This is a genomic window from Niallia sp. M35, from assembly GCF_050971705.1.
In the GTDB taxonomy this organism is placed as follows: domain Bacteria; phylum Bacillota; class Bacilli; order Bacillales; family Cytobacillaceae; genus Niallia; species Niallia circulans_A.
This window is the reverse complement of the sequence record NZ_JBPCEP010000007.1, coordinates 57,672-115,342: the sequence shown is the minus strand read 5'-3', so window position 1 is coordinate 115,342 and position 57,671 is coordinate 57,672. Positions and strand designations below refer to the sequence as shown.

Sequence of the window (57,671 nt, the reverse complement as noted above, 5' to 3'; positions counted from 1 at the left end):
TATCTGCTAATGATTATCACAAAGCACTATCTAGTAACTATCAACGTTACTATCTCCTCCCTTTCTAGCATCAGTATGATTCCGTTTTCATTTTTATTTAATAATTCCTATACTCTATTCCGTTCATATAAATAAATTATCACGAAAGCGTATTCTTGATAGCGGTTTCATCTTCACTTTTTTGTTAATAGCTAGACTTTCTTGTAAAATGTTTCTTTGCGCTTAGTTAAAAATCATTATAAGCAGTCTAGACCAATTTTCCAAAACGGAAAAAAAACAGCGACCCATAATCGCTGTTTCACTGTTGATATTTTGTTCGATATTCACTTGGACTCATTCCCACTTCTTTTTTAAATACTCTACTAAAATAGTTTGGGTCCTTGTAACCAATAGTTAAAGCTATTTCTTTTAGTGATACATTGGGAACTAATAGAAGTTCCTTTGCCTTTTCCAATCGTGTATTTGTTATATAGTCAATAAAGGTAACTTGAAATCGCTCTTTGAATAATTTACTTAAATAATAAGAACTGATGCCAATTTGATCCGCAACTTCCTCGAGAGAAATAGCTCGATCATAATATTTATCGATGTACTCTTTTGCTTCTAATAGTAAGGAGCGTATCCCCTTTGACCGCCATTCTCCTAACCGCTTCATAATACTCAATAATTGTGATTTAGCTGCTTCTTTAATTTGCATTGAGTGATCAAATTGTCCTAAGCTCGTTTCAATTTCCTCTTCAAAGCCTAGTTCTTTCAGCGAACGAGTTAAGATGATAAAGAAACTCTCCATTGCTTTGTGTATCATTCTTAGCTGGAAGTCGGAAGCCTGTTGAATAGATTGAAAATAGGTTTCAAACATTTGTAACCCTTTTTGGCTCTCTCCCTTTTTCACTGCATCTAGTAGTTCTTTCTCCACATCAAAGGGAATTAATTGTTTCCGTTTTTGCTTAACGCGATCATTATAGGTCATATATGCTGCACTTGGATGGCTGTGAACAAGCTCCAACGCATAGATTGCTTCTTTATAAGAATCAGAAAACTGATGAATATTTGAAACAATTGTACCTACCCCTGCATATAAAAGACATTGTTCAAGCTGTTTTTGTACATCGTGGATAATCTTTCGAGCAAAATAGTCTCTTCCCTCTTTATCTGGTGGTATATTTTCATCCAAGAGTACAAGTATAGGTACTTGAAAGCCTGTTAATGGTCCAACAATACAAGGGAGATCATATGCCTGTAAAGCTTGTTTGAGGATGCGATACCAATGGCCTTTTACTGCTTTGCTTGGATGCTGGTCTTCTGATTCAAAGGAAAAAACGGTAACAAATCCTTTTTTCTGTTCAAGATCAAGCCATTCATCCCATTCCTCCTGATTAAATTCATGCACATAATCCATTATTAAGGAAACGATGAATTCATTTTCGATAACAGAACTAACCCTCTCTAGGCGATGATGAATTTCTTGCCTGTTCCTTGCCTCTCGTTTTTCTTTTTCAATTTCTGCTGCCATTCCATCAAAAGCAGCTAAAACCTCTGAGACCTTGCTTGGTTTAAGTAAATATTCCTTTATCCCAAATTTCATTGCTTCTCGGGCATAATCAAATGTATCAAAAGCAGAAACCATAATATATTTAATCATAGGAGCAGAGGCATATATTCGTTTAATCGCTTCGATCCCATCCAACTCTGGCATCTTTATATCCATAAAAACTAAATCTGGCTTATGAGCAATAGCCAACTCTACTGCATCTTTCCCATTTTCCGCTTCTGCAGTAATTTCAAAATTAGAACGATTACGGCTAAGCATAAGCTTCAATCCTTCTCTTTCAATCGGTTCATCATCTACTAACATTACTTTTAGCATAAAGTATCCTCCTTTCCTAATTTATTCAAGCTAATCAACACTGTTGTTCCTTCGCCAACGATGGAGTGTATCTTTACTTGGCTGTCCTTATCGAATAGTCGCAGTCTTTTTATGACATTCCGCATGCCAATACCAGTTGAATGCCCTGCTCCTTTATTGGCAACTTCCTGATCTGTCTCCTCGCTCACGTCCAGCAATCGATCAATGGTATCTTGATCCATGCCCACTCCATTATCTATCACTTCAATCAAGACTTTTTCCTCTTTTTCATAAATAGATAATGTAATTTTCGCCCCTTTGGCCATCCTTTCAATCCCATGAATAAATGCATTTTCAATAATTGGCTGTAAGGTTAGACAAGGAATGGGTGTCGATAAGCACTCTGGATCAATATCCTCTGTAAATTCCACTCTCCCACCAAAACGCGTTTTTTGAATAAAAAAGTATTCCTTCACAATTGCAACTTCATCTTTCAACAATGTTTGGCGGTCAAGACTGCCTATATTGTAGCGAAGCAATGCCGAAACCGATGAGATTAAATCACTCGTCTTGTCAGCTCCCTCAATATAAGCGGTTTTAGAGATAGTATTAAGTGTATTAAAAAGAAAATGGGGATTGATTTGATTTTGTAAACTCTTCAATTCCATCTCTTTAAGCAACTGAGCCAATTTTGCCTTTTCTTCTATTTGTTTAACAGACTCTAAAATATTTTTTTTCATCTCATTAAATGTTTTCGTTAAAAACCAAAGCTCATCCTTTTGTGAAACGACAATATCTTCCCTATTGTATCTGCCAGCAGAAATTTCTTCTGCTTCCTTTGTTAAGCGACCAATAGTTATTGTGATTCCATTCGAAAACCATAATGCAAATAAAATACTCAAGAGAATAATAGATAGAAGAATAGCGGTTCCCATATTTTTTGTTTGGGTAATTTTTTCATCTAAAAAATAAGAGGCTGCTTGGTATTTTGTCAGTTTTTCATCAATTAAATCAAGTGCTTTTTCATGAATGTAGGCTGATATTTTTTCTACTTCTTTTAGAGAAGTGGAATATTGCTGAATATCTTCGTTTTCAATCCCTTGCACTGTTTTTTCTGTTTGTTTTCGAAAATTATTTATCATATTTAATAGATTTTTCTTCGGTATTCCCTCTTTTTCCATTGCTCTAAATTGTTGTTCCACCCTGCTTATCTTTTCTATTTCCACCTTGTACAAGGCTAAATTCTCCGGTAATGGTTCATGAACATAGATTTGCAGCGATTGATAGGCCTGATTCGTTTCTTTCGTCATTTCATTCAGTAAGAAGAAAGAGACCATATTCTCATCGTATAATTTCTTTACTTGTTGATTGCTAGTTTCTCGAATCCAAAATAATAGTAATAATAACAATAGAATGACCCCAAAATATATAAGCAGCTTCGTACGAATTTTAATCATGGCCATTCCCCATTTTTTCTACCATACTATCTAAATCTTTCGAGTGAATAATAGCAGCATTCATATGATGCATCTGAGGAACAGACTTCTGTTTGACCAGATGCATCATTAATTCAATACTTTTTTGTCCCATTTCGTATGGCTGCTGTTCAACAATGGCATTTATCTCTTCTTTATGTAATAAATCAAGATTCTCTTCTAACGCATCAAAAGAAATGACATATAAATCATTTTGTCTATTTAATGATCTTGCTGCTGCTGCAATTCCAATACCATCTAACGAACTTGTTCCATAAAAAGCAGTGATATCTTTATGCTTTTTTAACATCTTATAGGCCTTTTCTTCTGCTTGAACTCTTGTGAGATTAGATTCATCTATCGCAATAATCTTGATTCCTTCTATCTTTTCGATTGCCTCTTTAAATCCCTGTACTCTTAATTGATGCTGTTTATAAGCATTATCCACTCCGCCTGTAATAATCCCTATCTTCGCTTTTCCCGCAGTATCCTTTACCAATGTTTGTCCTGCCAATCGACCAGCTTCATAATTATCTGTGCCAATATAAGCAAGACGCAAACTATCTGGTGCATCTGTATCAATCGTAATAACAGGAATACCTTCTTTTACTGCCTTGTTAATTAGAGGCGTAAACGAATCATTAAGCGCTTGCACAATTATTCCATCCACTTTAGCCTGTATGGCCATATCTAGAAGTTTTAATTGTTCCTCGGGATTGGATCGCTTTGGACCCTCGTATTCAACAAAAACATCATTTTCCGCTGCAGCTTTTTTTGCTCCAGCTCCTACTAAGCGCCAATAATCATGATCCATTTCCTCGCCAATTAAAGCAAAATGATAGGTTGGTAGAGATACCTCATCAGAAAGAACTTCTTTCATTTTCTTATCAAAAGTATGAGCTTGCTTATAAAAATACAAGGAATATGCAACCGCTATCAGAAAAGAGAGAAGGAAAAAGCTATATAGCAAGGTTCGTTTCATATGCCCCTCCATGTCTTATCTAGTCTATTATGTTGATGATAGCATAAATTTAAAACTGGTGAGTAAGGAAATGTCTAGAAAAACATAGAGAAAGAAAATTTTTATTTCGTTTATATATAATAGATAATGATTTTTCCTTTCTTAAGAACAGAAAAGCTAGTACTCTTTTAGCGAAAAGTACTAGCTTTTTTTAGAATTCAACTTGAAACGATTATTTTGACAAATTCATTTTCATGCTGCTCTAATAACTCTCTAATATCGATATCATCGATAAAAAAGTCATCTACATATTTCGTTCCTCTGTAGTAATGTTGCTTGCCTTCAAAGTAAAAAATATCAGCTGTTCCTTCAAATGTATAAGTTTTCCCCTTTGCACAAACAATAGTAAGCTTAATTTCTTCCCCATTGCAGCCCATATAATACTGTGATAAAGGGACATTATTAATAACTAATACATCTGAACCGATATCTCGTTGAATGACAACGATTCCTTCTAATTCCTTCATTTTTCTTCCTCAACTATAAATACTAATTAGACTAAAATATATAAAAAATATCCTACAAATATTTTCACTTATTAAAAATCGTATTGGGCTTCCTTTTTCGCTCGTATTTCCGTATATGTCTCTGTTAATACTATTGTATCTTCCACTAATCGTTCAATGCGGAATAACACATCATCATCTGTAATTTCTTTGCGCTGAAAATCCTTTTCCTCAATAAATACATATGTTTGGACGATCTGTGCTTTCATATAAGCCAAAATCGGTTTTAACTGCTGTTCAGCAATTAAATAATGTTTAGATGAACCTGCCGTTACAATTATACTAACTACTTTATCGCGAAACGCATTTTGCGGCAACAAATCAAAAATATTTTTCAATGTAGCAGGAATAGATGCTTGGAAAACTGGTGTGCCTATAATAATCGCATCTGCTTCCATCAATGTCTTGGTAACAACCCCAGTGTCCCCTTCATATTCTAAATAGTTTCTCCCATCACTAAATTGGATATCATAATCCGCCAAATCGAGTAACGTTATCTCAATATCGGGATAATTATCCGCAATAGCTTTCATTGTGTAATCCATCGCTGTTCTCGTTTTAGATCCGACCTTTGATCCGGATAATCCAACAATTTTCATAACCTTATGCCTCCGATTTTTTTGTGTATTTTCTAATAGCCGGCAAAATTTCCGTACCAATGATCTCCACATTTTTCATAACATTTTTAAACGGCATACCACCAAAATCAATTTGGGCAATATAGCGTTGATGATTAAACATTTCATGTTGATAAAGAATTTTTTCTATGATTTGCTGTGGACTTCCGATGTTCATAATATTATGCGGATCTACCCCTTGGGCAAAATGCTGTTTTGGAAATCCTGCCCCATTTGTTTTTTTCATGCCTTCATTAATATGTGGGTACATATCTTTTAAAGCTTGCTGGGATGATTCTGCTGCATAAAAGAAGCCTGCTGTAGCTACTGGTAATTCAGCTGGATCAAATCCGCTGTTACGAGCTGCTTCACGATAAGCATCTACTGTTCGTTTGAATACAGATGCTGGACCACCTAAATGTGCCATAAACATTGGAGCTCCTGCCATTCCAGCTCTGATTGCACTTGCTGGTGTCCCTCCAACTGCACGCCAAATCGGAATAAAACTATCTTTAGGTCGTGGTAACACTCTCGCATTTCTTAACGGTGCACGGAATTCTCCACTCCAGTTCACTACTTCCTCTTCATTAATTTTCATTAATAATTCAAATTTCTCTTCAAACAATTCTTCATAATTACGAAGATCGTAACCTAACAATTCAAATAAACCAACTCTTGAAGCACGACCAGCAATAATTTCAGCACGGCCTTTAGAAATTAAATCAATTGTTGCAAAATCCTCATATACCCGGACTGGATCTGATGTACTTATAATAGTAGACGAGCTAGCTATTTTAATATTTTTCGTAGCTTGTGCAATAGCTGATAACACCACTGAGTGCGCTTGTGTAACAAAATATTCCTGATGACTCTCTCCAACACTAAAGAAATCAAGTCCTGCTTGATCTGCTAATTTTGCGTATTCGATAATCTCGTGTACACGTTCTTCTGCAGAAATTCGTTCCCCTGTTAGTGGGTTTGGTAAATGATCCCCTAATGTATAGATACCAAACTCTAATCCTTTGCTTGGATCTAATCCGTATTTTTTCAATTTCTTCACCTTTCTTCTATTCATCATTATTTAAACTATTCTTTAATTCCTCAGGCGATCTCTCCCAATATTCATTGTTAAAATCAACAAGGAACTTTTTTAACGACTGCTTGGAATCGTAATCCATATTATTTAACGCAAATCTTCGTTTGATAGCTCTATCAAGGCTATTTACGTGCTCTGGCATCGCCTTGTAGCCAAAACGTTTTCTACTTCCTTCTTTCATTTTCTTTGCTACCAAGATTTCGCAAGCACCAGCACCAGAATAATAAGCACCCTCTTCATTTCTGTCCAACGCAATCCAAATAACCCAATATTTATGCGGATCCAAATCTAGTACTTCTTCTTTTGTCACATTCTTAAAAAATACTTTTTGTTCCACTTTACTTCTGCCATGCATAGCGCCTATATCAATAAATACTTCCTGGCTTTCTCGATCAATAATGATTGGCGTAACATTCTCTAAAGAGATAGATCCTACTCCATAGCCGCCATCACCTTTTGTTGGATCATTCCGCAAGATATTAAATTGTGCATTTTTTTTGGATGAACCTTCCTTTTTGTTGTCCATATTTGCGTTAACTCCTCCTTTTTGTACAAGTCCCTTATGCTTTTTTTCTTATTTTGACCAACTACATAAGGTATTTTCGGAAAACTAACTTACTGCTTCGAAATGACTTGTCTTGATTGCTATATTAAGGGTGATGGTGTTTTATGGCAATTATTCTGCTTGTTGGTGTTATTATAAATAAGGATTTTATATGCTCATTTAGTTTATAGCTTGCCATTTTTAGAGTGTGGCTATGTATGAAGTTTGGATGGAATACAGTGGTTGGTGAGTTTTTGAATTCAGGTGTTTATGAACACCATTTTTCCCTCTTCCTGACGAGCTTTTGGCTTTCATCCTCTCCATGAACACCACTTTTCCCTCTTCCTGACGAGCTTTTGGCTTTCATCCTCTTCATGAACACCACTTTTCCCTCTTCCTGACAAGCTTTTGGCTTTCATCCTCTTCATGAACACCACTTTTCCCTCTTGCTGACGGTTTTTCGGCTTTCATCCTCTTCATGAACACCACTTTTCCCTCTTGCTGACGGTTTTTCGGCTTTCATCCTCTTCATGAACACCATTTTTCCCTCTTGCTGACGGTTTTTCAGCTTTCATCCTCTTCATGTCAGCAGTCCCATTATTCTCTTTATATAGAAAAAATTAAGTTTCTTCCCAAACAGTTTTTTATCTAAATAGGACAGTTCTTCCGCATCCAATAGGATACATAAGAACCGTCCTCCCTCTGTTTCCTTATGCTGGGTTTACTTCTAATTCTACTTTGATTTTGATGTCTTTTCCTACTAGCACGCCGCCTGATTCTAATACTGCGTTCCAAGTAAGTCCGAAGTCTTCACGGTTGATTTTTGCTTCTCCTTCGAAACCGTAAACTTCTACGCCCCATGGGTTTGTACCTTTCCCACCATATTCTACGTCAAATGTTACTGGCTTTGTAACATCCTTAATAGTTAAATCACCAGTTACTTTATAGTCATCGCCATCTTTTGTAATCGATGTTGATTTAAAATCAATTGTTGGGTATTTTTCTGTATCGAAGAAATCTGCTGATTTCAAGTGATTATCACGATCTTCGCTATGTGTGTTAATGCTTGCTACATCAAATTTAAATGCAATGCTAGCAGTTGTTAAATCTGCTAAATCTGCCGCTTCTACGTCTGCTGTATAAGAATCGAATTGACCCTTCACCTTTGATACCATCATATGTTTTACTTCAAATCCTACGCTAGAATGTGATTGATCTACTGTCCATTTTGCCATTTTAAAATTCCTCCCATTTTCCTCTTATTATTTACTTTGAATTCAAGATATTTATTAAAAAAATTAGTTTCCCTCAATCTTATTGAATATTAAGGCAAACTTATTAGAGATATTCCTATCAAAAATACTTTGAAATAAATTATCTCTAATTAAAGATAATTTTACACGCATCTTTTTGTTTTGTCTACACTTTTGCGAAAATTTTTTCAGGAATTTTTGAAAGAAAAATTAAATTAAACTAATCTCAGAATATAGACATACTATTATTAAAAAGAGATATCATCTTATATACTAAAATATTTGTACCTTCCCGAAATAAGTGAGATTCCAACATAAGAATTGTGCAAATTCCAATAAATTATTAGCTTCTATTTAGACGCTTTTTTTAAAAAGTTAAGTATTTTCACACCCAAAAAAAACAGGCATCAGCTAAATGATACCTGCTTTTTCTCTTAACAAAATGTATCTTTTGACTTTGGTACAGAAAGTCCAAATAATGGACGAAGATACAAGGCAACAAATGTCCCAGCTAATGCTAATATTCCCCACACATAACCGTGAACACTGAATGATGCAATCCCGCCAAAGTAAGCACCTACGTTACATCCAAATGCTAAACGTGAGCCATAACCCATTAGTAAGCCGCCAATGATGGAAGCAAGCACATTTCCAAGCGTCACTTTTGAAAATTTAAAAAGACCGCCAGCTGCCGATGCCAAAAAGGCGCCAAGGATAACACCGAAGTTTAGAATCGTTGTAGAATCTGCAAAAATAGAAGCTTCTAAAGCTTGAGCATTTGCCCCTTGCCAGAATCCCCAGCTTGCTACATCCATACCAAAAAATTGGGCCACTTTTGAACCCATAAAGCAAAGGCAGAGGTAATTCCCCATGGAGTACCGCGTGTCATTAAGGTTAAAGCATTAAGAACAGCTAACACGATCGCTGCCGCAAATAATGGCCATGAACCGCGGAAAATACGTTTCCAGCCAGTTGTTGTTGGAAGAGGAGCCATTTTTGGCGCTTTTCTTTTTCTTTCCACAACCAATGTAATCCATGCAATTACACCAAATAGAATAATGGATACAATCCAAGCACCACCATAGCCAAGACCAGTTGATGTCGCTAATGAAATTGGGGCAAAAGATGGTAAGTCTTCTGTCCAAAACGACAGATGAGCTGCACCAATTGTAGAACCGATAATGAAGAATAGTAATGTTACAAATGCAACAGAACGTCCGCCGCCTACTGCATACAAGGTACCAGAAGCACATCCGCCCCCAAGCTGCATGCCAATCCCAAACATAAAGGCACCAACGACAAGACTAACACCAACCGGTGATACATAGCCAGTCGCTCCTGTTCCAAAAAAGGAAACGCCGTATGCTAAAATTGGGGCAAATAGCGTTACCGCCACTGCTAACATCAGCATATGCGCACGTAACGCCTGCCCATTTCCTACTGACGCAAGTCTGCGAAATGCGGATGTAAAACCAAAACGAGCATGAAATAATGTATATCCTAGTAAGAGGCCCAAAACTAATAATATCGGCTGCATACTTTTTTGTGTCATTAATAAATAGACTAGTAGAATCGCTGTTACAATGAGTCCACCAATGATTAAAGGCATCTGTGGAGCCTTTAATCCTTTTGGTTGTTCTTTTTGACTCTTTATCTTTTGAGTCGACTGAACATTTGCTGAAGTTGCCACTCCAAAACACCCTTTCCCTATTAATATAGTCGGAATTGCTTTTTTCATCTTAATGGTATTTTCAATTTGTGTCAATATAAATTTTTATTTTTGTAATTAAAAATAAAAAGATACCTTCACCATAGGAGTAAAGGTATCCTTGCTTTTTGAAATCAGGATAGATAGAGAATTTTCTTCGCAAATCAATCAGATTCTTTCCAAATGAGTCTTCTAATATATCACGATGTTTCTCCAATATTTCCATTAAGTATAAATCATGGATCATTAGCATTGGCTGCTCTGTGGCTGCCTTTCTTTTATATAATTATGGATTAAAAAAGCTGTCTGCAAGTGCTTCCGTTTCCTTAATGAATCTTGTTCCTGTACTTGGGATAGTCTTTTTCATTTTTCTTCTAGAGGAAACCGTTACATTGACCCAGATCATTGGCGGAGCAAGTGTCATTATCGGTGTTATTTTAAGCTCCATTCAAAAAAGGAATTACCTCATGCCCTGCCACCGGAAGCCTCTTTGGAATAGCAGCATACAAAAAAACCAGAAGCTATCTACTCCTGGTTTTCCTATGTTTACAAATTATTGATTTCCTTTTTTAACCCACTCTGCAACGGTAACAGTACGTTTCGCTTGATGTTTAACTGCACCTTGAACGTCTTCGATCATTTTTCCATCTTGTCCAACTGTTACACTTGTACCATAAGGGTTTCCACCTGCTCCGAATAGAACTGGATCTGTGTATCCTGGTGTAGCAATAATAGCGCCCCAATGCATCATAGAAGTGTATAAAGATAATAATGTTGCTTCTTGTCCACCATGTGGATTTTGTGCTGAAGTCATAGCACTTACTACTTTGTTAACTGTTTTTCCGTTTGCCCATAGACCGCCTTGTAAATCAATGAATTGCTTCATTTGAGAAGGCATTGTACCAAAACGTGTTGGAACACTGAAAATAATCGCATCTGCCCATTCAATATCTTCCGATGATGCAACTGGTACATCTTTTGTTGCATCCACTGTTGCTTTCCAAGCTTCATTGCTGTCAATAACAGATTGTGGCGCTAATTCTTGTACTTTTACTACTTTCACTTCTGCGCCAGCTTCTTTTGCTCCTTCTGCTGCCCATTGTGCTAATTGATAGTTTGTTCCACCCATACTATAAAAAATTACTGCTACTTTAACATTTGCCATGTTTTCCATCTCCTTTGATTTTCCAAATAATTTGTTTAAAAACCCCATAAGTACACCTGCTTTAATTTTTTATTGATCTTATAAGAATCACCTCCACTGAAATAGTCTTTTCAATGTTAGCTGTTCTTCTTATTCCCCAATTGTGGAAATTTATGATTACTTTTTCTCTTTTAAATAATTAACTATTTGTTAAAGCTGAATACCATTTAGCAGCTGCTTCTACTTCCTCAGCTGTTAGCTGATGGCCTCTGTTTTCCCAATGCATTTCGACATTCGCATTAGCATTAACAAGCATTGATTGTAGTTCATTTGATTCTTCTTTTGAACAAATCGGATCATTGGTTCCTGCAGTAATAAATACTCCTTTTCCGGTTAAATCAGGGAGCGTAATTCCTCTTCTCGGTACCATTGGATGATGTAGAATAGCTGCTTTTAATGCATCCTGATAGTGGAATAATAAGCTTGCAGCAATATTGGCACCATTAGAATAGCCAATTGCTACGATATTTTCTCTATCAAATTCATATTTTTGGGCTGCTTCATCCAGAAATTCATTTAATTCCTTTGTACGAAAAATTAAATCTTCTTCATCAAATACACCTTCTGCTAAACGCTTAAAGAAACGCGGCATGCCGTTTTCTAAAATATTCCCGCGGACACTTAACACAGAAGCTTCATCATCGATCATCCCTGCTAGTGGCAATAAATCTAACTCTGTTCCGCCTGTTCCGTGTAACATCAATAACGTGGGCTTCTTCGGATCTTTTCCCTTATTGAAAATATGTTTCATCCCTTCTCCTCCTCTAAGATTCTAATCTCTACTTTAGGCAAAGCAGCTGTTAACTCATCACGCTTTTCTTCTAACCAATCAGGGAGCATTAGCTTCTCTCCCAATTGTTCTACTGGCTCATCCACCGTAAATCCAGGTCCATCAGTAGCTAGCTCAAAAAGAATGCCGCCTTCTTCATGAAAATATAAGGCTTTAAAATAGTTTCGATCTTTCACTTCCGTTGGATAATACCCTTTTTCTTGTAGCAGCGTTCTCCATTGCTGAAGCTCTGTCTCATCTTTTGCCCGCCAAGCAATATGGTGGACAGTTCCTGCTCCCATGAGCCCACGAACAGACGGGGTCAATTTGATATCTATCACATTTCCTATCTGTGCATCGGCGATGAAACGCAAATACCCTGCATCTTCTCCTACACATTTAAGACCCAATATATGTTCTAATACCTCTGCTGTTTTGTTCGGTTGTGCCGAAAGTAATGTTGCTCCGCCAAAACCTTTAATAGCAACATCAGGATGGATTGAACCTAGCTGCCAATTACTTAATGGTCCTTCGTTTCGTTCCACTAATTCGATTTGCAGACCATCTGGATCGACAAATTGCAAATATCTTTCTTTAAATCTCGAAGCATTTTCCACTTCTACACCATAGGAAAGAAGACGATTTTTCCAAAATGCACTGCTACCATGTGGAATAACATAGCTCGTTACACCAACTTGCCCTTGGCCAATTCTACCTTTCAGCTGTTTTTCCCATGGAAAGAAAGTAATAATTGTTCCTGGTTCCCCTGTTTCATTCCCAAAATAGAGATGATACACTTCTGGGCGATCAAAATTAATTGTCTTTTTTACCAATCGTAGACCAAGGACACCTGCATAAAAATCAATATTTCTTTGTGCATCATTTACCATTGCTGAAATATGATGAATTCCTGCTGTTTTTTGCATCTTATCCTCTCCATTTCATGGAACTATTGTGGTCTTACTTTTGTAAACATGTCACCAATTTTTGCATAGTCATTTCCTGCTAATCTGCTGACAGCTGCTAACCCTCTTGGATCAATTCTGCCATTTTCATACAGGGTAGGATCAATGTGATAATGAACCACTCTTCCAATTAGAAAATCACATCCAGGAAGTGCCTCGGTACCTCCCAACTCTAATGAATGTTCCAATACACATTCCATACGAATCTTAGCTTCCTTTATACCCGGTACAGAGATGGCGCTGCTATCTATCGGTGTTAATCCTGCTAATTCAATCTCACTTTCACTTGATGCAAGACTTGCTGCCGTTTGATTAATTTTATCAACATTTTGTTCATCTACAATATGAATGACAAATTCCTTTTTGTTTAAAATGTTCCTTGCCGTATCTTTTGGTTTCCCATTGGAACGCTGAATGGATAACGATATCATTGGCGGATTAGATGATACAATATTAAAGTAGCTGAAAGGAGCCCCATTTAAGACACCCTCTTCCGACAAGCTAGTAACAAAGGCAATAGGTCTAGGAATTATGCTTCCAATTAGAAATTTATAATTCTCTCTTTCTGAAATGGTTTTCGGATCAATGGAATGCATCAAATCATCCTTTACAAATTAGTCGAGATTTCTAACATCAATTGGTATTAATCTGCTATTAAGCTGTTCTCTATATTGTTCATATTGACTTGGCAGCATTAATGTCTCTCCTAGTGTTTCTTTAGATTCATCAATTGCAAATCCTGGCGGATCTGTCGCAATTTCAAAGAGTATTTCACCATGCTCTCTAAAATAAATGGCATTAAAATAATTTCGATCCTTAACAGCTGTTACATGGTATCCATTTTGCGAGACATGTTTCTGCCAGTCTAATTGGTCAAGATCATCCACTGCTCTAAAAGCAATATGATGAACAGTTCCAACACCCATTTCCCCACTTCTGCCTGTAGTTAATTTTAAATCGATGACATTTCCAATATCGCTAAAGGAACGGAAACGTACATATTCTCCTTCTTCGCCAACCTTTTTAAATCCCATCACTTTTTCTAAAAGTTCTGCTGTTTGTGCAGGTTGTTTCGATAAAAGCGTTGCACCACCAAATCCTTTAATAGCATTTTCAGGTGTCACTTCACCAAACTGCCAGCTATTATTTTTCCCTTCTGCTCTTTCTACTATTTCTAGCAGTAAGCCATGGGGATCAGAAAAAGCTAAGTATTCCTCTCCAAAACGCTCTGTTTTTGTGAAAGAAATATTAAATTTTGCTAACCTTTTTTCCCAAAATGAAAGAGCTCCTATAGGCACAACATAAGACGTTACACCGACTTGCCCGTCTCCAATCACTCCTTGACGCGCTCCTGCCCATGGAAAGAAAGTAATAATCGTGCCTGGATTGCCGCCTTCATCTCCAAAATAAAAATGATATGTCCCTGGATCATCAAAATTGACCGTCTGTTTCACTAAACGCAATCCCAATACACCTGCATAAAAGTCAACATTCTCTTGCGGGTGGCCTACGATTGCCGTAATATGGTGAATTCCACTTGTGCTCTTCGTCATTGCCGTTCACTCCTATTCCAATTTTCTAGCAAGCTTTATTTAGTTACTATTTGATATAAGTAGAAAAATCATTTATAGAAATTCTCTATTTTCGCTCATTACTACGAATTAAAATATTATTAATTCGAGATATAACCTCAAAAAAAATCACATCTCTTGTGCATGAAGCCCTAATTTTTTGAGCTGTTCAATCAGTATTTCTTTTTCTTTATTGTCTAACCCGCCACATATCTCGTTCATGGCTGCTCTATGCTTTGGAAAGACTTTGTCCATAAGCTCGGTTCCCTCTTCTGTTATCACCACATAGGTTATGCGGCGGTCTTTTGGACAAGGTTTTCTTCTGATTAATTTTTTATTCTCTAATTTATCTACTACATAGGTAATGCTGCTGCTTGCAATCAAAACTTTTTCACCAATCTTTTGAATTGGCTGATCCCCTTTGCTATAAATCAATTCCAGCACAGAAAATTCTGTAGGGTTTAAACCGAGACATTTTATATCTTCTTCTACACGTTTCTTTATCGATTGCAATGCTCTCGACAACACAACGAATACCTTTAATGATAAATCTTCTTCATATTTACTTACTTCCTTATTATCCATGATAATCTTCCTTTCAATTATCTTGAATTCGAGATAATTATATAATACTTTATTTGTACATGTCAACTAGTATTATTTAAACAATCACATTCACGTTATATTGTCCGTATGTAAAAGAACAGAATTTCCCCATAGCGAGTAATTTCCGCCTTTATTAGTAAACCCATCTTTAGATCTACCATAAGGAAGTGAGTCGTAAAAATTAACTTGGTCAGTTTTCAAAAACAAATTTGCAGTAGTAGGAGGCACTTCCTTAAAGTTCTCCTTACTGATTTCGATAATCAAATTTATCTGTTGGAACATGAAGAGAATGCCCATTCACTACTACTGTATGTTTATCGCTCCATACAATTTTTGCTGTTTCTTCCCCTTCATTCCAATAAACGTTCTTTTTCTTACCCTTTTTATTAAAGACAAGTTCCCCGCGGATTGCATATGAAGTAGTTGCACCACCATTTGTCCGATAAGCTTTTAAGGTATAGGACCCGTCTGGTGAAGTTTCTTCTGTAATATATTCTCCTTTTGGCAATCGATTCATATCATAAAAAGCCCAGTATACTCCATAGCCAATAATCCCAATAAAAAGAATAACACTGATAATAAACAGAAAGCCTTTATTTCTTTTGCTTAGATAAGTATTCAAATGATTTCCCCCCCACATTTAAAATAATCTAAATATTCTTTCCTTATTATATATTATTAATTATATAGAGATTTATAAAACCCTTCTTCCATCAAGATCCAATAAAATACAGGTGGCATTTCCTCCACCTGCTTTAGTCGTTGTATTAAGTATTAAGAACGTTTTTGTTTCTTTCTAGAAGAATCTTCCTTTGTTTTTCCTGTTTCCTTTGAAGTTGTTCCTTGACCTTCTGGCTGGTTAGAACCTAAACCAATTGTCGATGGATCAGCTTTTCTGTTTGTCATTCTCTTCACCTCCACAGATTAGTGTTCCATGAATAAATGAAGTTATGTGAATCGTTGTATAAAGAATGAAAAACATACATTGTAACTTTAGATGCTGTTATTCGTATTACTTTATATAAGGATAAAGCAAACAACCGCAGTATAGAAAAAACTTCTATTAGTGATGCCCTTATAACCACTAATGGTTAGTTATATTTATCGACCTTCAAGTGTACATCCCATCCTTAGCTGACAGATTTTCTGCAGTTTGAGCTGGAAGGTATGCAAAAAAAAGAAAGGAGAAACGACTGTCATGAACAATCAGACAAACACTAATTCAATCATATCGGTAACATTGGGTATTTTATCGGTATTAATTCCCTTCATTGGTCTTATTTTAGGAATTATCAGCATTATTTTTTCAAGAAAAGCAGTAAATGAAATCAATAAAACGGACGAAAATGGGAGAGGTTTTGCGACAGCAGGTTTAATATGGGGCATAGTTGGAATAATCCTCCAACTATTAGTACTGTTAGGGATTATTGCGTTTTTATCACTAGCTACTTTTGGATAAACTATATGTTTTTGTGAGGCTCCCCCTTTATGGAGAGCCTTTTTAGAAAATCATATTGTTGTTGCTTCGGATAGTACCTACAATATTACTGACAACTTTTAAAAGCATTCTGCCATTTATATTATTTAAAAATATATTTCTAGAAAATAAGCGTAATTCTTGTTCCTTCCCCTAACTTGCTATCTACAAATATCTTTCCGCCATGTGCTTCGACAATCTGCTTAGCAATAGCTAATCCTAAGCCACTTCCTTTATGTGCTTCTCCTGTATTTGTTCCGCGATAGTAGCGAGAAAATAAATCCTCTAGTTCTCCTTCTTCAATGCCATTGCCATTATCCTCTATCCATACTTTAATCGTTTCTTTTTCTTGACCAATAAATACTTGAATAAAGGTATCGGGTGGATTATGAACGATGGCATTATAGATTAAATTCATTAATGCACGTTGTATCAAGGTTTTATCGCAGTTAAATAAAATTTGCTCGGTTTCTGTTGAAAAATCAAGATTGGTTTCCTCGTATAAAGGGTGATTCAAAATTTGGATAACGGACTCCCTTATGATATCCACCAAATTTGCTTCTGCCTTTTTCAAAAGAAAGACATTGCTTTTTAATTTATAGGTTAGATTCAAATCATCGATTAAATGCTCAATATAGACTGATTTATCCAGGATAATATCCACATATCGATTCTTTTCATTAGCATCTAGCTCGTAGTCTTGCAGCAGTTCCGAATAACCTTTAATCGAGGAAAGTGGTGTTTTTATATCATGCGTAATATTCGTAATCCATTCTTCTCTCATCTTTTCTAATTTTCTGCGCTCTGCTTCATTAGATTGCAGTGTATCCGATAATTCATTTAAATTCTCAAATACCGTTTTATAAACACCCTTCACCTCTCCTTCTGTTTCTTTAATAAGTCCGAGCAGCATTCGAATCGTCGTTGACTTTCCAGCTCCGTTTGGACCGAGAAACCCATAAATCCCTCCCTTTGGTACTAATAGATTCACCTGATCAACCGCTAAAAACTTTCCAAATTTCTTCGTTAAATTGCTTGTTTCAATAATATAATCTGACATGACTTTCTCCTCCATTTCTTTTCTTCCATTATTCTAGCCGCTCTATCTTAACTGTTCGTTTTCCATACCTTAACTGAACCTTAAAAATCTATAATTTTCTACCTGCACATAAATAGAACAAAAAATACAGTCTTTAAATTAAAGTTATTTTTTCATATAGTAGTTATCACACAGGAAGGCAACAGAAAAGGAGTAGTATAGATGAAAATAGAAGAACCAAAGATACCTGCGAACCTACCATCAAAGAATTTTCACGATATATTGTACGAGGAAGAATTAGAGTTAGAAGGATGCGAAGTTCATCACTCCATGTTTGAAGAAGAAGTATTAAATAAAGTACGGTTATCGAAAATGGTGCTGAAGAATTGTAAGTTTATGCATACTGATTTTTCCGGCATGGAATTAACAGACGTTATTTTTGAAAGCTGTGATTTCTCTAATGCGAAGCTCACTAGTTCTTCCATTCACAAATGCCAATTTACTAACTGCAAATTATTAGGGGTAGATTTTACAGACTCCCGTTTAAGAAATGTGCAGTTTACTGATTCCTTATTGAGACTAGCCGCTTTTGGAAGCTCCAAATTAGAGAAAGTTAGATTCCAAGACTCGCCTGTTGAATCTGCTGATTTTTATGATTGTCTCTTTAAAAAGATCGAATTTAAGAAATGTACAATGGACGGAGCAAATTTTGAAAGAACTTCCCTTAACGGTGTTGATATTAGTACCTCTACCTTCCAATCATTGCTTGTATCTCCACCAGATTTAAAAGGGTGTAAGGTTTCTACCTATCAAGCCATCCAATTTTCTGCTTTATTAGGCTTGGAGATTGTTGATTGATTGCATAAAAAAGTTCTAGCAAACCGTCCTATTTCGGTTTGCTAGAGCTTTTACTGTTTATCCCCAAAACTTCATATAATCTTTCCTTTTTTAACATACTAATGTTGAAAGATATCTTCTCCTCTTTCAAAAGGTTCTAAGGGATTTATTTAAAGGTGACACCCAATTTGTCTATTTATCGCCATAAAAGTTTTCTTTATGATATATGTGGTAATTTAGTAGAGAACACAAATTTAATGCCTGTTGCATACTCAATATAAATGAAAGTTTTTCATATGTAGACAGCCACTACAGTCAGGATTGCACATTGAAAGTCGTAGCAAAGCATCTCCAATATGATTATGCTTATCTTTCCAAGCTGTTTGTTCATATAACAAATATGACCTTTATCGAATACTTGACGCAGTATCAAATATCACAGGCGTGTTGTCAGTTAAAAAATCGGCAGCTGCCGATTGGCAAAATGCCATAAACTGTGGGTTACAATAATTTGCGATTCTTTCATCGCCATAAAAAAAGATTACTCACATTTCGCCTAGAAAATAGCGAGAACTCTCGTAAGATGTATAGAAAGCCGATATTATGTCCATTTTATAGATACAATGCTTAAAGGTGGGATTTCCATGGAAAACGCCTCCAAGAGATTGCAAATATTGATAGGCGACACGTTACAAATACTTGATCATATGAAAGTAGATGCTGACAAAGATCCTTTGCTTCAGCAAGTGAAGAATGATTTACAAGAACAGAAGAACAAAATGGATAACTTTCCAAAATCAAACGAAGAAATCATCAACACAGCCAGCTCGATGACACAAAGTCTTGATAGAATAAACAATATGGTTCAACAATTGGAAGCTAGCTTAATGGAGGACTATCAAGCATCAACAGGGGGCATTGATGAATATCAGCATATGTCCATTGATGAGCAAAGAGAACAGCCTGAAAGTTATCATGATAAAATTGATTACTTAAGTGCTGTAAAAATCCGCGAAAATATAAATCGAATGAATGAAGTACTACTAAACATTAGATCTTAATATTATTTAAGTAAAGGGGAGGGGAGATTCCATGCCTTTCGTTATAACTTCACCATGTATGCATGAACAAGCAGGAGATTGTGTAGATGTTTGTCCTGTTGATTGTATCGCAAAGGGAGAAGATCAATTCTATATTGATCCCGATATTTGTATTGACTGTGGTGCATGTGAAGCAGTATGTCCAGTTTCCGCCATTTATCATGAAGAAGAGGTACCACCAGAAGAACAGCCTTATATCCAGAAGGCTATCGATTTTTACAAATCATATGAAGGATAAGGAAAAACAAATCAACTTTTTTAGTTGATTTGTTTTTCTTTTTTTCGTTTAGGGATAGTATTGATTGGTTGCCTTATGCTATCCTTTTCAAAGTATGAAAAACCTTGCCAGAAATCTTCTGACAAGGTTCTTCCTTACATCTTAATTAGTGGTCAAGCACCTATCTAACGATATTAAAGAGCTTAAGCTCCCTCTTTCTCCACGTTAGCATCTATATCTTTTTTTAATTTATTTACTTTATCTTCAATTTCCGCTGGAATATACTTCGCTTTTTTCAAATATGTTTTACTTAATGAATAATCAGGAACTGCTTTAAAAGCATTGGCTAAAAAGTAAAAATTGACTTGGGCATCACTAGCAAGATGGATTGTTTCATCAACTATCTGTTGATATTCGCCTTTTTCCAACAGAGCAATAAATTTCTTATCTTCATCTGTTAATTCTTTTGCTTTTGTTTCTTGGTCTGCATTCGTTTCTTTTTTCACTGGTTCCTCTTTTTTCTCTTCGGCTGAATTCCCGCATCCTGCAAGCAAGAATAGGAACGCGACCATAAATAGAGAAAGATATTTCATCTGAATCTCTCCTTATATGCATATAATATAATTACTATTTTATAAACCGTAAGTATTATGTAGCCTATCTAAACACTTGGTCAACATATGTTACCCTACTGTTATGTATTATTAGAAAAATTAGAATATTATTCAGTATTTAACCATAATAAATTCTAAACTCCACTAATGAAGATGCTTGACTGGAACATTTTAACATATAGTTTTCATTATATCAATATATTATGATTTGTTTATTAATTCTAAAAAATCTATCATTTCCAAAAATCGGATTGCTCTACTTTTTCTAAAATAGTCTATAAAAAAAGTGCTGAAGCCCAAAAGGGACAGCACTTTTTATCTAAGCAAAGATTATAATTCTTCGCCATTTGTCGCAATGACATTTTTGTACCAATCAAATGATTTTTTCTTCGTTCTTTTCAATGTTCCATTTCCATAATCATCTTGGTCTACATAGATAAAGCCATATCGTTTAGACATTTCAGAGGTGCTGGCAGAAATAAGATCAATACAGCCCCAGCTTGTGTAGCCAATTAAGTCTACACCTTCTTTAATTGCTTCTTTCATCTGCTCGATATGTGCCCGCATATATTCAATACGATAATCATCATTAATAGAGCCATCTTCTTCTACTTTATCATGTGCACCTAATCCATTTTCAACGATAAATAAAGGTACTTGATATCGATCATACATTTTCTTTAGCGTAATACGCAATCCTTTCGGGTCGATTTGCCAGCCCCAATCGGATGATTCTAAGTATGGATTTTTCACTCCAGAGAAGAAGTTTCCTTTTTCTTTTTTCTTATCTGGTGCTCCACTTGCAACCATAGACATATAATAGCTAAAAGATAGGAAATCAACAGTATGCTGTAAAAGCAGCTCTTCATCCCCTGGAAGCATTTCAATCTGAATATTATTTTCCTCAAAGTAGTTCAGCATAAAGCTTGGATAATAACCGCGCACTTGAACATCTGTGAAAAATAAATTCTTCTGATCCTCTTCTAATGCTGCTAATACATCATCTGGATTACATGTTTCCGGATATACTTCCATACGTGCCAGCATACAGCCAATCTGTGCATCAGGAATAATCTCATGACATGCCTTCACTGCTCTAGAGCTTGCCACAAATTGATGATGTAAAGCTTGATAAATAGCTTGTTCTTTATTCTCTACCTCATCAATTAAAATTCCACTACCAATGTAAGGGGATAGGGTTGAGATATTAATTTCATTAAACGTTAACCAATACTTCACCTTGTCCTTATAGCGGTTAAAGACAGTTTCAGCATAATGAACAAAGAAATCTACTAATCGTCTATCTACCCAACCATTATATTTTTGGACAAGGTTCAGTGGAATTTCATAATGGGATAGCGTCACCAACGGCTCAATTCCATATTTAGCCAACTCATCAAATACTCGATCATAAAAAGCTAAGCCCTCTTCATTTGGCACCAAGTCATCCCCATTCGGGAAAATACGCGGCCAAGAAATAGACAGACGGAATGTTTTGAAGCCCATCTCTGCAAAAAGAGCAATGTCTTCTTTATAGCGATGATAAAAATCAATCCCGCGACGTTTCGGAAAATTGTCGCCGCCTTTGCCAGCTAATAGTGCTTCTAATTCCGCTTTGCTCTTCACATCCATCTCGATATCATCGCCACGTTCTTCCTTTGGAACGAATGTGACCATATCAAAGATCGATAATCCTTTCCCGCCTTCATTATACGCACCTTCTAATTGATTGGCAGCTGTAGCTCCCCCCCATAAAAAGCCTTCAGGAAATCCGTTTTTCTTCATTATATGTTTCCTCCCTTTTCTAATCTCTACCTATAATGATACGCTTACAAAAAAGAAAAAACTGGTCTCTTTCAGACCAGTTAAAAAGAAGGATATCGTTTTTGATAGTGATAGATGAGAATATCAAACAAACGTAATAAGGTATAACTACTCACAGCACTATTATCAATTTTTCCACATTGTAAAATCTCATCAAATATATGTTCGTGCTTCTCGGAATCTGAAAAAGTAATTAGCAATTTCTTCCCGCTTGCTGCCTTAATTTTTTCTTTGATTGCTAACGCTTCTGTCAGGATGTTTCCTTCAATGGAAATGGTAATAATCATATCTTCTTCTGTCAAATGAGAGACTGTTTCCAATTGTTTAAAAAAATTCGTATTGCATTCACATAGCTTTCCGAGCAGAAATAATTGCTTTTGAAGCTCCATCGCTTGAATTTGATGTTTTTCAAATCCTAATATGACAATTCTTTTAGACTCATGAATCTTTTTTATGATACGGTCTAGTTGTACTCTGGAAATTCTTTCCATTATCTCGATATTTTCCTTTAGTTTTAATTCAAATGTTTCTGTAGTTAAGCTCTTTTCCCTTTCCTCATACATTCCCCCATGATAAGCAACACTACTGCGGAGATTCGAAAAGTTACGGAAGCCAATTCGCTTACAGAAACGATTAATTGTAGATGGGGCAACATTACATACTTCCGCAGCCATTTCTAAAGAATAGCCTTCTATATGATGAATATTTTCCAGGAAACTATTGGCGATGGAATAGTTAATATCTTTTTCTAAAGAATTATTTATGTACGCTAAAAGGGTATAAATTAATTGTTCCAAAATTTCCACCTCATGATGATCGTATCATATTATTGTAGGAATGGTTAGGAATTTGAAAGAATGATGAGTAAATGTTAGATTCCCACCTTTCAATAAAAATCAAAATAATTTATTTTCTGTATATTTTATGAATATTCTTTTTCTATTATTTACTTTTTTTTCTAATTATTCTATATTTGCATTAATATACTAGAAAGGAGGAAATTCAAATGAAGAAAAAAAACTTTGAGATACCTACTCGTTCTAAAAACTGTAATGGAATTAATTGCGGTTAAATTTATTGGCCTTTTTGAAGATTCCCTCACAATGTTTTAGCCTAAGATGATTAAATATTTCTGTGAGAAATATCCTCATCTAACTTTTATGATGCAGACTAATGGCACAAATTTATTAAATCCAACTATTATGAATTTAATCTTAAAGTATAATTTTAAAGTTACTGTAAGTATAGATGGACCAAAAGAAATTCATGATAAGTATAGAAGAGATATTAAAAATAATCCAACGTATGAAAGAATACTAGATAATGTAAAAAAAATCCAAATGACAAATCCTGATAAAATTCTTTCCATTCAAGCAACTTATTCTCCTTCTACTAATAAGCTTTATTCAAAAAAAGAAATTGCTAAACAAATCTATCGTGACTTTGGTATACCAAATATAGCAGTTAATGATGTATGGGAAGTAGGAACGTCTAATTATGTTTATAATATAGTTAGAGAAGAAATTGAAGAAGACTTTGAAGAGTTTCTAAATGAACAATCTTATTTTATGAGAACTAACACTTCTGATATATTATCTTATTTCTTTTCGAAAGAAATAGATTGGTTTCACTTTTGTGAAGCTGGTTTGGAGTTACTATCTATCGATCCAAATGGAAACATTTGGCCATGCCATTTATTTGTTAATACCTCTGAAAAAATCACCAATATAGTTAACGAAGATATAAATTATGTCTGGAAAAAAATTATGAGTTATCCTGAAATATTTCATTCCAAAACGAAAGTACGAAAAGAGTGTGAGTTATGTATTGCTCGCTTCAGATGTGTCTTATGTAAAAGAACTAATGAAAATCCATATCAAGAGATTAGTTGTAAGAGTAAAAGGAAAGAAACAAAAATTGTTTTTCGATTTAATCGCAAAACACCATGATAGAATAGAGGATATCGTTTCTAAATTAGATAGAATTCATAATATTATTTAATTTTCCTTTAACACCAAAATTCTTTTGTAAAGAATCAACTTAAAAGAAGGTGACTACTTGTCTAAAAATATAAATAAAAAATGGTTAATTATTTTTATCTTTTTGCTACCATTTGCAGCATTTGAAAATACCTTTAAAGCATTTGTTTTTAAAGAAGTTTTCGATTATTTTGAAGCCGCAAATAAACTTCCTCTTGTAAATTTAATTATCTTTACTATTGGCGGTTATTTCTTAATTATGATTAGTCAAACATTATATAACTTTACTGTACATCAGATAATTTTTATGAAGATTTCAGCCTTAAAACAAAAAATTTTTAAAGTTTTTATTTATTCAGATAATTTACTTCAAGAGAAGAATACTGCATCTTATGTTTCATTCTTATTAAATGATTTAAAATTAATTCAAACCAACTATTATGACTCCTTATTAAAAATTATTCTAAACCTAATAATTTTTTTCATATCTATTAGTGCTATTTTCTTTCTTAATAGTACGATGGCTATTCTATTAATAGTAGTGTTTATTATTCCTAGTCTTATCCCACAATTATTTAAAAAAAGGATTGTTAATCAAACAGAAGACTGGACAAATAAAAATGAAATTTATACTGGAAAGGTAAAGGATGCTTTTACAGGTATAGACACTATTCGAGGATATGGTATGGAAAAGCGAATGATTGATGATCATATTACATATAATTCTACTGTTGAAAGAAGTTTTGCGACATTAAATAATTGGCGTGTACTTTCAGATAATATTGTAGGTTTTTTTGGGCTTTGTGGTTTTTTCTTTGTTAATCTATATGGAATAATCCTTGCCACTCGAGGGGTTATTACTATTGGAACAGTTCTAGCAATTATTCAGCTTTCTAATACTATTATTGCTCCAGCGCTTGATTCATTGGAAGAGTATAATAACATATTAACTACCAAAAAAATTCGTGATAGAATTCAAAACTTTATAAAAAGCACACCCGATATACCTGCTAATCATCAAGCAATCTCTTTTAAAGATGCATTAACATGTGAGAATCTCACATACAAAATAGGAGATAAAATGATTCTTTCAGATTTAAACCTTGAAATAAAAAAAGGAAAAAAAATTCTTATTACCGGTCCTTCAGGTTCAGGAAAAAGTACCTTATTGAAAATACTTCAAAAGAGAATTCAAAATTATCAAGGTACTATAAAACTTGATGGCGTAAACTTTCTAGATGTTGATGCAATTTCTTTTTATAAAACAATATCCATGATTAATCAAAAACCGTTCTTATTTGATGATACGCTTCGAAATAATATAATACTCGGAGAAAATTACAGTGAAGCAGATATTATAAATGCCTGTTCTCGGGCTGGACTAACTGAAGTAATTTTTGATAAAGGGCTAGATTATAAAGTTGGAGAAGACGGAAAGAATTTGTCTGGGGGACAGAGACAGCGTATCGAAATAGCACGAGCATTTCTAAGAAATCGTGAAATTCTCCTTATGGATGAAGCAACATCCTCTTTAGATAGGGAAACTGCTAAGGAAATTGAACAAATAGTCTTACTAGATAAAGAACTAACTGTTGTTTCTGTTTCTCATCATTTTGAAAAAGAAAATTTATCTGTTTATGACGAACTTATTGTTTTGATAGATGGGAATATAGTAGAATTCGGCTCATTCGAACAACTTATGCACAGACCACATTCCTATGTGCATTTCTTAGCATGATTAGGAAGAAAATCAGAAATAAATATTTATTTAATTAAGGAAAAGAGAAAGGGCAATAATAATTTGCTCTTTTTTTTATTGATTTGAGATCCCTTTCATCAGCCTGCTTGACTTAAACCATAGTTTAAGCCGTATACTAATCTTGTCGACAATGATTGGAGATCTCCGAATGAAATAACAGTGATGCATCAGCTAAATTTAATATTCCTGAATCAACGTTAAGATATTATAAAACACATGGATTACTTCCATTGCTAGAACGCGATGAAGCTGAAAGGCGATTATTTTCCGAAAAACAGATGGCACCATTCCGAACCATTATTTGTTTAAAAAATACGCATATATCTATAACAAGAATTAAACAATATATTGATTGGATTATCGAAGGAAACAGCACCATCCAGCTGCGCCTTGCCATGATGGAAAATCACAAACAAGATGTAATCGCTGAAATCTCGTTAATGAAGGAAGTCCCTAAAAGGAATTGATGAGAAAATTTCACGATACTTGAAAAGATCGCGGAAAGAATATAGGAAGAAATTAAATAGAATATAAAATAATTGGAAAAGAGGAATCCCAATGAAGCTCTCTAATAACACCATTCTTATTACAGGCGGAAATGCCGGAATTGGCTTAGCTTTTGCAGAACGATTCATCGACGCAGGAAATACGGTGGTTGTTTGTGGCCGCAGGGAAGAAGCACTTCAACAGGCAAAAGAAAAATATCCTAGCTTGATTACATATGTGAGCGATCTCTCTGTAGAAGCTGAACGTGTTAAATTATTTGAGTGGGTAACAGCGCACTATCCAGAAGTGAATGTATTAGTAAACAACGCAGGCATTCAACAACGGTTTAATGTGCTAAAAGCGGACGCGAAAAATGATTGGAGTTATTTCAACAAAGAAATTACAATCAATATGGAAGCTGCTATTCAAATGTCTATGCTATTTGCACCTTATTTTTCAGAAAAAGAAAATGCGGCCATCATTAACGTAACATCAGGCTTAGCCTTTACGCCGATGGTTATTGCACCCATTTATTCAGCAACCAAAGCAGCCATGCATTCATTCACTGTCAGCTTAAGACATCAGCTTTCCGACACTTCTATAGAAGTAATTGAAGTTGCCCCTCCAGCTGTAAATACAGATTTAGGCGGTGCCGGGTTACATACAGCAGGAGAGCCATTAAACGAGTTTGCCGATGGAATATTCCAAGGGTTAAAAGAAGGAAAGCTAGAAATTGGCTATGGCAGCTCCGTAGATCGTTTGCGGATGTCTCGTGATGAAGTGGATAAGCATGTGGAGAATATGTATGAGGCGATGAAGAAGATGATTGAGTAAAGAAAAAGTAAAAGAGTAGTGCCTTAGCCTACTCTTAGATTGTAGAGAAAATAGTATTTTTTCTACAATCCTAGTTCCTATTTTAGGAACTTTTTTTATTCGAATTTTAAATATCAGTTGTTTATAATGAAATTTACTAGAATCATGTTAAGTGACAACTGGTTCTTATATTAAATTTATAACTGAGAAAGAAAACTCGCCATAATTGGTGAGTTTTCTTTCTATCAACTTCTTGCCCTGTTATTATTCCATTTATAAAGGATACCGAAAAACTTTTCAAATAGCTTACTAGTTTTATGAACTATTTTAGTTCCACACTTTAATAATTATTTCATCCAAAATACTAAATATCACTTAATCAAAAGAAGCTACTTCTTCCCTTTTATTTCTTTACGATATTGATATGGACTTTTATTATAAATAGCCTTAAATACCCTATTAAAAGATTTTTCATTGGGAAAACCATGCTCTAATGCTATTTGTAAAATAGTGTGATCTGAATTCATTAAGTCACGATACGCTTTTTCTAGTCGAATTGCATTAATATAATGATGCACTGTCATCCCCATATGCTTTATAAAGAAACGGGATAAATATTCAGCTGACAAATCAAATTTTTCCGCAATTAAACCTATAGGTAGATTATGATTATAATTATTCTTAATGTAATTTGTAATTTTCATTAGTCTATCAAGATATTTATTTGTTTTTATTTCTCCCCTAATTTTCTTATTAGATGAAAAATTCTTTAATAATACATAAACTAAATCATAGATTAAGCCCGTTATTTTAATAGTCTCTAAGGGATTATGCTTTATATTTAAGTAAGCTTTTAATATCGCATCTAAATTTTCACGCAATTCATTAAAATATAATGATTTTTGTTCACTAGTTTCATTAATTGATATACAATCAAAAGAAACTTGATCTATATTGTTATAGATAGCTTTTATAAATTCATATGGAATGAATAAGGAAAGAGCTCTCCTATTTTCTCCTCGATCGAGGGAAAAAGCATGAATGGAATTCGAATTTATTAAAACAATATCTCCTTGTTTTGAACAATAAACAGAACCATCAATATAAATTTGTTCAATCTTTCCTGAGAGAACATACGACAATTCTATACTATCATGCCAATGACTTGGGACAAAACTAGGCTCATTTGACTTATGATAAATTATTTTGATTGGTAAATTATCATCGGTTTTGATAAATTCATATTTATACTCCATCTTAACACCCCGAAAGAATTATCAAAAAAGAGAAAAAACACACTCTCCTTTACATTATAATAAATATTAAAAAAACTCTCTTCTCTTTTTTCAATATATTATCTTCAATGAAACAGAGTAGCTATCTCATTACTATTTTTTCAAAAATTAAACTTATCTTAAACTGTTGTAAATGTATTCATAATAAATTGGACTGTTTCATTTATGAGATCTTCCGCTTGTGGAAAATCTCCAATCTTATCCATAAAAGCGTGTATCATACCATTGTACCGAATATATTCTACTGATGCCCCTTCCTCTTTCATAAGATTAAATAATTTCTCCCCTTGTATTCTTAGCGGGTCGAATTCGCCAATTAGGAATAATGTGCTAGGCATATCAGCTAATTGACTTGCGAATAACGGTGCAATAAAAGGAATATCTGGCTGAATATATGGTGCATACATCTTATCAACGTTGTCACACGAGGAGGCGAAATTCATAATATATTCACTAATAAGTGCTTTATCAGCCTTCATTCCCCACTTTTTTAAATCCCATAATTCTCCATTTATATCACTTCTTAAAACAGTTGCCGGATAAATAAGAACTTCCGCTTTTATAAAATTTGTTCCAAGCGCTCGATCTAATAATGATGTTGTAAAACTTAAATTCCCTCCTGCTGAATCACCTGCAATAGCTATTTTCCTAGGATCAATGCTTAATTCAGCAGCATTTTCGTAAACCCACTTGACAGCATGATAACAATCTAAAAGTCCGTTGGGATATGGTTTTTCTGGAGCCAAACTATAATCCACAGAGATGACTTTAATATCTGCTTTATCTGCTAGAGCTCTACATGGATTTTCAACATTATTTAGGGATCCTCCAAAGAATCCTCCACCATGAATAAAAATAAGCGCGGGCACTTTTTCCTTTAATGCTTTTTTCTGGTAAATCCTTACTTTAACATTGCTATCCGTCACCCTTTCTTCGATTTTTAATGGGAGTACAGCAATATCCTTTGTTGCTCTCCAGCCCATAGAATCACGGATTTCCTGTAGAGTTGGTTGGTGATTTATATTTTCATTCTCTTGTTGGAACATCTGAATTTCCTTTTTGGCATTAGGATCTAGAAATCCAGATTCCTCTTGTAATCCAGGTACATATTTCACAAAATATCCATCTTGCGCATGTTTATTTTTTAGTTCATCTAATGCTTCAGTATACTTCATAAATTTTCCTCTCCCATCCCTTTTGAATTTAGCCTATTTGCCTCTAATTGTATAAAATCACCAGTCAACTTTAAGCATTTCCTTCGAAACATTATTTATATGCTTAAATTAGATCTTCTCTCATTTAATTCACTAATCATTTGCTTTTCCTGTTTATCTAACTTGTAGAATAAAAGCAATAGAATGCTAATAAAAGATAGAATAGTCGGTGCCCATATAAAATTAATTTCAATTGCTCTTAAAGCAGAGGGAATTTGTTCTTGATTAGGAACATATTTTCCAACCGTTAAAATCCATGCTGAAAGAGCTCCACCAATTCCCATGCCAGCCTTAACACCAATAGCAGGGGTTGCAGACAAAAATCCTTGTGCACGGATACCTGATTTCCATTCACCATAATCAACAGTATCAGCATTCATAGCAAATGAAACCCCCATAGCAAAACCACCACCAATCGAACCGATAATTGTACCAATTATCAATATTGAAACCGAAAGAGTACTAGCCGCAAAATAAAGGATAAACTGACCAATAATTGTTAAAATCAAACCATATATCATCACATTTCTTTTACCCATTTTATTAGCAACCAAAGGCATTAAAAAATATGCAATAATATTTAATGAAGCTAATGCTAATATAATTCCAATTAAATCAGGTCTATTTAAGTTATAGGTTAAATAATAAACAGTTGTAGATGATTTCATTATTGATGAGATAAAGGTAAAGAAGCTAACAAAGAATAAAATGAACCAAGGAGTGTTTCCTTTCAAAGTCTTTAAAGCTAACTTAAATGGTACCACTTGGTCACTTCCTGTATTCCCCACCTTTTCTCTTACATTAAAAAAGGTAACGAGAAAAAGAATAATTCCGATAACAGCAAATAATGTCATCGTTAACATAAATCCTTTTTGTTGATTTCCATTACCAAATACCTGAACGAGAGGTAAAGTGCCAATACTAACTATCGTCGAACCTACAGTAGCTAAAACCATTCGAGTACTGACTAATATATTCCTTTCTTTTGGATCACTTGTTAGACTTGGCAAGATAGCTGTGATCGGGATATTGATAGCTGAATAGCAAATTCCTAATAGAATATACGTTATATAAGCATAAATCAATTTTCCAGAATCACTAAAATTAGGGGTCGTAAACGCCAAGATAGCCAAAATCCCAAAAGGTAGTGCAAACCAAAGGAAATAGGGTCTAACCTTCCCCCATTTCGTACTTGTTCTGTCAATTAAAATGCCAAAAATTGGTCCATCAATAGCATCAAGTATCCTGGCCACTAAAAATAAAGTTCCTACTGAAGCAACACTAAGACCAAATACATCAGTATAAAAAAACATTAAATAAGTTGTAATCATGGAATACACTAAATTTGAAGCAGTATCACTAAAGCCATAACTAATTCTCTCTTTCCACGTTGTCTGCTTAATTGGCATTCATAAACCTCTCCTTAAAATAGAAAATATACCATTTTATAAACGCTTACATTATTCATTTTAATCTAACCTAATACTAATAATCTCGTCATTTTTTAACTTAAACACAGTCGTTTTCTGACATTTTTTAATTCTTAAAAATAGATAACCGCTAACCCTATAAATATTTTCAAATTTCTTTCCTTTGCTTTAGTTTTCTTCATAAAAAAGGCACCTTCTATTTGAAGGTGCCTTTTTGCAGTAATCCTATTAATTATGCGTAATATGCTTAGGTGTATTCATCTTTACCGCTGATTTACGAACCAATATATAGTAAGACAAAAATGCTAGTAAGCTTGATGCGAAAATAATAACTCCCATCGGCACAGCGGTATGTTCTCCGCCGATTCCTACTAGTGGTGCTGTTAAAGAGCCTAATAAGAAAGGTAATAGTCCTAGTAAGGCAGATGCACTTCCCGCCATATGCCCTTTTGTTTCCATTGCCAATGAAAAAGACGAGGTTCCAATAATACTAATAGAGGTAACGAAAAGAAAAATAGGGATCGCTACCGCCACTAATGGTGCATGCACTAAAATAGCAATTACTAATAAAATCGATGCGGACATGGATAGAGCTAAACCACTCTTCAAGAATGTTTTCTCTGAAAATCTCGATAATCGTCCAACAATTTGCGTTCCGATAATTAAGCCAACCCCGTTTACTCCAAACAATAAACTAAATACTTGTGGGGAAACGCCATAAATATTTTGGTAGACAAAAGAAATACCAGAAACATAGGCAAAGATTCCTGCCGTTGTGAAACCTTGTGTAAAGGCATAGCCGGCAAATTCACGGTCTTTCAGTAAAGAACCGAAATTCGAGACTACTTTTTTAATATTGCTTGGTACACGTTTTTCCACTGGTAATGTTTCTTCCAATTTAAAAGCAACGACTAAAGTCAAAATAATTCCAACACAGGTTAATACAAGAAAAACTACTTTCCAACTCGCGAAAGAAAGAATAGCTCCGCCTATAATTGGTGCTACAATTGGACCAAGGTTTCCGATTAACATTAATGTTGCGAAAAACTTCGTCAGCTCTCTTCCACTATAAAGATCGCGAACGACTGCTCTTGAAATAACAAGGCCTCCTGCTGCTGCGAAGCCTTGGATAAAGCGAGCACCTATCAGCATATAAATATTTGGTGCGATTGCACATATTAACGAAGATAGTAAATATAAGCCAAGAAATGTAAGCAACGGTTTGCGACGTCCTTGGACATCACTCATTGGTCCAATAATTAACTGCCCGAAAGCAAGCCCTAACAAGCATGTTGTCAAACTAACTTGAACTAAGGATGCATTCGTATGAAACTGCTCTACAATAGTTGGAAATGCCGGCAGATATGTGTCTATTGTAAATGGACCTAATAGGGAAAGAGATCCCAATAGAAAAGCAATTTGTAATCGTTTCGTTTTGGTTAATGAATTCAACTTTTCATCGCCTTTCAATATGAAATATTTATTATTTATTTGAATAATGACCTGAAAAAAATGCTTCTTTCAAAGAAGGAAGCATACTTAAATATTGTATTATGAAACATGGAATATTTCACTAATTAAGCTCACTTTTTTAAAATAAGTATTTTTTATAATAAAGTACTGTCATTTATTCATATGAAGGATGGTGTATTTTATATCTAAAAATTATCTTCTTGCCCAATTTTTCAAATTGCTGTTTTCCGGTTTAAACGTAGATTATTTGCAGCTAAAATAGATAGCCATTTCATTTGCCTTTTCCATTCTTCTTGAGCTTGTAATATCGATATAGGATGGAATTTAATTGTATCACCAGGCTTTTTCTGAGCTACTAGGGGAATATCTGTGCCTATGACCATGCCGATTTTTGTATAACCACCAGACATTTGGCAATCTGCCATCAAGATAATGGGCTTACCATTTGCAGGGACTTGAATTGTTCCTGGTGCTGCAAATTCACTAAGTATATCTGCAGACTTCTTATGTACTAGCGGATCTCCATCAAGACGGTATCCCATTCGATCTGATTGATTGGTCACTTGATATAACCTTTTTACAAATAGCTCCTTTGACTCTCCTTCAAATTCCCTATTATGCGGTCCCCATACAAATCTAACCACATCATTTGAAAAATTCGGAATATAACAGTCAGGGATTCTCCGATTTTTTACTAGGTTCATCCACTTAGGATTAAACGGTCCTATTGGAATGTAATCATTGCTTTGAAGGGCTCTTCCTTCCATCCCTCCATATCTTCCGCGAATAAAAGTTGATTTACTTCCCATTACTTCTGGAACATCAATCCCGCCAAGGATAGCAAGATAGCTGCGACAGCCATTTTTCCCTTTTCCAAACTTCAAAACAGCTCCACCCTCGATATGGATCGCTTTCCACATAGGGATCGCTTTTCCATTTAATGTTGGTGATAAATCTGCCCCAGTAATCGCAATAATCCCTTCTCCTTCGAAAAGTATTTCTGGTCCTAATAATGTTATTTCTAAAGCAGCATAGTCAGGTGGATTGCCGACGATAATATTAGCTAGCTTCAAGGAAAGAGGGTCCATTGCACCAGAGACTGAAACACCAAATGACTGATAAGACGTTCTCCCCAAATCTTGGATGGTTGTTAATAAGCCTGGTTTTAAACACTTTATATATTCCATAATTGATCCCACTCTTTTTGTACTTGGCTGTTCCATTTATGGGCGACTTCAGCTGAAATAGGCTCATATTTAACATAATCTCCTGCCGTGATAAAGTTAGGAGGATTCTTTGTTTCATCAAAAATATCCATTGGTGTCCATCCAACTATATGCCATCCTCCTGGAGATTCGACTGTATAAATAGAAGTCATTTGGTTAGCGATAGCAACCGCACCTTTGGGGACTTTAACTCTTGGATTAGATTTTCTGGGAACAGCAATTCGTTCATCTAGATTCCCCATATATGGCAAGCCTGCAATAAATCCAATCATATAGACATAATAAGCATTTGAAGTTATTATTTCGACGATTTCCTCTTCACTAAAGCCCAATTTCTTTGCTAACTCAGATAAATCAAGACCATACTGTTCATCAAAAACGACTGGAATATGAACCATCCGTGATTCTTTCTCTCGCCCGCTAACTTCTGTAAAATCAATATGGATAAGCTTATCTTTTAATTGCTCAAAATTTATTAGTAGCGGATCATATAAAATCGAGAAATTGCACATACCTTTAACAATATCTTTAACACCTCGAATTTTTAAAGACTTGATCACCTCAGCAAAACGCTGCACTATTTGATTCTGTTCGATTGATAATATTTCCTCAAACTGGACGATTAAAATCTGTTCTCCCATTGGCAGAAATTCTATCTTTCTATTGGTTTTCGGGGGTATTAGTTCCAATGAACTCACCTCTTATCACTAAGCTTATATTCTAAATGGGACTCTCCTCATTTTCTCTTAACTTTATATGGGATATGATAAACTTCTATTTATTGTTTGTAAATACAACTGTGTTAATTTTTAAAATATTCAAATAAAGTAATAGCTAGATTGCTTATTTAAGTCTCTTTTCTCCGTTTACTCGACATTTGAGTATGTTAAATGGAAAATCATCTATTTCACTTGTGCTGCTTGCTTTTTTGTTTGTGCCTTTTTACTTTTACTTGCGCGACTCCCCATCCTTTTCTTGCGCTTCTACCTCTCTTACTTGCGACTCCCCATCCTTTCTAAAAAAAGAATGCGTACAAGAAATTCTTGCACGCATTGTAAACTATCTTTATTATTCGTTAGTTAAGTCTTCCCCGTTGGAAGCTATTACTTTTTTATACCAATGAAACGATTTTTTCTTTGCTCTATTTAAAGTGCCGTTTCCTTCATTATCGCGGTCTACGTAGATAAAACCATAGCGTTTTTTCATTTCGCCAGTTCCTGCTGATACCAAATCAATGCATCCCCAGCTTGTGTAGCCAAGCAGATCGACACCGTCTTCGTCGACTGCTTCTTTCATCGCTTGAATATGTGCAGCAAGATACTCAATGCGATAATCGTCTTCTACATATCCAAATTCATCTGGTGTATCGACTGCACCCAGACCATTTTCCACGATGAATAAAGGTTTTTGATAACGATCATATAAATCATTCATCGTGATACGTAAACCTAATGGATCAATCTGCCATCCCCATTCGCTAGATTGAAGATATGGATTTTTAACAGTAGGGAACAAATTGCCCGCCGTTTTTTCCACATTAGAGTCTTCAGCTACCGCAACACGAGAAGCATAATAAGAGAAAGAGATAAAATCAACTGTGTGATTTTTCAAGACTTCTAAATCTTCTGCGGTCATTTCTACCTCAATGCCTTTTCTCTCTAATTCTTTGAGTGCATAAGCAGGGTAGGCACCTTTTGATTGAACATCAATGAAAAAGTAATTTCCTCTATCCTTTTGCTTTCCTTCCCAAACATCTTCTGGTCGGCAGCTATAAGGATAGTAACTTGCAGCTGCCAGCATGCATCCTATCTTATTCTCTGGATCAATTTCATGGGCGATTCTTGTTGCTTCCGCACTTGCAACCAATTCATGATGGGCAGCTTGGTATTTTACTTGCTCCTCATTTTCTCCTTCTTCAAAACAAAGGCCTGCGCCAAGAAACGGAGCATGCAGGATCATATTAATTTCATTGAAAGTAAGCCAGTATTTAACAAGCCCTTTATAGCGAGTAAATAATACGGTACATAAACGTTTATAAAAATCAATCAGCTTTCGATTTCGCCATCCGCCATACTGCTCAATTAAATGCATCGGGCAATCAAAGTGAGTAATCGTCACTAACGGTTCGATTCCATATTTATGACATTCTTTAAATAGATCTTCATAAAACTGTAGTCCCTCTTCATTTGGCTCCGTTTCATCCCCTTTTGGAAAAATGCGGCTCCATGCAATCGATAATCGGTAAGTTTTAAAGCCCATTTCTCCGAACAAAGCAATATCTTCTTTATAACGATGATACATATCGATTGCTTCTTTTGCAGGATAAAAATAACCTTCCTCAAAAGAATACATCTTCTTTTTACCCGTAATAATACTTCTGCGATCAGGACCAGTTGGAATAACGTCCACATTTGCTAGACCTCTGCCACCTTCATTAAATCCGCCTTCACATTGATTCGCTGCGGTCGCACCGCCCCATAAAAAATCTTTTCTAAATCCCATTGTTTATCCCTCCTATTTCATTACTTTTATTACTTCTTCACCAAAGTGAATAGGACCTTCATTTGCAATTAGAATATCTCCTACTTCTGCTGAATTTGTAATAACAACAGGTGTAATTACCTTATATCCTTTTGCTTTGATTCCCTCTAAATCAAATTGAATCAATTTGTCTCCTATTTGAATTTCTTGTCCTTTCTCAACAAAATATTCATATCCTTCTCCATTCAATTGAACGGTATCAATCCCTACATGAATCAATAGCTCCACTCCGTCTTCACTAGTAATACCAATGGCGTGTTTTGATTCAAATATCGCACTAACTATTCCATTCACAGGGGAAAGCACAGTCCCTTCAGCTGGCTCAATGGCTACACCTTGTCCTAATATTTCCTCAGAAAACATTCCATCATCTACATGTTTTAAGCTGTGTAAATTTCCTTGCAGCGGAGATACGATTGTTGCACCACCGATACTCAAATTAGGAGTTTCCTTTGTTGTTGATTCATTAGCTTCCTCTTTTTCTTCTGCCACAGGGTCTTTGTATAAGATTAATGTCGCAATAAATGTGACAACAATACTAATAGCCGCGCCAATACATGCATAATAGAAGAAACTTAGTGTATTATCTCCAATATAACTAGGTAATGTTAATAGACCAGGTGAACCGCCAGAAAAGTTACGGACTCTACAAATACCCATGAATAGCCCGCCTGCTGCTCCACCAATCATAGCGGCATATAAAGGTGTCTTAAAGCGTAAGTTTACTCCATATAAAGCTGGTTCTGTAATACCAAACAAACCAGTTAGACCAGCAGAATAAGCTAATTGTTTAATTGAACTATCTTTTGACTTAACACCAACTCCAATAGCTGCAGCCCCTTGACTCACGTTCGATGCAAGCATACCTGGATAAATCACGGTATCATAACCAGTTGTCATACGATTGTTAATTCCAATTGGCACCAGACCGTAGTGCGTACCAGTTGCCACAAGTAATGGACTAAATGTACCAACCAATAATGGCACGATCCATGGACTTACAGATTCTAATGCAGTGATTCCGTTTGAGATCGCATCACTGATTAAATAACCGATTGGTCCTAATACTACTAAACTTGCTGTTCCCACTATAAAAATAGTAATCATTGGTTTACTAAAAAACTTAATCGCTTTCGGTGAAACCTTATCTGCAAGTGGTTCAATATAAGACATAAACCAAACGGAAAGAATAATCGGGATAACAGAAGAAGAATACGAAACGGCTGAAATTGGAAGTCCCATTAGTTTAATGGCTTCTCCGCCTTCTTTCGCAATATTAACCATTGCCACAAAGTTAGGATGCAGCAAGATTCCCCCTACCATCATCGCCAAAAATGGATTGGCTTTGAACTTTTGAGCAGATGAAACAGCTAGTAAAATAGGTAAAAAGTAGAAAGCTGCATCTGCCATGAAATTAATAATCTGATAACTTTGGCTTTCTGTTGTTAAAACTTTAAACACTACTAATATAGAAAGCACTGCTTTTAGCATCCCTGCCGCTGTAATTGCTGGCAGAATCGGAGTAAAGATTCCTGTAATCGTATCGATTACCTTTGCAAAAACAGAACGCTTATCTTCTTCCTGGCTTTTCGCTTCATCATTAGCAATATTGGTTTGTGTAATAATTTCTTTATACACATTTCCAACATCACTACCAATAATGACTTGGTATTGTCCACCTTTATTAACTACTCCCATTATTCCTGGCGTACTTTTCAATGTTTTTTCGTCTGGTTTCTGATCGTCCTTTAAATTAAATCGTAACCGTGTAGCACAGTGAGTTAAACTTTTAACATTTTCCTCACCACCAACTTTATCGATAATTACTTTAGCCAAATCTTGATAATTCATCTGGTTTGCCCTCCATTATTTTTATAAGCTAAAAAATATTTGTTGTAGTTGTAGTCTAAAAGGAATAAAAAAATACCTAAATGAAACCTCATAAACAGTAGAGGTTCATTTAGGTATAGCCTGCATTATCAGTAACAATCCTAATCACTGGTTATTCTTTTTATATGAATCGTCAGGTAGATTAACTCATCTTCTTCTAATTCTCTTCCAAATTCTTTCTTAATATACTCTCTAATTTTCAGCGCACAAGCATACTCATCTGTATACTTTTCCTTCAGCATGAAAATAAAACTAGACGTTCCGGCATCATCCAATTTAACACCACTAAACATTCGTTGAAAGAAAAATTTCAAGTGGGTGATAAATCGTTCATAATTAAGGGAATACTCGTCCAAATCAATTTTGAAGTGATACTTTACAATATTAAGGATATTCTGGATAACCTTTGCCATTTCCGATACTTTGCTTACTTGCCCCATATCAAGCTCTGCATTCACGATATGCAAAGCAATAAATCCAGCCTCATCTTCCGGTAAGTCAACACCGAGTCGATTTTTTACAATCGATAACGCTTCTTTCCCAATTAAGAATTCATGATTATAAAATCTTTTAATCTCCCAAAGAAGAGCATTCTTAATTTCCATACCATTCTCATAGCGCTCAATTGCATAACTGATATGATCGGTTAACGTTAAGAAGATGTTTTCGCTTAATTTTTTTCCAAGCGATACTTTTGCAAAGCTGATGATTTCATTTGCCACCTGAATATGTTCCAACGGGATAGAAGAAAGCATTTGGGTTAATTTATTGACGCTCCATTCCTTTGAACTGAGATACATATTCTCAATCTTCGATTCATCAATAGCATCACCAGCTTTTTTCTTAAAGCCAAGTCCTTTACCCATAATGACAACTTCTTGATCATCATCATTCCTAGACAATACAATATTATTATTAATTACTTTCCATACGTTCATAAGATAGTCCCTATTCTTTTATTTTCTTTCACTACAACAAAAAATAGGTATAGCCCACAATAAAGCGGTAACAATCCTTTAAAATCAGTCTATCATAGGTAATTTATACTGTCAATTTGATATTTTTTAAAATTTCGAGACAAGCTGTCTTTGTTTATTCCTAAAATAAAACGGAAAAACTATGTAAGCATTAAAATTTATCCAAAGTATTTGTTGCTATATAATGACACTAATACTTTTAAAAAAGGAGAAAATCATAGATGAATAACAAAGAGCTTTTATCTTCTTTTACCCTACCTAATGGTGTAACCCTTAAAAATCGAGTCGTTATGGCTCCCATGACTAATTTCTCTTCTAATCAAGATGGAACAGTCACAGCAGAAGAAGTCGATTATTATGCCCATCGATCTACTGGAGTTAGCATGGTTATTACTGCTTGTACAAATGTTACGCGTAATGGTCAAGGATTTCCTGGGGAATTTGCTGCCTATAGCGATGAATTTATTCCTAGCTTGACAAAATTAGCTTCTCGTATTAAAGAACAAGGCGCAAAAGCAGTTCTGCAAATTTTCCACGGTGGACGAATGTGCCCTCCTGACTTAGTAAATGGAGATGTCGTGAGTGCTAGTAATATTCCTGCTGAAGGAGAAGGAAATGCTACTCCAAGAGAATTATCAGAAGCTGAAGTCGAAGCTATTATCGATGCTTTCGGAGAAACAACTCGCCGTGCTATTGAAGCTGGTTATGATGGAGTAGAGATTCATGGAGCAAACGGATATCTTATTCAGCAATTTTTCTCTCCTCATTCTAACCGCCGCGAAGATCGCTTTGGTGGAAATCTTGAAAAACGAATGACTTTTCCTTTAGCCATTATTGATAAGGTTAAAAGTGTAGTCGCAAAACATGCTACCTCTCCTTTTATTGTTGGTTATCGTTTTTCTCCTGAGGAGCCTGAAACACCTGGAATTACCATGGGTGATACTCTTGCACTAGTGGATAAACTTGCTGATAAGGTCCTGGATTACTTACATGTTTCTCTTCAGGAATTCCATTCAACACCAAGAAGAGGAGTAGAGGATTTATCCAAAACACGCATTGACTATTTACTGGAAACTATCAATAATCGTGTACCGTTAATTGGCGTTGGCTCTATTTATACTGCAGAGGATGCTCAAAAAGCATTTCAAACAGGAGTATCTTTGCTGGCATTAGGTAGAGGCCTTATTATCGAACCTCATTGGGTTCAAAAGCTAGCGGAAGGAAAAGAAGATACCATTGTTACAACCCTAAATAAAGAAAAACAAAAAGAACTTGTCATTCCAGATCCACTCTGGAATGCAATTATCAATGCACCTGGCTGGTTCCCTGGTGTATAAAAAAGAATGCAGCTATATCAAAAGCACCTGCTAAGTAGGTGCTTTTGATGTCTATTTTTTGGAAATCAAAGGATGCATTTGCAACCGTTCTATGAGAAATATAATTTTAGGGACTTCTCCCCTAAAATGACAGGAATGTTTATTCAGTTAAAGTGGGAATATTATTTTCAAACTGATAGATTTTCAAAATGGTTTTCCTCCGCAGCCTCAAAATTCCGTCTCTAATTATTCCATAGATAAATCTTGGATTTTACTAACCTTGTTCTGAAAAATTATAAAGTTACGCAAAATACTTATTACCCGCTATTAAAATAATACCAGGTATACCTACTATTATTCTGCCCAGCATAAAATCAAAATAACTAAAAGCTGCGAATAAGAAGAGAAGAATCCCAATTGTGATGGGGAAGTTAAATTTCCATTCCGAGCGATCCTTCCACTTAAGCCTGTAATAAAAACAGAAAAAGCTACCAACAAGGAAATAAATTTCGATTATAGTCACTCCTAAGGCCTGAAGCCAACCACCATCCTCTCTTTTCAGCTAGTTAGATCAAAGATAAACAACTTCTTATTATCCCTATATGGAATATACTACCACATCATAAAGGATAATAATTAGATGAATTTTCGAAAACCTGCAGTCCTTTTCCTTATATAAAACGAGGGTGGGACAAAAGAATTTTACATAAAGAAAAAGCCAAACTATAATACAATAAACATCGTAATAGTTCGGTTTTTTCTTTTCGCTGATTTATCTTTTTTATAGCTAAAAAACAAGTTCGTTCCATTGCGCTCCAGTCACTCGCTTTCCGCGGGGAGGAAGCTGAGCCTCCTCACTGCGCTGCGGGGTCTCAGCCTTTCCTCTATTTCCCGCAGGAGTCGAGTGTCTTCCACTCCATTTCACTAACCTTATAAAATGGGGCGAGAAACAAAAATAGATTTTATTTATCATTCGTCTAATTCAACAAATGATTATTCAGCTTTAAGCATATCCTTTTTAGTTTTGTCTCAGCCCCGACTAATATATCCATTAAAGAATAATTCTCTTCACTTGTTTTACATAAAAGTAGCGAACGATTAAGAAATAAAGAATCTGTATGAAAGCAAAGCTTCCTAATACCAATGCTGCCTCTCTTGTAATATTAAAATCAAACATATTGGATAGGGCAATAAGTGCGACAGAACCATGGATTAAAGCGACTATAATTGGTGAGAAAAATAAAAGAGCTATTTGTCTGTTGACGACTCTTTTCAACTCCGTCTCCATTAATCCAATTTTAGCAATCGATTGGAATTTGCGCTTTTCTTCCTCTAAATCAGTAAATAATCGGAAGTAAAGGAAGCTTCCTGCCGAAACGAAGAATACAATTCCAATAAATAAGCCAATGAACAGAACAGGGCCAAACGCTTTATTGATTTGATATATAGCATAGTCAACAGAAAAAGCTTTGTAAGATAATTCTTCATCTAACTGTTCCCCAACTGCAAGGACTTTATCTTCTTGTCCTTCTTTTGCTTGCCATACAATACTTGGTTTGCTTTTTATTGGTTCATCCAGCTGTTCATAAATCTTATCATTTACTACATAATAAGCCGATATTTCTGTTAAAACAGCCGCATCTATTACTCGAGAAGGTGTTACTTCTCGACCACTTTTTAAAGGAATGGCCGTTTCCAATAGCTTTTTGCTAGGTTTCTGTCCGCCTTCCTTTAAGACAGCATCACTCTGTTCTACAACAATGGCTTCGTCTTCCTTTGGATGAATTTTCTTCTCACCAATTAGCTCGGCAAAACGATTGTAATCAGATGCTCGCGCAATTAAAACGTTCTTCTTTTCCCCAGCTAGTTTGTAATAATTCAATTGAGTCTCTTCACTACTCACATCAAGCTTTTCATTTTCTATTAACGTATTCATTTTACTCTTATCTTTGGCAATTACTTCTTCACTGTCCTTGTCCAACGGAGAATAAGTAAAAGTATAGCGATTTATTTCTTTTACCCCTTTTGTTATATAGGATTGGAACCCATATAGTGTTCCAATGGCGCTAAAAGCCACTGTTGATATAATCGCCACTAAGAAAAAGGTTCTTGCATTATCTTTCATGCGAAAAGACAAATCGGAAAACAAGAGCATATTTGTTTTTTTCCAAAAAATGGACTTATTCCCTTTTATCTTGCGGATAAAATACACACTCAGTTGAGTAAATAAGAGATAGGTTCCGAGTGTTACTAAGAGAACAACTGGAACCAGCGCGTAAGCAACCAATATTCCCTCTACAGATATTGCAGTAACATATCCTCCAAGTAAAAGCAGCCCTGCTAAAATTGATAGAAATAACGAAGCTTTCGGTTCTCCTTTTGACTTTTTATCCCCTTTGATTAAGTCAATCAACTTATTGGTACGAAGAATAAAGGAAACAAAGATAGAAATAAAGAAAAAGAGAATCAGAAAACTAATAAACGTCACCACAATTGCCAATGTAGGGAAATAAAAATTAAGTGACTCTGTGATAATTAATACATTCTCGGCAATCAAAAGAATTACCTTCGCAAATACTAATCCTGCTAGAATCCCACTCACTGTGGCAAAAAAGCCGATCAGAATATTTTCTAAAAATACTAGAAGGCGAATCTGCCGGTTAGATGCTCCAAGCATCATTAATAAGCCAAATTCCTTCTTTCTTGATTGTAAGAACGAGCTCATAGAATATAAAACAAAAAAGAAAGAAAAGATATAAATAATTCCGCCAGCAACACCCATTCCAAATAGTGCATGACTATTCACGTCGGGACCAGAAAAGGCTGGATGAAATGCAAAGATAGCAAAGGTAAAAAACACCATCACTGTAAACATGCTGCTGAGAAAATAAGCAATATACAGCCGTTTATTGCGGAGTACGTTATTAAACGCGAACTGACGAAAAGTCATTGCCGTCGCCTCCCATCAACGAAAGCATATCGATTATTTTTTGGAAGAATGCTTGTCTACTATCTCCTCGATGTATTTCAGAATGTAGCTTTCCATCACGAATAAAGACTACTCTATCAGAATAACTAGCCGCTTGGGGATCATGTGTTACCATTAATAAACTTGTCTGTTTCCTTTCATTAATCGAGACAAGCATATTCATCACATCTTTTGCTGCTTTTGAATCTAGATTTCCTGTGGGTTCATCTGCCAATAATAGCTTTGGTTCATGAATCATTGCCCTGGCAATCGCGACCCGCTGCGCCTGCCCACCTGAGATTTCATAAGTACGTTTATTCAGAATCGCTGTAATCCCCAATTCCTTAGCAATTTCTTCTGCTTTCCTCTTCATTTCCTTAACAGGAGAGCCATCCAATGTTAATGGTAAAACGATATTTTCTTCCACTGTTAAAGTATGCAATAAATTAAAGTCCTGAAAGATAAAGCCTAATTCATTTCTGCGAAACTTAGCTAGAGCGTTTTTCTTTAGCTTATGAGGCATTTTCCCCTCTATTTCCACAGCACCTGTAGTTGGACCATCATTCGTAGAAATAATATTAAGCAGCGTTGTTTTTCCACTTCCAGATGGCCCCATAATCACCACAAATTCACCTTTGTCAATTTCAAAATTAATATCAGTAAGGGCACGGTAAGCTACCTTTCCTTCGTAAACCTTACTTACGTTTGTAAGTTTAAGCATAATCCTTCTCCTCTCTAACAATTCTAGTAAAAGTATAACCTGTAGAGGATATGGCATACTATCGATTATGCTTTCAGCAAGCTTACATTGATGTAAGGTTTTGTGTATCAGAAAAAATAATCCTAATCGTTGTACCTAGGCCGACCTTTGATTCCAATTCCAGACGATGCTCTAATCTCTCTGCCACTTCTTTTACTAAATAAAGCCCCATACCGGTAGATTCTCGATATTTGCGGCCATTTTCTCCTGTATAGAATTTATTAAAAATACGCTTCTGATCTACAATCGGTATACCAACACCAAAATCCTGCACCTCCAGAACGGCTTCTCCTGATTGTTCATACAAAGAAATAATGAGATGATTTGCTTTTCCTGCCGAATATTTCACAGCATTATGAACAAGCTGTGTCAGGAGAAAGAATAGCCACTTTTCATCTGTTTCTACTGTAATGCCTTGCTTTTCTTCTTTAAATTGCGGATACACTTCATTGCGAATATAAAAACGCTTATTTTCTTGATTCACCTCATGGATTAACTTAGAAAGAGCAACAGGCTTAATCTGAAAATCTTCTGCAATGGTGCGAAGTCTCGCCATATAAAGAACCGTATTCAGCCCGTTTCGCATTCGGTCTGTCTCTTCCCGGATACTCGATGATTCTGGCTCGTCAAGCGTTTGGGCTGTCAGCTCAATAATCGAGAGAGGTGTCTTCATTTGATGGACCCAGCGATCCATAAATAGAAGATGCTCATCTTGCCTGTCCTCTGCTTTTTGAATTTCTTCTTGGTATAAACGATACTGTACCATTAGCAACTGATCGAGAGCTTCCGAAATTGGTTTTGCTTCCGTCGTCTCCAAAGAACCATCTAATGTTCCGATTGAATGTTCAAGCCTTTGATAAAATTTTCTTCTACTCACATATTGATATAGTAAAAATACTGTTAAAAATACGACTGATAAGAAAATAGCATATAGACATACTCCTTTTCCTCGGTAACCATCCAGCCAAAATATAAACGGAATCAACAGACATTGGATGAGTTGTATGATAATAAATAAAACATGCTCGCGAATAAATAGCTTCATGCTTGTCCCTCTTTCCATGTCGGCCGCAAACGGTATCCTGCTCCTCTAACTGTTTCCACTGCCTCCTCAATCCCTAGCTCTTGAAATTTTTTCCGCACACGCGTAATATTCACATTCAATGTATTCTCGTCGACATATGCTTCATCATCCCAAAGCTTTGCCAATAAATCTTGCCGGCCAGCAACACGAGGGTAGCGATCAAGTAAGCTTTCGATAATGTCTGTTTCCTTTTTCGTTAATTGCGTTACTTTGTCTTTAAATCGTAATTCAAACCGTTCTGGATATAAGCTCAAATCCCCTTCACGAAGAACCCTTTCCTCCTGTTTTAAGGCATATTCCCCATATGCACGGCGGAGCTGGCTTCTAATTTTCGCCATCACAATATCAGGATGAAATGGCTTTGTAATAAAATCATCCCCACCATTTTCAATTGCCATTACTTGATCCATTTCGCCCGTTCTTGCTGAAATAAAAATGACCGGGCAAAGGGATTCTTTGCGAATTTGTCGGCACCAATAGTAACCATCGAAGCTTGGAAGGTTAATGTCTAATAGTATAAGATCTGGTTTCTCCCTTCTAAATGTCGCCATTATGGTTTCAAAATCGATGGCTGTAATTACTTCATATTGATATTTCTTTATGTAGGCGCTGAGATGTTCTGCGATTTTTACATCGTCTTCGATAATCATGATTTTTTGCATCGTTAGTTTCTCCTAGGTCTTGATGATTTAGTTTAAGTTTAATTTAAGAGGAGATTCTGTTCAAGATTAGGTTTGGTAGAAGGGAAAAATTCTCCCTTCACAAAAAAAGAAGCAAAAGTGACTTCTGCCTCCTTTTACTATTAAGATTAAGTCTTGCAGTTATTCAGTTTTTGATGCTGCTTCTTCCATTCTTTGTATCTTTGTAAAGGCGAAAAAGGAAGACCACATCATAATAAATGCTAATGCACTTCCGCAAAACAGCGGAATCATTCCCGGAACCGTAGTCATTAGTAGATAAATTGCTGTTATCCCGATCACCATTATTATCGTAGCGATTGGATTCATTAACATAATGATAAATGCGTTTTTTATCACTTGGTAGATTTTGAGATCAAAATGTACAAAAGTAGGAAATACATAACAAATCGTTAATAGAAAGCCTAAACAAATTAATAAGGCTGGATAATAGAATACGTTCATTATTCCACTTGTATGTTTCAATAAATTTATATCAATATATAAGAAATAGCCAAGGATAGAAACAATAAATCCTAATAAATTACTCTTAATAAATTCGGTCTTATAGGATTCCCAAAACGTTTTAAAAACGGGAATATCCATGTTTCCCATCAATAACTTTCTTACAATCACAAACATAGCAACGGTAGCGGGGAAAAAACCAAAGATTAACAGCCCTAAAAGGGAGAAGGCAATCCATAAAAGATTCACAAATGCTAGCTGCATAATCCAATCACAAAGTTTATAAAATCCTCCTATCGCACCATTCATCTGCATATATACTCCTCCTAAATAATCTCGGACATTTTGTCAGCTGAATAAAAAGTTAAACAAGGAAGCAGGCACCAAAGACGTTCCTCAGATTGGCTTCTAAGTTATCACCAGCAAACTTCTTATACCTCCAAGTCTCTCTGATTTTTCACTTCGTAAATTCGGGGAACTGGCGGTTTTTCCATATTGTGTCCAAGGAAGAAACCAGGATGTGGCGGCTGGTTATAGGCAACATTCTGCCAAGCGATTGCTAACCGATAATTAGGGTCATGCATTAAGGTATAAATGCGGTGATCCGTTAGATCCGTCGTTGTATAAATCCTAAGTGCGGTGCTGTCATCAGTCCGCCAAATGACTTCCTCTCTCCAATCTCCAAAGATATCGGCTTGCAAACAAGGATTCCCTTTTGTCCCGTTATTCGATCTCGTACCATCTGCAGTCAAAATATTAACGAGCCTTCCGTTCTCATAATCCCATTTGTCGATTTTCCCGACTCCGATGCCAGTTTCCTCGCAATAGTCATGGTCAAGAAGTTCTCTTAATAAATCTCCATCCCACCAGATAGCAAAATTAAAGGACTGGGGATTCAAATCAGAGATTTTTTCTCCTGAACTACTATAAAGCCCTGCTCCTCCCGTTTTCCAGTGTGTCGATGACCAGACCTCTGCTCCCTCATAGCGCGGGTCAATATCTGCTGCCATCCCCCTTCCTACATCTTCAGTAGAAGGAATCCCCCATAAGATTTCGCCTGTTTTGGCATCATGGATTTCCGTCCCCATTGCTTGAGGCGTTTCATGTACTTGAAATATTTCCAAGCCTGGTCTCGCTGGGTTAAAATTTCCAACATGAATGGCGTCCCCATGTCCTAAACCAGTTTTATAAAGCCCTGTACCATCATGGTCAATTACACAAGAACCATAGATAATTTCATCCTTCCCGTCATCGTCTACATCTGCAACGCTTACACTATGATTACCTTGCCCAGAATAACCTTCATTACCAGGTGCTAGGCTATCAAACATCCATACTTTTGACAGTTCGCCATCTCGCCAATTATAAGCAGCTAGCACTGCTCTCGTGTAGTAGCCACGACACATTACTAAGCTAGGTCTTTCCCCATCAAGATAGGCTATACATGCTAGAAAACGATCGACGCGATTTCCTTCATCATCCCCCCAGTCCTCGCCTTTTCCTCGAGGGGGATCATAGTCGGTTGTCACTAACTCTCTCCCAGTCATTCCATCAAATATCGTTAAATATTCAGGCCCTTGCAGAATAAAACCATCTTTATTTCGATAATCCGCACCTATATCTCCAATTACTTTCCCTTCTCCATCTCTAGTTCCATCTGCCGTTTTACAGGCAACCTCCGCCTTTCCATCCCCATCTAGATCATAGACCATAAACTGCGTGTAATGAGCTCCGGCACGGATATTTCTTCCTAAATCAATCCGCCATAAGTGCGTGCTATTTAACTTGTAGGCATCTAAATATACATTCCCGGTATAGCCTTTATGGGCATTATCATGCGAATTAGATGGATCCCATTTGAGGATAATTTCATATTCTCCATCCCCATCTACATCTCCAACACTTGCATCATTAGCACTATAGGAATAAGCTACTCCATCTGGTGTTATTCCTCCTTCAGGTTTATTCAGGGGAATAGTCAAAAAGCTCGTCTCCCATACTTCAGCCTTTTCTGAACATGGCTGTTCCTTGCCATCTACAATAGAACATACTTGATAAATAGAAGCTTCTACTCCACTTTCATCTAAATAATTGGTACTGCTAGTAATCGGGACAGGATTCACTTTAATTCCATCACGATAAAGATTGAATGATATTTCCTCTGGATCTGTCCCAAACAAGCGCCAGCCAATATAGACACCGTTCTTTACCTTTACAGCAATCAAACCACGATTTAAACTTTCCATCTGTCGTAATCGTTTTTCTTGCTTCTTTTTTTCTGCCATTTCCGATTCCCCCTCCGTACCAAGGAATAATTTATAGATAAAACTTTAATCTTACCGGTCCAATTAATCCGGACTTCACCAATTCTTTTGCATATTCGTTTGCCTTGCTGTTGGTAACAATTACTTCTATATCCAAGGTGTCTGTGTTTATGTATGGTGTTATATCAAAATGATAGGGACTCCACATTTTAACTCCGACCGTTTCTCCGTTAATACGCAATTCAGCAAGCTCACAAACTTCTCCTAAATCTAATTGAGCTTTTTTATATTTTCTTTTCGATGCATCTAAGGTCACTTTTGACTGATAGATAGTTTTGCCGGAAAAATATTTTAAATCTTCATATTCCGTTAAGGAAACTAGTTTTTTGATCACTTCCTTTTGACGGAATGGATTAGTCATTGTCCAATGATCTACGTTGATATCCAAACTGTGTTCTTCCTTTTGGCTTTTGGCTGCAAAAGTTGGTGTTTCCTGATGATTAACACAGAGAATGATAGACTCCCTATGCTGCAAAGAAAAGTTGTACTTTGTATACTCCCCATCTACTTCATTTATTTCGATTGTTTCTATGTTGGAGGACCAAGCATCCCATTTTTCTAAAGCACCCCTGCATTTAACAGCCAGTTCTCCTTCTACGGATGAATCATCTTCATTTACCAACACATAAAAATCTATACCTTCCTTGACAATATGGGTAACACGCAATCCAGGATTATGTGGTATCAAATAAACATCCCTGGATTGCAACCGATCAAGGGAGCCGATTACGCTATTGTAGTTAGAAAGTTGTACTACATTCCCACGTAAAGGAAGTTCCTTCTTTTCGGGATTATAAATAATAACAGTGCCCCCATTCTTCAGAAAAAGATTAAGCTTCTGCACCATTTCGTTAGAAACAAGCTGTTCCAGATTTTCTATTACGATTACTCTATAAATTTGTTTTTGGATTTTCACTTGGCCTTCTTCGATGAGACAGTTGTGGAGAAATAAGTCTTCTTCTAAGTAGTTAAATTCTATTTGATTGGTATAGAGAGGTTCTGCTATTTTCCAAGGAAGATGGTCTTCCTCACACAAAATCGCAATTTCTGTAATATTGGTACAATCACTTAAAAGCCAAGACATCCGTCTTTCATAATCAGCAAACAATCTATAATAATTCCACCATGCATTATGGGGGCCGTTATCTGGTGCGCGCTCATTTAAACGTTCACCTTCGATCGAGTAATAAAAGGCATGGGGATAAAGCATATTTACTCCTCTTACAAAAAGCCAATCTACAAACCATTTCATATCCGCTGCTGTTAATTGCCATTGATGTCCATTTGGCCCACAACAGCCAAAACATTCATTGGCATTACGAGGCAACCCACGGTGCCTAGCCGCATCGGAGGAACATTTTCCTAAAGTACTATCATGTCCTTGAATTCCTTTATTGTCTTCTGGTCCAACCCATCTCCATACTAAATCCTGTCCAGGCAGCTGAAAATATTGCAAAAAGCCAATATCGTCACTCGCCTCCGGATGCCCAGTTAATTGAATCCCATGCTTCTCACACCACTCCGATATCGGAAGGTAATACGTTTCCTGAAGGCGTTTATTAACCGTTTTTTTAAAGTTTCTTCTCTTAATAGCAGTGTCAGTCCCGACATCAAACCATAACGCTAACAAATCCTTCGGCTCATTGCCATGCTGCCTATAATAATCCAAGAAGCCCTCTGTCCAAGGCTTAATTTTTTCTGGATCGACACAGCGACCTAAAACACTCGGTTCATCTGTAAATAGTGCTGTTATGGTATTGCCAAAATACTCACTAAATTGTTCATAATATACATCATGAGTCACACGGATAAATTTTTTCATAGCATCTGGATTTAATAAATCGCCTGCTAGTGGAGCATTTGGTTCGCCATCATCTTCTCCAAAGTGAAGCCCGCGAATCGTCCCTTTTGAAAAAGTAGCAATAAGGAAAACAATCGACCAACCTCCTGATTCTTTCGGATCAAAAACGATGCTGTCTTGTTCCACTTCCAAGGAAACAACGGAGTGAGGATCGATTTTCCTATCACCAGTCATCTTTAAAGCAGCAGCAAAAACAATTTCCTCGTATTCTTCTAGTTGTTCCTTTATTTTGGCAGGACCTTTTATAGGATGCATTGTCATGCGCAATCCACGGGCTGCATATTCAGGATTGTTCTCAACCACCTTCCCATGGGCAGATCCGGATGGATACATGCCTTCATCATAGATAATCACTTTCATCCCTAGTTCTGCAGCTTCTTCCATAATAAAGCGCAGTCGTTCGATAAATTTTGTTCCTAAATAATCGATGTCCTCAGGTATGCCAATTCGGGGATGTGCTACTATCCCATGCACGCCTTTATCCTTAAAATCTCGCAATTGTCTAGCTAGTTCTTCTTTATGAAGATCACCATTTAAAAACCAAAATGGAAAAATCGAATATTCTGCAGAAGGATCATTAAATTCATGTTTTAGCTGTAGGAAATTAGTCATTTGCTCACCTTCAATTGTTTAATTATGTTCAAAATAGATAGCATTAAAAAGACGGCTGTGCGTTCCTTATATTCCACCGTCTCTTCGGTCATCAGCCATCGGTATTAAAGTTAAAACTTATCCCTTTACAGATCCTAATAACATTCCTTTAGCAAAATGCTTTTGCAGGAATGGATAAACAATTAATATCGGCAAGGTAGCTACTACGACAACAGCCAATTTTAATGATTGTGCTGGCGGGGCTACATATTCTACTCCTTGTGAAGCGGTATCAGCCAAGTTCCCTTGAGATAAAATAATAATTTGTTGAAGCAGGACCTGTACAGGCCATTTTGCGCTGTCGCTAATATACAATAGTGCATGAAAGTAATCGTTCCAGATGGTAACCGCATAAAATAAGGCAAAAGTGGCAAGGACCGGCTTGGATAAAGGTAAAATGATCCTTAAAAAAATTCCCATTTCGGAACATCCATCCATCTTCGCCGCTTCCTCTAATTCCACTGGTATCCCTTGAAAGAAGGTTTTGACAATAATTAAATTGAATGGGTTAATCGCAGCTGGCAAAATTAATGACCAGTAGGAATCTAATAATCCCAATGATTTAACAACAATATAAGTAGGAATCATCCCTCCACTGAATAACATGGAAAAGACAATCATATTCATCAACAGGCTTCGTCCAATTAAATTTTTCCGTGATAATGGATAAGCCATTGTAAAGGTAAAGAATAGACAAATCAAAGTCCCAACTAATGTAATCCCAACCGATACGAGAATACTCCGTGTAAAAGTTCCTGTCGAAAAAATATATTTATATGCATCAAGGGTAAAGGTTTCTGGCCAGATAAAAAAGCTCCTTGTGGTTAACTCTGCCTCTGTAGCAAACGATCCTGCAATAATGTATAAAAACGGCAGAATCATCGTGATTCCGATAATGCCTAAAAGGATTACGTTAAAGCCATCAAATATACGCCCTCCCCGTGTATTATGCATTTTGGGCATCGCCATTTTTCACACCTCCTTGAATTTTCAACATTAAAAGATTCCTTCCTCTCCCATTTTCTTCGCTAATTTATTGGACCCCAAAACGAGGATAATGCCAATGACAGACTTAAAGAGACCAACTGCTGTACTATAGCTGTATGCTCCTTGGGTAATACCAACAAAATATACATACGTATCAAATACATCCGCCACGCCGCGGTTTAATGAATTGGACATTAAATAGATTTGTTGAAAGCCTGTGTCAAGAAAACGGCCAAGCTGGAGGATAAGCATAACAATTATCGTACTTCTTATTGCAGGTAAAGTAATATGCCATAAACGCCGTAATCTTCCTGCACCATCGACAATCGCTGCTTCGTACTGCTCTTTATCAACTGCTGTTAGTGCTGCCAAAAAGATTACCGTTCCCCAGCCCGTTTCCTTCCAAATAATTTGCATCATAATTAATGGGCGAAACCAATCTGGAGAAGAGAGAAAATCAATGTTTTTACCGTAAATTTGAGAAACAATATCATTCACCACACCACCGCTTGTTGTAAAAAAGATATACGTAATACTGGCAATGATTACCCACGACATAAAATGCGGCACATAAATAAATGTTTGAACCACTCTTTTGTATGAATTAACCCGCAGCTCATTTAAAAGAAGTGCCAATATAATAGGGGCTGGAAAGAAAAACACCAAATTTAGCACTGCAAAAATAGCTGTATTATTTAATAATCGAAAAAAATCTGGATTTTTGAAGAAATCGATAAAATTATCAAACCCTACCCATTTGCTTCCTAATATGCCTGTAAAAGGGGAATAATCTTGAAAGGCTATGACAATTCCCCACATGGGAAGATACTTAAATACAATGAAATACGCCAAACCTGGCAGTAATAGAATATAAAGCCATTTATCTCTCAAAATACGTTGGAACTTAGAAAGATTGGGCTTTTGCTGCACAGTAGTTCCTATCATGGAGTGGGCGATGTCTGTTTCTGGTTCTGTCACTTGCGTACTGGCTTTTGCCATTATAATTTCCTCTCCTTCCCTTCTTTAATTTCACTGTCTTTAAGAGAGACTGGCAGTTTAATATACTGCCAGTCTCTTAACTTGCTGGTTACTTCTGGCTTTCTTTATATAATTTATTTATTTCTTCAATATAGTCGTCTCCGCCGGAGCTGCGCCATAATTTAATCGCATCTTCAATGCCTTTATCATCAATTTGGCCGACAATGTATTTAATTCGAGCGTCATTGATAATGTTGTCTAACTGCTGCCCTTTTTGTGCATACACTGTTGATAGTAAGGATTCGGCAGGATTGGCAACAACAATCTCTTCATTCTTTTTCATTAGTTCGTTTTCTTTTAATCGAAGCGCTGTAAATTCTGGATGCTTGAAGTTTTCACCAGGAATACCTGGGATAAACTGGTTAAGATCGGTATATTCAGTAGATTCCGGATCTTGAGCTGTTACAAGAGGAATAAACTCCCCATCCTTTATTTCATAATGACGCCCCTCAACTCCAGCATAAGCTATTGTTTGCGCTGGTTCGTTATTTACTTTGTCTAAGAAAGATAATATCTTTTTAAGCTCCTCCTCTGTTTTTACACTGGATTTAGGAATGGCTAGTATTCCGTTATATCCTGAAGTAGGAAGATTAAACAGTCCTTTTGGTCCGGAAACAGCACCTATAACATCTACTACATCTTTGAACTTTGGATCGATCTTTTCCATTGCTTCTTGATTGCGATGGGCATCATCCAATGTACTTATCTGAACTCCTGACTTTCCATTTTGAAACGGTTCATTCCACTTTGCTGTATCCATTACTGCAAAATCCTCATTAATTAATCCTTCGTCATACAATTGTTTAAAGAATTTCAAGGCATCCATATATTCCGGTGACATGAAGTCTGGCTGCAGTGTACCATCCTCTTCGATACTCCATTTATTTGGTACGCCAAACCATGTTTGCATAATATCAAACGGTCCAAACCATTTCGAAATCGTCATACCGTAAGTATCATCTTTTCCGTTCCCATCTGGATCATCTGTTGTGAACGCCTTTAAGACGTTATATAAATCATCAATTGTTTTCGGTTCACTTAATCCTAAATTATCCAACCAATCTTTGCGGAAAAAGACTCCATTTCTTCCTAAAGGTCTTGATCGATAAATCCCATATATTTTCCCATCAATAGCGCTATTCTGTAAGGTAATTTCATTTGCTTGACTCAAATTTGGGTATTCCTTTAAATATGGGGTAAGATCCCAAAAGGCATCATTTCGCACAGCGCTTACAAAGCTTGGAATTTTACCTGGAATCATTATGATCATAGGCAGTTTACCTGAAGCTAAGGTGACATTTAACTTATCTGTATAAACGGAATTAGGTACGAATTCTGCATTAATATCCATTTCCGTATACTTTTCCAGCGCCTTTAGGGCCGGACTGTCATCTGATGGAGGTGTAGTTGTATAAGCAGTTGTCATAATAGTAATAGTTGATTTCCCATTACTTTTGGCAGATGACTCTTCCGAATTGCTGCATGCTACTAGGGAAGAAAGCATAATAGCTGATAATACAGGTATTGCTACTTTTTTACCAATACTCTTACTTTTTTTCATTTAGGATCCCCCCGATAATTAAATTAGTTTCTACCTAGCATTGCCTCAACTTCTAGGAACTTTCCAATCATTGCGTTGGGCTATATTTTAAAAATAAACCGCTTTCATTTTTCTAACAATTATCATTTTTTGTCTGTAAAAAAACTTGTTAAATCAATGTTTTAGTTCCCTATAGTCACTTTTTTGCTCGTTTAACACTTCCTTGCCATTCTCCTTTTAAACTCATTACAAAAAAGTATTATCGTATATCATTCTTTGCACCGTTAAAATCAATAAAATAGAGCTGAACCATAAACTTGAATAGGTTCAGCTCTGGCAAACTAGCCTTTTTTGCTTTTTTTCAACTCTTCATTCCCTTATAGAGAAGCAGATTCTTGATTCCGTTTGCGAAATTGGCTAGGTGGCACCCCCATTTGTTTTTTAAAGATACGATTAAAATAACTATGCCTGTACCCTACATTTTCAGCGATGTCATTTATTTTCATATCAGAATGGATAAGCAGCTCTTTCGCCTTTTCCATTCGTAATTGAGTGAGGTAATCAATAAAATTAATCCCAACAATTTGCTTAAATGCTTTACTAAGAGAATATGGATTTGTTCCTACTTCGTCAGAGCAGCTTTCTAAAGAAATATCATTCATATAGTTTTCTTCCAATTTGCTCACTACTTGTTCGACTATTCTTTTAAGTTCTAAGTTCTTTCTGCCTTCTAATCTCTCTATATATGGGGTGATAGCATCCTTTATTAACCAAGTATTAATGCGGATAAGATCCCGCATTTGTGAGAGCTCCCGGAACATATTTCTCCCTTCATACAAGTCATTCGGATGAATCCCTGAATGCAATATCTCATGCTGAATACTGCTAAATAATTGCAGAACAGCTTGTTGGATGTAAATTTCGCTTATCTCTTTTTTTGTTAAGTCTTGCGTAAATTTATTGATTAATTTTTCTATATCCTCTTTGTGTCCCATGCGAATAGCTTTCAGTATTTCCTTTTCCGTAGCAAAAGGATAGTGAAAATCTGCCTCACAAGCACTATTTTTATGCTCCTGTAAATCAATCATTTGATTAATGTTTTCAAACGTTCTAAATCGTTTTCCTGTCCGCACTTCTTCAAATATGTAGGGAATTTCCTTCACACTATTTGTTGTATGACTTATGGTTAGTGTTACTTGTAAATTCAATATTTTATTAACAGCATCCGTTACATTTTTCGCAAAGCTATATAACTCTTTTTTGATGGAGGAATCACTGGGGAAAATAACGAGCATTCCTGCAGATAAATCAGAAAATTTTATGACATTAAATTGTTTAAAAGCTGCCTGCCCGAGCTCTTCCATGATATTAATCGTCATAAAGGTAATTAACTCTTCATCTTTATCTGAAAAGCTTTCTTTTAAATCGGCCATTCCTGTTAATTGAAGATCAAGAGCAATAAAAGACTGCTCTTGCAAATCCCAGCCATATGTCTCCATTTTTCGGCGTAAGTCTTCCTCATGATAATGGAAGGAGTATCCTTGTATTAATTTATATATAAAACTATTCTTCAGCTCTATTAATTGTTTCAAAAGTGTATCTTGCATTAGATTACTTTTATGAGACATCTCCTTCCAACGATGCTCGATAATAGAGAATTCATCTTTGCCGTATTGTTTCAAAGTCTTTGTTTCGTCACCAGCTAAATTTTGTAAAAGTTTTCTAATAGGAGAATAAATTCTAATGGAAGTAAACCAGGACAATATAAATGCGAGAATAAGGGCCGAACCACTTATAATTAGGATTATTCTTGAAATAAAAACGATTGGTGCTGTTATAGAGGACATTGGTGCTGCAGAAACATACTTCCAATTTGTATTCATACGTGCAAAATCACCAAAAGAAACAGAATACATAATCTTGTTGTATTCAAATGGAAAAGAACCATTCCTCTCCTTATGCTTCTCTAATTCTTTTCTTAGGGCATCAATAAAATTAGACTGATTCGTACTATTGGAAGAAAGCATAACTTTATTATCTTCATTTAATAGAAACGTTGCTCCATTATCATATGGAGTCAGTGTCCTTAATAATTCAAGCAGTTTCATCTGATCGATAGTCACAATAATGGATCCGAACGGCTGCTTACTAGTGATGGGAAGTTCACTAACAAAAGCTAAATTTTTATTATCGTCATTTTTATTATCATCGTACTCTATCCAATGAAGCCCCGCTTCTTTAGATTGTAAGCCACGATAAAAATCACTCTTTTTTTCATCCAAGGGATTGTAGGAGGGCTCAAATAATATTGGTTTATCAAAATCTAAATAAAGCACTGCATTACTAATTAAATTATGACTCCCCTGCAATAATAATAAGGTTTTAGTTATATCATTAGTCTCTGTAAATTGTTTTACAAAGTCGATATCTTTTAAGGAATCACCAAAGCGCGGCTCAAATGCCCAATGGGTTGCATATTCCTCTATGTATCGAAATTGTTCATTCATATTATTTGCTCTTTGAACAATTTGATTAGCGTTTGATAACATAATCTCATCTTCTACTTTGCCTACGGCAAACCAGTAGATGAAGATACCAGTTATCAAACCTGGAATACTCGTAATAAGC

At 35.8% G+C, this 57,671-nt stretch carries 51 protein-coding genes and 2 pseudogenes (1 of these 53 only partly in view); 11 read left to right on the top strand and 42 right to left on the bottom strand.

The window, feature by feature from the left end; genetic code table 11:
* Window positions 1–298: 298 nt before the first annotated feature.
* From NiCM35_RS11030 to NiCM35_RS10985, 10 genes and pseudogenes are all read right to left on the bottom strand, one after another.
* Window positions 299–1,867: a response regulator gene (locus NiCM35_RS11030; protein ID WP_433779496.1), complete on the bottom strand. Its 1,569-nt coding sequence runs from the start codon at window positions 1,865–1,867 to the stop codon at window positions 299–301.
* Entirely contained in the window at window positions 1,861–3,303 is a 1,443-nt protein-coding gene (locus tag NiCM35_RS11025) for a sensor histidine kinase (RefSeq protein WP_433779494.1), read from the bottom strand. The genes NiCM35_RS11030 and NiCM35_RS11025 overlap by 7 nt, the downstream gene beginning before the upstream one ends.
* A complete protein-coding gene (locus NiCM35_RS11020) occupies window positions 3,296–4,303 on the bottom strand; it encodes a sugar-binding protein (RefSeq protein ID WP_249879107.1) in 1,008 nt (335 codons plus the stop codon). Before NiCM35_RS11020 ends, NiCM35_RS11025 begins: the two co-directional genes overlap by 8 nt.
* Window positions 4,304–4,500: 197 nt before the next feature.
* Window positions 4,501–4,809 (bottom strand): hypothetical protein, encoded by a 309-nt coding sequence (locus NiCM35_RS11015; protein WP_433779493.1) that lies wholly within the window; start codon window positions 4,807–4,809, stop codon window positions 4,501–4,503.
* Between the two features lie 71 nt (window positions 4,810–4,880).
* On the bottom strand, window positions 4,881–5,447 hold the full coding sequence (locus NiCM35_RS11010; RefSeq protein WP_095334098.1) for an NADPH-dependent FMN reductase: 567 nt from the start codon (window positions 5,445–5,447) through the stop codon (window positions 4,881–4,883).
* Between the two features lie 4 nt (window positions 5,448–5,451).
* Window positions 5,452–6,516 (bottom strand): LLM class flavin-dependent oxidoreductase, encoded by a 1,065-nt coding sequence (locus NiCM35_RS11005; RefSeq protein ID WP_095334133.1) that lies wholly within the window; start codon window positions 6,514–6,516, stop codon window positions 5,452–5,454.
* Window positions 6,517–6,532: 16 nt separating this feature from the next.
* The gene (locus NiCM35_RS11000; protein ID WP_095334100.1) at window positions 6,533–7,087 is read right to left on the bottom strand and encodes a YwhD family protein; all 555 of its coding nucleotides are present in this window, start codon (window positions 7,085–7,087) and stop codon (window positions 6,533–6,535) included.
* 728 nt (window positions 7,088–7,815) lie between these two features.
* Window positions 7,816–8,340, bottom strand: a complete 525-nt coding sequence (locus NiCM35_RS10995; RefSeq protein ID WP_095334102.1) for a YceI family protein — start codon at window positions 8,338–8,340, stop codon at window positions 7,816–7,818.
* A 452-nt stretch (window positions 8,341–8,792) separates the two neighbouring features.
* A pseudogene (locus NiCM35_RS10990) lies at window positions 8,793–10,096 on the bottom strand (YeeE/YedE family protein).
* A gap of 94 nt (window positions 10,097–10,190) precedes the next feature.
* Window positions 10,191–10,316, bottom strand: a pseudogene (locus NiCM35_RS10985) (TrmB family transcriptional regulator); the annotation flags it as partial.
* A 13-nt stretch (window positions 10,317–10,329) separates the two neighbouring features.
* Here NiCM35_RS10985 and NiCM35_RS10980 point away from each other — a divergent pair.
* A complete protein-coding gene (locus NiCM35_RS10980; RefSeq protein ID WP_235850361.1) occupies window positions 10,330–10,626 on the top strand; it encodes a DMT family transporter in 297 nt (98 codons plus the stop codon).
* On the opposite strand, the gene wrbA is transcribed toward NiCM35_RS10980, so the two are convergent.
* The 8 genes from wrbA to NiCM35_RS10940 all read right to left on the bottom strand — a co-directional run bounded on the left by wrbA (window position 10,620) and on the right by NiCM35_RS10940 (window position 16,087).
* Window positions 10,620–11,231 carry an NAD(P)H:quinone oxidoreductase gene (gene wrbA / locus NiCM35_RS10975; protein ID WP_095334135.1) on the bottom strand — a complete coding sequence of 204 codons (612 nt, stop codon included), beginning with the start codon at window positions 11,229–11,231 and terminating at the stop codon, window positions 10,620–10,622. The two genes, NiCM35_RS10980 and wrbA, sit on opposite strands and share 7 nt — an antisense overlap.
* Window positions 11,232–11,409: 178 nt before the next feature.
* A complete protein-coding gene (locus NiCM35_RS10970) occupies window positions 11,410–12,021 on the bottom strand; it encodes an alpha/beta hydrolase (RefSeq protein ID WP_123259009.1) in 612 nt (203 codons plus the stop codon).
* The gene (locus NiCM35_RS10965; RefSeq protein WP_172859183.1) at window positions 12,018–12,965 is read right to left on the bottom strand and encodes a ring-cleaving dioxygenase; all 948 of its coding nucleotides are present in this window, start codon (window positions 12,963–12,965) and stop codon (window positions 12,018–12,020) included. Before NiCM35_RS10965 ends, NiCM35_RS10970 begins: the two co-directional genes overlap by 4 nt.
* Before the next feature lie 23 nt (window positions 12,966–12,988).
* The gene (locus tag NiCM35_RS10960; protein WP_095334111.1) at window positions 12,989–13,600 is read right to left on the bottom strand and encodes a flavin reductase family protein; all 612 of its coding nucleotides are present in this window, start codon (window positions 13,598–13,600) and stop codon (window positions 12,989–12,991) included.
* An 18-nt stretch (window positions 13,601–13,618) separates the two neighbouring features.
* Window positions 13,619–14,557, bottom strand: coding sequence for a ring-cleaving dioxygenase (locus NiCM35_RS10955; RefSeq protein WP_433779489.1), 939 nt, complete (start codon window positions 14,555–14,557; stop codon window positions 13,619–13,621).
* Between the two features lie 147 nt (window positions 14,558–14,704).
* Entirely contained in the window at window positions 14,705–15,160 is a 456-nt protein-coding gene (locus NiCM35_RS10950) for a MarR family winged helix-turn-helix transcriptional regulator (protein ID WP_047945040.1), read from the bottom strand.
* 265 nt (window positions 15,161–15,425) lie between these two features.
* Entirely contained in the window at window positions 15,426–15,803 is a 378-nt protein-coding gene (locus NiCM35_RS10945; RefSeq protein ID WP_249937912.1) for a DUF5412 domain-containing protein, read from the bottom strand.
* 152 nt (window positions 15,804–15,955) lie between these two features.
* Window positions 15,956–16,087: a YuzL family protein gene (locus tag NiCM35_RS10940; RefSeq protein WP_095334117.1), complete on the bottom strand. Its 132-nt coding sequence runs from the start codon at window positions 16,085–16,087 to the stop codon at window positions 15,956–15,958.
* Between the two features lie 292 nt (window positions 16,088–16,379).
* Here NiCM35_RS10940 and NiCM35_RS10935 point away from each other — a divergent pair, with 292 nt between their 5' ends.
* Window positions 16,380–16,640 carry a DUF4190 domain-containing protein gene (locus NiCM35_RS10935; protein WP_095334118.1) on the top strand — a complete coding sequence of 87 codons (261 nt, stop codon included), beginning with the start codon at window positions 16,380–16,382 and terminating at the stop codon, window positions 16,638–16,640.
* Window positions 16,641–16,779: 139 nt separating this feature from the next.
* On the opposite strand, the gene NiCM35_RS10930 is transcribed toward NiCM35_RS10935, so the two are convergent.
* On the bottom strand, window positions 16,780–17,718 hold the full coding sequence (locus NiCM35_RS10930) for a sensor histidine kinase (protein WP_433779485.1): 939 nt from the start codon (window positions 17,716–17,718) through the stop codon (window positions 16,780–16,782).
* A 201-nt stretch (window positions 17,719–17,919) separates the two neighbouring features.
* On the opposite strand from NiCM35_RS10930, the gene NiCM35_RS10925 reads away from it, so the two are divergent.
* The 4 genes from NiCM35_RS10925 to NiCM35_RS10910 all read left to right on the top strand — a co-directional run bounded on the left by NiCM35_RS10925 (window position 17,920) and on the right by NiCM35_RS10910 (window position 19,872).
* Entirely contained in the window at window positions 17,920–18,555 is a 636-nt protein-coding gene (locus tag NiCM35_RS10925) for a pentapeptide repeat-containing protein (protein WP_095334122.1), read from the top strand.
* A gap of 307 nt (window positions 18,556–18,862) precedes the next feature.
* Entirely contained in the window at window positions 18,863–19,027 is a 165-nt protein-coding gene (locus NiCM35_RS10920) for a hypothetical protein (RefSeq protein WP_433779483.1), read from the top strand.
* A 151-nt stretch (window positions 19,028–19,178) separates the two neighbouring features.
* Window positions 19,179–19,595, top strand: a complete 417-nt coding sequence (locus NiCM35_RS10915; RefSeq protein WP_123258999.1) for a hypothetical protein — start codon at window positions 19,179–19,181, stop codon at window positions 19,593–19,595.
* Window positions 19,596–19,626: 31 nt separating this feature from the next.
* Window positions 19,627–19,872, top strand: coding sequence for a ferredoxin family protein (locus NiCM35_RS10910; protein WP_047943252.1), 246 nt, complete (start codon window positions 19,627–19,629; stop codon window positions 19,870–19,872).
* A 182-nt stretch (window positions 19,873–20,054) separates the two neighbouring features.
* On the opposite strand, the gene NiCM35_RS10905 is transcribed toward NiCM35_RS10910, so the two are convergent.
* From NiCM35_RS10905 to NiCM35_RS10895, 3 genes are all read right to left on the bottom strand, one after another.
* Window positions 20,055–20,444 (bottom strand): hypothetical protein, encoded by a 390-nt coding sequence (locus tag NiCM35_RS10905; RefSeq protein ID WP_123259904.1) that lies wholly within the window; start codon window positions 20,442–20,444, stop codon window positions 20,055–20,057.
* A 351-nt stretch (window positions 20,445–20,795) separates the two neighbouring features.
* Window positions 20,796–22,250 (bottom strand): glycoside hydrolase family 1 protein, encoded by a 1,455-nt coding sequence (locus NiCM35_RS10900; protein ID WP_095334130.1) that lies wholly within the window; start codon window positions 22,248–22,250, stop codon window positions 20,796–20,798.
* Window positions 22,251–22,330: 80 nt separating this feature from the next.
* Window positions 22,331–23,086, bottom strand: a complete 756-nt coding sequence (locus NiCM35_RS10895) for a MurR/RpiR family transcriptional regulator (protein ID WP_164463934.1) — start codon at window positions 23,084–23,086, stop codon at window positions 22,331–22,333.
* A 321-nt stretch (window positions 23,087–23,407) separates the two neighbouring features.
* Here NiCM35_RS10895 and NiCM35_RS10890 point away from each other — a divergent pair, with 321 nt between their 5' ends.
* The 4 genes from NiCM35_RS10890 (at window position 23,408) to NiCM35_RS10875 (ending at window position 27,347) form a co-directional block, all read left to right on the top strand.
* Complete coding sequence (locus NiCM35_RS10890; RefSeq protein WP_433779479.1) at window positions 23,408–24,238, top strand: radical SAM protein; 831 nt, start codon at window positions 23,408–23,410, stop codon at window positions 24,236–24,238.
* A 109-nt stretch (window positions 24,239–24,347) separates the two neighbouring features.
* Window positions 24,348–26,006, top strand: a complete 1,659-nt coding sequence (locus tag NiCM35_RS10885; RefSeq protein ID WP_433779477.1) for an ABC transporter ATP-binding protein — start codon at window positions 24,348–24,350, stop codon at window positions 26,004–26,006.
* Window positions 26,007–26,209: 203 nt separating this feature from the next.
* Window positions 26,210–26,494, top strand: a complete 285-nt coding sequence (locus tag NiCM35_RS10880) for a MerR family transcriptional regulator (protein WP_095334142.1) — start codon at window positions 26,210–26,212, stop codon at window positions 26,492–26,494.
* Between the two features lie 91 nt (window positions 26,495–26,585).
* The gene (locus tag NiCM35_RS10875) at window positions 26,586–27,347 is read left to right on the top strand and encodes an SDR family oxidoreductase (RefSeq protein ID WP_095334144.1); all 762 of its coding nucleotides are present in this window, start codon (window positions 26,586–26,588) and stop codon (window positions 27,345–27,347) included.
* A 368-nt stretch (window positions 27,348–27,715) separates the two neighbouring features.
* Here NiCM35_RS10875 and NiCM35_RS10870 read toward each other — a convergent pair whose 3' ends face one another.
* The 9 genes from NiCM35_RS10870 to licT form a co-directional block, all read right to left on the bottom strand.
* A complete protein-coding gene (locus tag NiCM35_RS10870; RefSeq protein ID WP_123258989.1) occupies window positions 27,716–28,582 on the bottom strand; it encodes an AraC family transcriptional regulator in 867 nt (288 codons plus the stop codon).
* Window positions 28,583–28,740: 158 nt separating this feature from the next.
* Window positions 28,741–29,796, bottom strand: a complete 1,056-nt coding sequence (locus NiCM35_RS10865) for an alpha/beta hydrolase (protein ID WP_123258988.1) — start codon at window positions 29,794–29,796, stop codon at window positions 28,741–28,743.
* A 95-nt stretch (window positions 29,797–29,891) separates the two neighbouring features.
* A complete protein-coding gene (locus NiCM35_RS10860; protein WP_123258987.1) occupies window positions 29,892–31,244 on the bottom strand; it encodes a glycoside-pentoside-hexuronide (GPH):cation symporter in 1,353 nt (450 codons plus the stop codon).
* Window positions 31,245–31,493: 249 nt separating this feature from the next.
* Window positions 31,494–32,717: a Bcr/CflA family multidrug efflux MFS transporter gene (locus tag NiCM35_RS10855; RefSeq protein WP_095334152.1), complete on the bottom strand. Its 1,224-nt coding sequence runs from the start codon at window positions 32,715–32,717 to the stop codon at window positions 31,494–31,496.
* 233 nt (window positions 32,718–32,950) lie between these two features.
* Window positions 32,951–33,925 carry a 5-oxoprolinase subunit C family protein gene (locus tag NiCM35_RS10850; protein ID WP_433779474.1) on the bottom strand — a complete coding sequence of 325 codons (975 nt, stop codon included), beginning with the start codon at window positions 33,923–33,925 and terminating at the stop codon, window positions 32,951–32,953.
* On the bottom strand, window positions 33,913–34,653 hold the full coding sequence (gene pxpB / locus NiCM35_RS10845) for a 5-oxoprolinase subunit PxpB (protein WP_235973172.1): 741 nt from the start codon (window positions 34,651–34,653) through the stop codon (window positions 33,913–33,915). The genes NiCM35_RS10850 and pxpB overlap by 13 nt, the downstream gene beginning before the upstream one ends.
* 379 nt (window positions 34,654–35,032) lie before the next feature.
* Window positions 35,033–36,466, bottom strand: a complete 1,434-nt coding sequence (locus NiCM35_RS10840; RefSeq protein ID WP_095334156.1) for a 6-phospho-beta-glucosidase — start codon at window positions 36,464–36,466, stop codon at window positions 35,033–35,035.
* Window positions 36,467–36,478: 12 nt separating this feature from the next.
* Complete coding sequence (locus NiCM35_RS10835) at window positions 36,479–38,356, bottom strand: beta-glucoside-specific PTS transporter subunit IIABC (RefSeq protein WP_163188462.1); 1,878 nt, start codon at window positions 38,354–38,356, stop codon at window positions 36,479–36,481.
* 140 nt (window positions 38,357–38,496) lie between these two features.
* Window positions 38,497–39,333 carry a BglG family transcription antiterminator LicT gene (gene licT, locus NiCM35_RS10830; RefSeq protein WP_095334160.1) on the bottom strand — a complete coding sequence of 279 codons (837 nt, stop codon included), beginning with the start codon at window positions 39,331–39,333 and terminating at the stop codon, window positions 38,497–38,499.
* A gap of 260 nt (window positions 39,334–39,593) precedes the next feature.
* On the opposite strand from licT, the gene NiCM35_RS10825 reads away from it, so the two are divergent.
* On the top strand, window positions 39,594–40,709 hold the full coding sequence (locus NiCM35_RS10825) for an NADH-dependent flavin oxidoreductase (RefSeq protein ID WP_433779471.1): 1,116 nt from the start codon (window positions 39,594–39,596) through the stop codon (window positions 40,707–40,709).
* Window positions 40,710–41,739: 1,030 nt separating this feature from the next.
* Here the strand turns inward: NiCM35_RS10825 and NiCM35_RS10820 are convergent.
* The 11 genes from NiCM35_RS10820 to NiCM35_RS10770 form a co-directional block, all read right to left on the bottom strand.
* Window positions 41,740–43,638: an FtsX-like permease family protein gene (locus NiCM35_RS10820; protein ID WP_095333589.1), complete on the bottom strand. Its 1,899-nt coding sequence runs from the start codon at window positions 43,636–43,638 to the stop codon at window positions 41,740–41,742.
* Complete coding sequence (locus tag NiCM35_RS10815) at window positions 43,613–44,377, bottom strand: ABC transporter ATP-binding protein (RefSeq protein WP_095320993.1); 765 nt, start codon at window positions 44,375–44,377, stop codon at window positions 43,613–43,615. The genes NiCM35_RS10820 and NiCM35_RS10815 overlap by 26 nt, the downstream gene beginning before the upstream one ends.
* An 82-nt stretch (window positions 44,378–44,459) precedes the next feature.
* On the bottom strand, window positions 44,460–45,461 hold the full coding sequence (locus tag NiCM35_RS10810) for a sensor histidine kinase (protein ID WP_123258982.1): 1,002 nt from the start codon (window positions 45,459–45,461) through the stop codon (window positions 44,460–44,462).
* Window positions 45,458–46,162 carry a response regulator transcription factor gene (locus tag NiCM35_RS10805; protein ID WP_163185284.1) on the bottom strand — a complete coding sequence of 235 codons (705 nt, stop codon included), beginning with the start codon at window positions 46,160–46,162 and terminating at the stop codon, window positions 45,458–45,460. The genes NiCM35_RS10810 and NiCM35_RS10805 overlap by 4 nt, the downstream gene beginning before the upstream one ends.
* A gap of 159 nt (window positions 46,163–46,321) precedes the next feature.
* On the bottom strand, window positions 46,322–46,957 hold the full coding sequence (locus tag NiCM35_RS10800; protein ID WP_433779467.1) for a YesL family protein: 636 nt from the start codon (window positions 46,955–46,957) through the stop codon (window positions 46,322–46,324).
* 116 nt (window positions 46,958–47,073) lie between these two features.
* A complete protein-coding gene (locus tag NiCM35_RS10795; protein ID WP_235850351.1) occupies window positions 47,074–48,927 on the bottom strand; it encodes a rhamnogalacturonan lyase in 1,854 nt (617 codons plus the stop codon).
* A 31-nt stretch (window positions 48,928–48,958) separates the two neighbouring features.
* Window positions 48,959–51,439, bottom strand: a complete 2,481-nt coding sequence (locus tag NiCM35_RS10790; RefSeq protein ID WP_433779465.1) for a glycosylhydrolase-like jelly roll fold domain-containing protein — start codon at window positions 51,437–51,439, stop codon at window positions 48,959–48,961.
* A 117-nt stretch (window positions 51,440–51,556) separates the two neighbouring features.
* Window positions 51,557–52,441: a carbohydrate ABC transporter permease gene (locus NiCM35_RS10785; protein WP_371000469.1), complete on the bottom strand. Its 885-nt coding sequence runs from the start codon at window positions 52,439–52,441 to the stop codon at window positions 51,557–51,559.
* A gap of 33 nt (window positions 52,442–52,474) precedes the next feature.
* Window positions 52,475–53,410: an ABC transporter permease gene (locus NiCM35_RS10780; RefSeq protein WP_095333593.1), complete on the bottom strand. Its 936-nt coding sequence runs from the start codon at window positions 53,408–53,410 to the stop codon at window positions 52,475–52,477.
* A gap of 142 nt (window positions 53,411–53,552) precedes the next feature.
* Window positions 53,553–55,064: an extracellular solute-binding protein gene (locus NiCM35_RS10775; protein ID WP_123258979.1), complete on the bottom strand. Its 1,512-nt coding sequence runs from the start codon at window positions 55,062–55,064 to the stop codon at window positions 53,553–53,555.
* A 356-nt stretch (window positions 55,065–55,420) separates the two neighbouring features.
* Window positions 55,421–57,671 carry the 3' portion of a helix-turn-helix domain-containing protein gene (locus tag NiCM35_RS10770; RefSeq protein ID WP_433779462.1) on the bottom strand. 74 nt of this gene lie beyond the right edge of the window, so the window shows 2,251 of its 2,325 coding nt (coding positions 75–2,325); its start codon lies beyond the right edge, outside the window; its stop codon occupies window positions 55,421–55,423.

What these genes read in the sequence shown, in the direction of transcription:
- NiCM35_RS11030 (WP_433779496.1), bottom strand. Translation starts at nt 1,867, where the DNA reads ATGCTAAAAGTAATGTTAGTAGATGATGAACCGATTGAAAGAGAAGGA.
- NiCM35_RS11025 (WP_433779494.1), bottom strand. Translation starts at nt 3,303, where the DNA reads ATGATTAAAATTCGTACGAAGCTGCTTATATATTTTGGGGTCATTCTA.
- NiCM35_RS11020 (WP_249879107.1), bottom strand. Translation starts at nt 4,303, where the DNA reads ATGAAACGAACCTTGCTATATAGCTTTTTCCTTCTCTCTTTTCTGATA.
- NiCM35_RS11015 (WP_433779493.1), bottom strand. Translation starts at nt 4,809, where the DNA reads ATGAAGGAATTAGAAGGAATCGTTGTCATTCAACGAGATATCGGTTCA.
- NiCM35_RS11010 (WP_095334098.1), bottom strand. Translation starts at nt 5,447, where the DNA reads ATGAAAATTGTTGGATTATCCGGATCAAAGGTCGGATCTAAAACGAGA.
- NiCM35_RS11000 (WP_095334100.1), bottom strand. Translation starts at nt 7,087, where the DNA reads ATGGACAACAAAAAGGAAGGTTCATCCAAAAAAAATGCACAATTTAAT.
- NiCM35_RS10995 (WP_095334102.1), bottom strand. Translation starts at nt 8,340, where the DNA reads ATGGCAAAATGGACAGTAGATCAATCACATTCTAGCGTAGGATTTGAA.
- wrbA (WP_095334135.1), bottom strand. Translation starts at nt 11,231, where the DNA reads ATGGCAAATGTTAAAGTAGCAGTAATTTTTTATAGTATGGGTGGAACA.
- NiCM35_RS10970 (WP_123259009.1), bottom strand. Translation starts at nt 12,021, where the DNA reads ATGAAACATATTTTCAATAAGGGAAAAGATCCGAAGAAGCCCACGTTA.
- NiCM35_RS10965 (WP_172859183.1), bottom strand. Translation starts at nt 12,965, where the DNA reads ATGCAAAAAACAGCAGGAATTCATCATATTTCAGCAATGGTAAATGAT.
- NiCM35_RS10960 (WP_095334111.1), bottom strand. Translation starts at nt 13,600, where the DNA reads ATGCATTCCATTGATCCGAAAACCATTTCAGAAAGAGAGAATTATAAA.
- NiCM35_RS10955 (WP_433779489.1), bottom strand. Translation starts at nt 14,557, where the DNA reads ATGACGAAGAGCACAAGTGGAATTCACCATATTACGGCAATCGTAGGC.
- NiCM35_RS10950 (WP_047945040.1), bottom strand. Translation starts at nt 15,160, where the DNA reads ATGGATAATAAGGAAGTAAGTAAATATGAAGAAGATTTATCATTAAAG.
- NiCM35_RS10940 (WP_095334117.1), bottom strand. Translation starts at nt 16,087, where the DNA reads ATGACAAACAGAAAAGCTGATCCATCGACAATTGGTTTAGGTTCTAAC.
- NiCM35_RS10935 (WP_095334118.1), top strand. Translation starts at nt 16,380, where the DNA reads ATGAACAATCAGACAAACACTAATTCAATCATATCGGTAACATTGGGT.
- NiCM35_RS10930 (WP_433779485.1), bottom strand. Translation starts at nt 17,718, where the DNA reads ATGTCAGATTATATTATTGAAACAAGCAATTTAACGAAGAAATTTGGA.
- NiCM35_RS10925 (WP_095334122.1), top strand. Translation starts at nt 17,920, where the DNA reads ATGAAAATAGAAGAACCAAAGATACCTGCGAACCTACCATCAAAGAAT.
- NiCM35_RS10915 (WP_123258999.1), top strand. Translation starts at nt 19,179, where the DNA reads ATGGAAAACGCCTCCAAGAGATTGCAAATATTGATAGGCGACACGTTA.
- NiCM35_RS10910 (WP_047943252.1), top strand. Translation starts at nt 19,627, where the DNA reads ATGCCTTTCGTTATAACTTCACCATGTATGCATGAACAAGCAGGAGAT.
- NiCM35_RS10905 (WP_123259904.1), bottom strand. Translation starts at nt 20,444, where the DNA reads ATGAAATATCTTTCTCTATTTATGGTCGCGTTCCTATTCTTGCTTGCA.
- NiCM35_RS10900 (WP_095334130.1), bottom strand. Translation starts at nt 22,250, where the DNA reads ATGAAGAAAAACGGATTTCCTGAAGGCTTTTTATGGGGGGGAGCTACA.
- NiCM35_RS10890 (WP_433779479.1), top strand. Translation starts at nt 23,408, where the DNA reads ATGATTAAATATTTCTGTGAGAAATATCCTCATCTAACTTTTATGATG.
- NiCM35_RS10875 (WP_095334144.1), top strand. Translation starts at nt 26,586, where the DNA reads ATGAAGCTCTCTAATAACACCATTCTTATTACAGGCGGAAATGCCGGA.
- NiCM35_RS10870 (WP_123258989.1), bottom strand. Translation starts at nt 28,582, where the DNA reads ATGGAGTATAAATATGAATTTATCAAAACCGATGATAATTTACCAATC.
- NiCM35_RS10865 (WP_123258988.1), bottom strand. Translation starts at nt 29,796, where the DNA reads ATGAAGTATACTGAAGCATTAGATGAACTAAAAAATAAACATGCGCAA.
- NiCM35_RS10860 (WP_123258987.1), bottom strand. Translation starts at nt 31,244, where the DNA reads ATGCCAATTAAGCAGACAACGTGGAAAGAGAGAATTAGTTATGGCTTT.
- NiCM35_RS10850 (WP_433779474.1), bottom strand. Translation starts at nt 33,925, where the DNA reads ATGGAATATATAAAGTGTTTAAAACCAGGCTTATTAACAACCATCCAA.
- NiCM35_RS10840 (WP_095334156.1), bottom strand. Translation starts at nt 36,466, where the DNA reads ATGGGATTTAGAAAAGATTTTTTATGGGGCGGTGCGACCGCAGCGAAT.
- NiCM35_RS10835 (WP_163188462.1), bottom strand. Translation starts at nt 38,356, where the DNA reads ATGAATTATCAAGATTTGGCTAAAGTAATTATCGATAAAGTTGGTGGT.
- licT (WP_095334160.1), bottom strand. Translation starts at nt 39,333, where the DNA reads ATGAACGTATGGAAAGTAATTAATAATAATATTGTATTGTCTAGGAAT.
- NiCM35_RS10825 (WP_433779471.1), top strand. Translation starts at nt 39,594, where the DNA reads ATGAATAACAAAGAGCTTTTATCTTCTTTTACCCTACCTAATGGTGTA.
- NiCM35_RS10820 (WP_095333589.1), bottom strand. Translation starts at nt 43,638, where the DNA reads ATGACTTTTCGTCAGTTCGCGTTTAATAACGTACTCCGCAATAAACGG.
- NiCM35_RS10815 (WP_095320993.1), bottom strand. Translation starts at nt 44,377, where the DNA reads ATGCTTAAACTTACAAACGTAAGTAAGGTTTACGAAGGAAAGGTAGCT.
- NiCM35_RS10810 (WP_123258982.1), bottom strand. Translation starts at nt 45,461, where the DNA reads ATGAAGCTATTTATTCGCGAGCATGTTTTATTTATTATCATACAACTC.
- NiCM35_RS10805 (WP_163185284.1), bottom strand. Translation starts at nt 46,162, where the DNA reads ATGCAAAAAATCATGATTATCGAAGACGATGTAAAAATCGCAGAACAT.
- NiCM35_RS10800 (WP_433779467.1), bottom strand. Translation starts at nt 46,957, where the DNA reads ATGCAGATGAATGGTGCGATAGGAGGATTTTATAAACTTTGTGATTGG.
- NiCM35_RS10795 (WP_235850351.1), bottom strand. Translation starts at nt 48,927, where the DNA reads ATGGCAGAAAAAAAGAAGCAAGAAAAACGATTACGACAGATGGAAAGT.
- NiCM35_RS10790 (WP_433779465.1), bottom strand. Translation starts at nt 51,439, where the DNA reads ATGACTAATTTCCTACAGCTAAAACATGAATTTAATGATCCTTCTGCA.
- NiCM35_RS10785 (WP_371000469.1), bottom strand. Translation starts at nt 52,441, where the DNA reads ATGCCCAAAATGCATAATACACGGGGAGGGCGTATATTTGATGGCTTT.
- NiCM35_RS10780 (WP_095333593.1), bottom strand. Translation starts at nt 53,410, where the DNA reads ATGATAGGAACTACTGTGCAGCAAAAGCCCAATCTTTCTAAGTTCCAA.
- NiCM35_RS10775 (WP_123258979.1), bottom strand. Translation starts at nt 55,064, where the DNA reads ATGAAAAAAAGTAAGAGTATTGGTAAAAAAGTAGCAATACCTGTATTA.